At 47.9% G+C, this 57671-nt stretch carries 42 protein-coding genes (1 of these 42 running past the window's edge); 27 read left to right on the top strand and 15 right to left on the bottom strand.

What is annotated here, in order from left to right; translation table 11 throughout:
• Positions 1 to 92, top strand: the 3' end of a protein-coding gene (locus tag H6F68_RS05455; protein ID WP_199299922.1) for a chemotaxis protein CheB. Its footprint begins 964 nt before the window's first position; 92 of the gene's 1056 nt are visible here — the last part of the coding sequence; its start codon lies beyond the left edge, outside the window; the stop codon is at positions 90 to 92.
• Between the two features lie 34 nt (positions 93 to 126).
• Here the strand turns inward: H6F68_RS05455 and H6F68_RS05450 are convergent, their stop codons facing one another.
• Entirely contained in the window at positions 127 to 708 is a 582-nt protein-coding gene (locus H6F68_RS05450; RefSeq protein ID WP_190557111.1) for a hypothetical protein, read from the bottom strand.
• A 175-nt stretch (positions 709 to 883) separates the two neighbouring features.
• Here H6F68_RS05450 and H6F68_RS05445 point away from each other — a divergent pair, with 175 nt between their 5' ends.
• Positions 884 to 2743: a CheR family methyltransferase gene (locus H6F68_RS05445; RefSeq protein ID WP_190557109.1), complete on the top strand. Its 1860-nt coding sequence runs from the start codon at positions 884 to 886 to the stop codon at positions 2741 to 2743.
• On the opposite strand, the gene H6F68_RS05440 is transcribed toward H6F68_RS05445, so the two are convergent.
• The gene (locus H6F68_RS05440; RefSeq protein WP_190557107.1) at positions 2695 to 5337 is read right to left on the bottom strand and encodes an MASE1 domain-containing protein; all 2643 of its coding nucleotides are present in this window, start codon (positions 5335 to 5337) and stop codon (positions 2695 to 2697) included. The genes H6F68_RS05445 and H6F68_RS05440 overlap by 49 nt on opposite strands.
• Before the next feature lie 196 nt (positions 5338 to 5533).
• Between H6F68_RS05440 and H6F68_RS05435 the strand changes: the two genes are divergently transcribed.
• The 4 genes from H6F68_RS05435 (at position 5534) to H6F68_RS05420 (ending at position 11560) form a co-directional block, all read left to right on the top strand.
• The gene (locus H6F68_RS05435) at positions 5534 to 5734 is read left to right on the top strand and encodes a hypothetical protein (RefSeq protein ID WP_190557105.1); all 201 of its coding nucleotides are present in this window, start codon (positions 5534 to 5536) and stop codon (positions 5732 to 5734) included.
• Complete coding sequence (locus tag H6F68_RS05430; protein WP_190553947.1) at positions 5731 to 6384, top strand: response regulator transcription factor; 654 nt, start codon at positions 5731 to 5733, stop codon at positions 6382 to 6384. Before H6F68_RS05435 ends, H6F68_RS05430 begins: the two co-directional genes overlap by 4 nt.
• Positions 6385 to 6539: 155 nt before the next feature.
• Complete coding sequence (locus H6F68_RS05425; RefSeq protein WP_190557103.1) at positions 6540 to 9245, top strand: response regulator; 2706 nt, start codon at positions 6540 to 6542, stop codon at positions 9243 to 9245.
• 437 nt (positions 9246 to 9682) lie between these two features.
• Positions 9683 to 11560 carry a GGDEF domain-containing response regulator gene (locus H6F68_RS05420; RefSeq protein ID WP_190557101.1) on the top strand — a complete coding sequence of 626 codons (1878 nt, stop codon included), beginning with the start codon at positions 9683 to 9685 and terminating at the stop codon, positions 11558 to 11560.
• 73 nt (positions 11561 to 11633) lie between these two features.
• On the opposite strand, the gene H6F68_RS05415 is transcribed toward H6F68_RS05420, so the two are convergent.
• The gene (locus H6F68_RS05415; RefSeq protein ID WP_190557099.1) at positions 11634 to 14120 is read right to left on the bottom strand and encodes an ATP-dependent Clp protease ATP-binding subunit; all 2487 of its coding nucleotides are present in this window, start codon (positions 14118 to 14120) and stop codon (positions 11634 to 11636) included.
• A 270-nt stretch (positions 14121 to 14390) separates the two neighbouring features.
• Here H6F68_RS05415 and H6F68_RS05410 point away from each other — a divergent pair, with 270 nt between their 5' ends.
• Positions 14391 to 15344, top strand: a complete 954-nt coding sequence (locus H6F68_RS05410; protein WP_277876020.1) for a PHP domain-containing protein — start codon at positions 14391 to 14393, stop codon at positions 15342 to 15344.
• 34 nt (positions 15345 to 15378) lie between these two features.
• Here H6F68_RS05410 and H6F68_RS05405 read toward each other — a convergent pair whose 3' ends face one another.
• Positions 15379 to 16179 (bottom strand): SDR family oxidoreductase, encoded by an 801-nt coding sequence (locus H6F68_RS05405; RefSeq protein WP_190557097.1) that lies wholly within the window; start codon positions 16177 to 16179, stop codon positions 15379 to 15381.
• A gap of 662 nt (positions 16180 to 16841) precedes the next feature.
• Here H6F68_RS05405 and H6F68_RS05400 point away from each other — a divergent pair.
• From H6F68_RS05400 to H6F68_RS05380, 5 genes are all read left to right on the top strand, one after another.
• Positions 16842 to 18536, top strand: a complete 1695-nt coding sequence (locus H6F68_RS05400; RefSeq protein WP_190557095.1) for a hypothetical protein — start codon at positions 16842 to 16844, stop codon at positions 18534 to 18536.
• A gap of 102 nt (positions 18537 to 18638) precedes the next feature.
• Entirely contained in the window at positions 18639 to 19211 is a 573-nt protein-coding gene (locus tag H6F68_RS05395; protein ID WP_190553941.1) for a DUF11 domain-containing protein, read from the top strand.
• Between the two features lie 190 nt (positions 19212 to 19401).
• Positions 19402 to 20922 carry a hypothetical protein gene (locus H6F68_RS29580; RefSeq protein WP_313930026.1) on the top strand — a complete coding sequence of 507 codons (1521 nt, stop codon included), beginning with the start codon at positions 19402 to 19404 and terminating at the stop codon, positions 20920 to 20922.
• 211 nt (positions 20923 to 21133) lie between these two features.
• Positions 21134 to 25009: a TonB-dependent receptor gene (locus tag H6F68_RS05385; protein ID WP_199299920.1), complete on the top strand. Its 3876-nt coding sequence runs from the start codon at positions 21134 to 21136 to the stop codon at positions 25007 to 25009.
• A 7-nt stretch (positions 25010 to 25016) separates the two neighbouring features.
• Positions 25017 to 27773 (top strand): DUF11 domain-containing protein, encoded by a 2757-nt coding sequence (locus H6F68_RS05380; RefSeq protein ID WP_190557093.1) that lies wholly within the window; start codon positions 25017 to 25019, stop codon positions 27771 to 27773.
• Positions 27774 to 27829: 56 nt separating this feature from the next.
• On the opposite strand, the gene H6F68_RS05375 is transcribed toward H6F68_RS05380, so the two are convergent.
• A complete protein-coding gene (locus tag H6F68_RS05375; protein WP_199299919.1) occupies positions 27830 to 29503 on the bottom strand; it encodes an adenylate/guanylate cyclase domain-containing protein in 1674 nt (557 codons plus the stop codon).
• A gap of 263 nt (positions 29504 to 29766) precedes the next feature.
• On the opposite strand from H6F68_RS05375, the gene H6F68_RS05370 reads away from it, so the two are divergent.
• A complete protein-coding gene (locus tag H6F68_RS05370; RefSeq protein ID WP_190557091.1) occupies positions 29767 to 30585 on the top strand; it encodes an SDR family oxidoreductase in 819 nt (272 codons plus the stop codon).
• A 168-nt stretch (positions 30586 to 30753) separates the two neighbouring features.
• Here H6F68_RS05370 and H6F68_RS05365 read toward each other — a convergent pair whose 3' ends face one another.
• Positions 30754 to 30984, bottom strand: coding sequence for a Nif11-like leader peptide family natural product precursor (locus H6F68_RS05365; protein ID WP_190441838.1), 231 nt, complete (start codon positions 30982 to 30984; stop codon positions 30754 to 30756).
• Positions 30985 to 31456: 472 nt separating this feature from the next.
• Between H6F68_RS05365 and H6F68_RS05360 the strand changes: the two genes are divergently transcribed.
• Complete coding sequence (locus tag H6F68_RS05360) at positions 31457 to 32407, top strand: LysR substrate-binding domain-containing protein (protein WP_190441840.1); 951 nt, start codon at positions 31457 to 31459, stop codon at positions 32405 to 32407.
• Between the two features lie 60 nt (positions 32408 to 32467).
• Here H6F68_RS05360 and H6F68_RS05355 read toward each other — a convergent pair whose 3' ends face one another.
• Positions 32468 to 33103, bottom strand: coding sequence for a TraX family protein (locus H6F68_RS05355; RefSeq protein WP_199296043.1), 636 nt, complete (start codon positions 33101 to 33103; stop codon positions 32468 to 32470).
• 43 nt (positions 33104 to 33146) lie between these two features.
• Positions 33147 to 34532, bottom strand: coding sequence for a hypothetical protein (locus H6F68_RS05350; protein ID WP_190557089.1), 1386 nt, complete (start codon positions 34530 to 34532; stop codon positions 33147 to 33149).
• A 176-nt stretch (positions 34533 to 34708) separates the two neighbouring features.
• Here H6F68_RS05350 and H6F68_RS05345 point away from each other — a divergent pair, with 176 nt between their 5' ends.
• The 7 genes from H6F68_RS05345 to H6F68_RS05320 all read left to right on the top strand — a co-directional run bounded on the left by H6F68_RS05345 (position 34709) and on the right by H6F68_RS05320 (position 41538).
• Complete coding sequence (locus H6F68_RS05345) at positions 34709 to 35860, top strand: alanine--glyoxylate aminotransferase family protein (protein WP_190557087.1); 1152 nt, start codon at positions 34709 to 34711, stop codon at positions 35858 to 35860.
• A gap of 242 nt (positions 35861 to 36102) precedes the next feature.
• Positions 36103 to 36816, top strand: a complete 714-nt coding sequence (locus tag H6F68_RS05340; protein WP_190557085.1) for a hypothetical protein — start codon at positions 36103 to 36105, stop codon at positions 36814 to 36816.
• A 55-nt stretch (positions 36817 to 36871) separates the two neighbouring features.
• Complete coding sequence (locus H6F68_RS05335; protein ID WP_242065364.1) at positions 36872 to 37456, top strand: uroporphyrinogen-III synthase; 585 nt, start codon at positions 36872 to 36874, stop codon at positions 37454 to 37456.
• A complete protein-coding gene (locus H6F68_RS28900) occupies positions 37383 to 37694 on the top strand; it encodes a uroporphyrinogen-III synthase (protein WP_242065363.1) in 312 nt (103 codons plus the stop codon). Before H6F68_RS05335 ends, H6F68_RS28900 begins: the two co-directional genes overlap by 74 nt.
• Before the next feature lie 61 nt (positions 37695 to 37755).
• A complete protein-coding gene (locus tag H6F68_RS05330) occupies positions 37756 to 39684 on the top strand; it encodes an amino acid transporter (protein ID WP_190557083.1) in 1929 nt (642 codons plus the stop codon).
• A 19-nt stretch (positions 39685 to 39703) separates the two neighbouring features.
• Positions 39704 to 40462, top strand: a complete 759-nt coding sequence (ubiG, locus tag H6F68_RS05325) for a bifunctional 2-polyprenyl-6-hydroxyphenol methylase/3-demethylubiquinol 3-O-methyltransferase UbiG (RefSeq protein WP_190557081.1) — start codon at positions 39704 to 39706, stop codon at positions 40460 to 40462.
• 95 nt (positions 40463 to 40557) lie between these two features.
• Positions 40558 to 41538, top strand: a complete 981-nt coding sequence (locus H6F68_RS05320) for a D-glycerate dehydrogenase (RefSeq protein WP_199299918.1) — start codon at positions 40558 to 40560, stop codon at positions 41536 to 41538.
• A gap of 7 nt (positions 41539 to 41545) precedes the next feature.
• Here the strand turns inward: H6F68_RS05320 and H6F68_RS05315 are convergent, their stop codons facing one another.
• The gene (locus H6F68_RS05315; RefSeq protein WP_190557079.1) at positions 41546 to 42043 is read right to left on the bottom strand and encodes a pentapeptide repeat-containing protein; all 498 of its coding nucleotides are present in this window, start codon (positions 42041 to 42043) and stop codon (positions 41546 to 41548) included.
• Between the two features lie 105 nt (positions 42044 to 42148).
• Between H6F68_RS05315 and H6F68_RS05310 the strand changes: the two genes are divergently transcribed.
• Entirely contained in the window at positions 42149 to 42502 is a 354-nt protein-coding gene (locus H6F68_RS05310; protein WP_190557077.1) for a Spx/MgsR family RNA polymerase-binding regulatory protein, read from the top strand.
• 130 nt (positions 42503 to 42632) lie between these two features.
• Here H6F68_RS05310 and H6F68_RS05305 read toward each other — a convergent pair whose 3' ends face one another.
• Both H6F68_RS05305 and H6F68_RS05300 read right to left on the bottom strand, forming a co-directional pair.
• On the bottom strand, positions 42633 to 43199 hold the full coding sequence (locus tag H6F68_RS05305) for an HdeD family acid-resistance protein (RefSeq protein WP_190441856.1): 567 nt from the start codon (positions 43197 to 43199) through the stop codon (positions 42633 to 42635).
• A gap of 131 nt (positions 43200 to 43330) precedes the next feature.
• Entirely contained in the window at positions 43331 to 44854 is a 1524-nt protein-coding gene (locus H6F68_RS05300; RefSeq protein ID WP_190441857.1) for an ATP-binding protein, read from the bottom strand.
• Between the two features lie 230 nt (positions 44855 to 45084).
• Here H6F68_RS05300 and H6F68_RS05295 point away from each other — a divergent pair, with 230 nt between their 5' ends.
• Together H6F68_RS05295 and H6F68_RS05290 are read left to right on the top strand one after the other, a co-directional pair.
• On the top strand, positions 45085 to 51378 hold the full coding sequence (locus tag H6F68_RS05295; RefSeq protein WP_206755502.1) for a hybrid sensor histidine kinase/response regulator: 6294 nt from the start codon (positions 45085 to 45087) through the stop codon (positions 51376 to 51378).
• Positions 51379 to 51445: 67 nt separating this feature from the next.
• Positions 51446 to 51814, top strand: a complete 369-nt coding sequence (locus H6F68_RS05290; protein ID WP_190557073.1) for a DUF2237 family protein — start codon at positions 51446 to 51448, stop codon at positions 51812 to 51814.
• Between the two features lie 32 nt (positions 51815 to 51846).
• Here the strand turns inward: H6F68_RS05290 and H6F68_RS05285 are convergent, their stop codons facing one another.
• Positions 51847 to 53055 carry a hypothetical protein gene (locus H6F68_RS05285; RefSeq protein WP_190557071.1) on the bottom strand — a complete coding sequence of 403 codons (1209 nt, stop codon included), beginning with the start codon at positions 53053 to 53055 and terminating at the stop codon, positions 51847 to 51849.
• Positions 53056 to 53259: 204 nt separating this feature from the next.
• Between H6F68_RS05285 and H6F68_RS05280 the strand changes: the two genes are divergently transcribed.
• Positions 53260 to 54768, top strand: coding sequence for a glycosyl hydrolase family 57 (locus H6F68_RS05280; protein ID WP_190557069.1), 1509 nt, complete (start codon positions 53260 to 53262; stop codon positions 54766 to 54768).
• A 26-nt stretch (positions 54769 to 54794) separates the two neighbouring features.
• Here H6F68_RS05280 and H6F68_RS05275 read toward each other — a convergent pair whose 3' ends face one another.
• Positions 54795 to 55061 (bottom strand): hypothetical protein, encoded by a 267-nt coding sequence (locus H6F68_RS05275; protein WP_190557067.1) that lies wholly within the window; start codon positions 55059 to 55061, stop codon positions 54795 to 54797.
• A 468-nt stretch (positions 55062 to 55529) separates the two neighbouring features.
• Here H6F68_RS05275 and H6F68_RS05270 point away from each other — a divergent pair, with 468 nt between their 5' ends.
• Positions 55530 to 55694 carry a hypothetical protein gene (locus H6F68_RS05270; RefSeq protein ID WP_190557194.1) on the top strand — a complete coding sequence of 55 codons (165 nt, stop codon included), beginning with the start codon at positions 55530 to 55532 and terminating at the stop codon, positions 55692 to 55694.
• Positions 55695 to 55726: 32 nt separating this feature from the next.
• Here the strand turns inward: H6F68_RS05270 and H6F68_RS05265 are convergent, their stop codons facing one another.
• Positions 55727 to 56329: a cysteine hydrolase family protein gene (locus tag H6F68_RS05265; protein WP_190557065.1), complete on the bottom strand. Its 603-nt coding sequence runs from the start codon at positions 56327 to 56329 to the stop codon at positions 55727 to 55729.
• Between the two features lie 331 nt (positions 56330 to 56660).
• Here H6F68_RS05265 and H6F68_RS05260 point away from each other — a divergent pair, with 331 nt between their 5' ends.
• The gene (locus H6F68_RS05260) at positions 56661 to 56852 is read left to right on the top strand and encodes a hypothetical protein (protein ID WP_190441867.1); all 192 of its coding nucleotides are present in this window, start codon (positions 56661 to 56663) and stop codon (positions 56850 to 56852) included.
• Between the two features lie 47 nt (positions 56853 to 56899).
• Here the strand turns inward: H6F68_RS05260 and H6F68_RS05255 are convergent, their stop codons facing one another.
• Positions 56900 to 57238: a hypothetical protein gene (locus tag H6F68_RS05255; RefSeq protein ID WP_242065362.1), complete on the bottom strand. Its 339-nt coding sequence runs from the start codon at positions 57236 to 57238 to the stop codon at positions 56900 to 56902.
• Positions 57239 to 57671: the final 433 nt, after the last annotated feature.

The raw sequence follows: 57671 nt of genomic DNA, 5'->3' as shown, positions 1-57671 counted from the left end.
AGCGGGCCCATGAGGCTGAGAAAAGCGCTAATTTATTGCGTCAAATTTTATTTCAAAGCTCCAGAAATTCAGAAGCCAACCAAGCCAGCTAAACGATAACCCGCTAGCTCGGCCCTCTTTCCTGCTTCATCCCTCCTGCTTTATCCTGCCTCTTTCCCTGACTCTCCCTCCTGCTTCCTCGCCATACAAACTCAGCGTCTGCTGCATCTCTCCCCAGATCTGTTCCTGCTCTTGCATGGCTTGTCGCACCTTTTCTTCTGCTTGGTAGGCTGTTTCCGCAGCTTGTCTTGCTGCTTCTGCTGCTTCGCGTGCAACTTCGGCAGCTTGCCTCGCCTGTTCAGATGTTTTTCGTAAAGCTTCGGTCATTTGCCTTAGCTCTTCAGCCGTCTGCCGCAGTTCTTCATTAGTTTTCCGAGCCAGTTCCGCTTCTTGGCGTAAGGCTTCTCGGGCTTGCCTAACTACTTCTGCTTGATTGCGCCACTCTTCTACAGTTAATCGGTTGGTCTCATTCGCTTCGCGCTGTTGTTCTTGAGACTGCCGCAGTTCTTCATTAATCTGTCGCTGGTCTTCGGCAGTGTCTTGCGGGCCAGTTTGGGCTCGCCATCCCTGCTCTGTGCCAGCGGGCCATCCTGCTGCCAAGGAGTCTGCGCTGGTTGGCTCTTGTTGCATTGCGATCGCTGCTCCTCGCTGGGTGAGATCTCGCTCCACTGCCTGAGTTGCTTAGCAGGACTTCGGCACTATCTGTCAAAATTAGAAGCAGTAGGCTAAGCAGTAACGGTTAACTTGCAGACTTCGGTCTTACTTCCTCTATGATGCTGTGAGCCATGCCAACTCAAAAAATTTGCCCTCAACAGCATCTTTCTTCGTGCTTCCATCTTAAGCCATGAACTATTCCAGCGAAAATTCGGGGTTTGAAGCGTTACTACAATACATAAAGCAGAGCCGAGCCTTCGACTTTACAGGTTATAAACGCTCCAGCTTAATGCGCCGAGTGAATAAGCGGATGCAAACGGTGGGCATTAAGAAGTACGACGATTATCTGGATTATTTAGAAGTCCATCCAGATGAGTTTAATTCGCTTTTTAATACGCTGTTGATCAACGTCACCTCATTCTTTCGCGATCGCCCGACTTGGGACTATATCGGCAGCACCATTATCCCTCGCATCCTGGCTGACAAAAAATCTGGCGACCCGATTCGGATTTGGAGCGCTGCTTGTGCTTCAGGTGAGGAAGCTTATACGATCGCGATCGTCATGGCCCAACTGATTGGGATGGAGCAATTTCGGGAGCGGGTAAAGATTTACGCCACCGATGTCGATGAGGAAGCGCTGAGCCAAGCTCGCCAAGCAATTTATCCAAAACGAGATTTAGAGGGCTTATCTCCAGAAGAGATCGAGCTGTTTTTTGAGCCTGTGGGCAACTTTTACAGTTTTCGGAAAGAATTACGGCGATCGGTGATTTTTGGCCGCCACGATTTAACCCAGGACGCTCCCATTTCTCGAGTTGATTTACTCATCTGCCGCAACGCCTTGATGTATTTCAATGCCGACACGCAGGCTAAAATTATTACTCGCTTTCACTTCGCCCTCCGAGATCACGCATTTTTGTGTTTGGGCAAAGCAGAAATGCTCCTTACCTATGCCAATACCTTCGCCCCAGTCGAACTGAAACGCCGGATCTTTACAAAAGTACCCAGATTAAATTCACGCGATCAGCTCCTGCCCATGAAAACAGGAAATAGTAGTACGAGTAGTGAGCCTGACAATAGCTATCACATTCAAAACGTCGCTTTCGATCGTGGTCCCCTAGCTTCTTTAGTCGTGAATGCTGAAGGTTTATTAACCTTGGTGAATGAACAAGCGCGGGTGCTATTTAACCTCACAACTCGTGATATTGGTCGGCCTTTACAAGACCTAGAAGTCTCTTACCGTCCCCTTGAGTTACGCTCTTGTATCAACCAAGTTTATAGTGAGCGCCGCCCCTTCAGCTTCAGAGACGTAGAATGGTTGGCTGCTCAAGGAGAAAAGGTATTTCTAGATGTCCGAATAGAACCCCTGCTAGATCAAGAAACCTACATCTTGGGCGTTAGCATTACCTTCACAGATGTCTCCCGCTACAAACGACTGCAAGGGGAGCTAGAGCATTCCAACCAAGAGTTAGAGACGGCCTATGAAGAGCTGCAATGTGCTAATGAAGAGCTAGAAACGACCAACGAGGAATTGCAATCCAGCAACGAAGAATTGGAAACAACCAACGAGGAATTGCAGGCCACCAACGAAGAGTTGGAGACCATGAATGAAGAGTTGCAAGCCACCAACGAAGAACTCTATACCGTCAATGACGAACTGCACCGCCGCGGCGATGAGCTGAATCAGGCAAATGCTTTTTTAGAATCTATTTTGAGCAGCTTGAAGGGCGGTGTGGTGGTGGTAGACCGAGACTTACATATTCAAATTTGGAACTATAGATCTGAGGACTTGTGGGGGTTACGCACTGGGGAAGCCTTGGGCCAAAACTTTTTGAATCTAGATATTGGTCTGCCTGTGGAGCAATTGAGACAATCAATGCGGGCTTGTCTCACAGCTGACACGACTAGCGCTACTGAAATCACGCTGGATGCCATCAATCGTCGTGGCAGACAGATTAAATGTCATGTGAGTTGCGCCCCTTTATTGGGTATCACGAGCCAAGTTCAAGGCGTGATTTTGCTAATGGAAGACCGCAGCGAAGGAGAGTTGTAAACGGTTTCAGCCGTCAAACCTGCTAAGGCTGGCTTCGTCAGCGGTAAGACAAACCAGAACTTAGCACCTGTGCCAGGCACACTCTCCACCCCAACTCGGCCTCCATGAGCCGTAATAATTTGCCGACAAAGATAAAGTCCCAAACCGATTCCGGTTAAATGAGGATTGTCTAGCCCCCGGACATAGAGCTTAAAGAGGCGATCGCAAACCTCCGGTCCCATGCCCACGCCGTTGTCCTCAACACTACAACGAATTTGTTGGTCTTCTACCGTCGCCTTCAAGGTCAACTGCAAGCCAGGAGCATTGTGCTTTAGCGCATTAGTGATCAGGTTTTTGAAGACTTGCTCCAATTGTTGCGGGTCGGCAATCAGTGGCGGCAAATTGGCTGGCAAGAGATTGCAAACGGTTGCTTGGTTTCGCACCAACAACGGCTCCAATTCTTCTAAAAGGTCTTGCACCAAACCATCTAAGCGCACCGCCTCATAAGATAAAGCCATTGGTTGACTTTCACTCGTTTGGTCTTCCAGTAAGGAGTTGATTAAGTTCAATTGGCGTTCGTTGCTTTGCACCATGCGATCCACCATCGATCGCATCACTGGCACTGAGTCGCCTGGCTTGTTCTGCAAATTCTTCAAAATCAACGACATGCCCATAATCGAAGTGCGGACATCGTGAGAGAAGGCATGCAAGAAAATATCCTTGAAGTGGTTTAAGTCTTGTAGCTCCTGCATTTTTTGTTGCAGTTGGGCGGTGCGCTCTTCGACTTGAGACTCTAGATTGGTGTTGAGCGCTTGTACTTGCTGATAAAGCTGACCTTGCTGGATGGCGATCGCGACCTGAATTGCTAATTGCTCTAGCAAATTCACTTCAAAGGGTTGCCACTGGCGAGGATGCTCGCACTGATTCGCCACCAACACCCACACTTCATCCCCCAAAATAATCGGCACACCCAAGCTCGCTTTCACCTGATATTGCTGGTAAAAAGCAGCAATTTTCGGCGTTGACTGGCTCAGAGCGACATCGTTGACCACACGGCTACAGCCTGAGGCAAACAAAGCTCGGAATTCTTGCACGCCTTCCTCGTCGTATTCCAAACACATCACCGAAGGCCAAGCCTCAGACACCGATTCTGCCAAAACATAGCCCTGCGCCTGATTGTCGAGATGACCAATATAAACGCGGTCTGCCTGAAGAAACTGCCGTACCTCAGTAACGGTGGTGTTGAGCACCTGATCTAGCTCAAGCGATCGCCTAATTTTGAGGGCAATTTCCGTCAGTAATTGAGTACTGCGCAGGGCTTCATGGACTTGCTCCGAAGCCGCTTGCAGTTGAATTTCTGTTTGTTTGCGCTCGGTAATGTCTTGGACCGTTCCCGTGACACTGTGGTCCGAAAAGGCGAGTTTCTCACACACCAGGCGCTCTGTGCCATCGGGGTACAAAATTCGATAATCAATGCGGCAGGGTTGGCGCTCCACCATTGCTTGTGCCAACGCTTGCTCAACGCGATCGCGATCGTCAGGATGGATGGCTTGTAGCGCCTGCTCCGGATCAGGAGGAAAGGTTTTGGGCACAAACCCCAGAATGCGATATAGCTCGTCGGACCACCGTAATTGCTGCTGGCCCCAATCTAAGTCCCAGTTACCGAGTTGAGCAATCCGTTGGGCATTGGCTAAGCTGGCTTCACTTTTCTGCAACAGCTCAGCGGTGGTTTGGCGCTCGCCCACAGCCCCAGCCAAAACCAAAGCGGTAGTCGTCACCACTCCCATAAAAGCTTGCAAAAACAGCACGGCTTGATTCAGGTGCTCGGCCTTAGCGAAGAAAGGCCCATGCCCGTGAAACGCCTCAAAAATTGCAATGCCAGAGACCACCAAGCTAGCTAATACTGCCCCCGACGGCCCAAAGCGCAGCGCCCCCCATACCACTAGAGGAAACGGTAAATATTCCAGTGGATAATGAGCGATCGCTGCTTGGGGCTCGGAGCCAAAAACAACCCAACTCACGACACACAAGAGACTTAACCAGACTGCTCCCTCAACCCGCTGCCCAGGCTTCTGAAACAAAGCTGGCCACTGGCGACAAATCAGCAATGCGGGTGTAGCAACCAAAATGCCCATGCAGTCGCCTAACCAGAGCGTCCACCCGTTTTCCCAGGCTTGACTCCACTGCATCCAGCCCAGTGAACCCTCAATCAGGGTACTCCAAGTCGCATTAATCAGTGGGGCACACAGCGCAGCAACAATTAAGCCCCAGACATCTTGCAAACGGTCTAAGCTAGGCCGAAATCCTAAACGCCGCAGTGCGATCGCCGCTACCACTGCTTCTGCCACACTGCCCCAAGACGAAACAAAAGAATGACCCGCAGAGCCGCCCAAGGACTGCACCAGCAAGAAATCCCCTAGAATCACGCCTGGCCATAGCCATGATCCCCGTAATAAAAACGCAGCTAAGGCAATGCCTGCCGGAGGCCAGAGCGGTGTTGCATTGGCATTCAGCCCGATCATAGAAATCGAGATTTTAGCCGTGGCAAAGTATGCGATCGCCAATAGAGCGACCGAACACAAATATTGCAGAACTTGAGGACGCTTTAAGCGCATAGGTGCCAGCCGAAAAGCAAAGATAACGGGCAGGAGGTTTGTATCGTCTAACTACGCTCTAAGCCAGGAACTCAGCGCCACACCAAGTGAAAGGCGGATAGAAGCAAATACAGTGCTATCCCACCTCTGGCCGAGTAGCCAGTCACTTCCTCTCTAGATTGACCCACTTACGAGCAATTTCACTTCCTCCAGTAGGATGAGCCAACCCGAATCACCAAAACGGGTGTTGTACGTCCGGCGATCGCCCTCCATTGTTTGTAAAGATTATGCTATGGGTCGCATCCTTTTATGGATGAGTCAGCTTGAAGCTGATTTAATCGATTTATTCAACCACATCACCCTGTCAGCCACACTATCCGACATTGTGATTTTTTTGTTTGTCCTTAAACCTTTATGAATGTGTCCTCCAATTCTGCTCCCTTACGAATCCTGCTTGTCGAAGACGATCCCATGATGCAGTTGGGGTTGGAGCAAGCCTTGGCTGACTACCCCGAATTTGCAGTCGTGGGTCAAGCGGATGATGGTTACCTGGGCGTGGAAGCAGCAATCCGACTCAAGCCAGACTTAGTGGTTATGGATATTGGATTGCCTCGATTAGATGGCATTGCCGCAACTCAACAAATTAAAGCAGCCTTACCAGAAGTCCGGGTGGTGGTGCTGACCTCCCACACCACTGAAACTGAAATTGTGGCAGCCCTCTCTAGTGGAGCCGATGCCTATTGTATTAAAGGCTCTAGCGTCGATCGCCTGCTGACCGCGATTAAAGCCGCCCAAGAAGGAGCTACTTACCTCGACCCGCAAATTGCCCGTCGAGTCATTGAGCATCTCAAGCCTCCTGTCTCATCAAGCCACTTGGGGCAATTGTCGCAACGAGAACTAGACGTACTGCGGCTGATGGTAGACGGGAAAACGAATCCCGAAATTGCTGAAGCTCTATACCTCAGTCCTAACACGATCAAGACTCATATTCGCGGCATCATGAATAAGCTGGCAGTAGACGATCGCGTGCAAGCTGCGGTAGTTGCCCTACGCTCTGGCTTGGTCTAGCCCCTTTATCATCTTTTTAAGCTTCAAATGCCTGCTACAAGCAAACAACATGTTCCGGAATGGGAACTTTGAGAAAAAGCGCACAGAATAGTTATAGATGGCTGTTCTCACACAATTAATGCGCGGCTCAGTGGCAGGAGATTAGAAGCAATCGCATGGCTGGCACTCATAACTTTGGCTTAGTGGCACTTTCAGTCGCGATCGCTGCCGTGTCAGCCACCCTATGGCTGACAGTACAGGCAAAAAAGCCATTCTCATCTCTAAGACAAAAGCTAACTATAGCTTTACGCAACTGGCTTGCCGACTCGTCTTCTAGCCATCTAGGGATACAGCAGCAAGCCCTACCAGCAATTGAACTACAGCCAGCGGCAACAGCCCTCAAGATCAACCAAGGCTTTCTAGACCAAATCTTTCACCGAGCTGCTGATCCGATTTTTGTCAAAGATCAACAGCATCGTTGGATCCTCGTCAACGACGCCTTTTGCCAAATCATGGGCTATCCCCGTGAGGGCTTGCTTGGCAAATCCGACTATGACTTCTTGGCTCAAGCAGAAGCAGGGCGGATTTGGGATGATGACAACTTAGTGTTGACCACAGGCCTAGAACACGAAACCGAAGAAACCTTAACCGACCGCGCTGGAATCGTCCGAACTCTGTTAACGAAAAAAATTTCCTTTACCGATGCTGCGGGCAATCCAGCCTTGCTCGGCATCATGCGAGATATCACTGAGCGCAAACAGATGGAGTTAGCACTGCAACAAACCGTCGAGCGGGAGCAGGCTGGTGCTAGAGTGATTCAGCGCATGCGCCAAACGTTGGATTTGGCTAACATCTTTAATGCCACGACCCAAGAGCTACGACAGGTAGTCAACTGCGATCGCACCCTTGTCTACCGCTTTAAACCGGACTGGAGCGGGGAACTAGTTTCTGAATCGGTTGCTGAGGGATGGCGCACTCTGTTACTGGCTCAAACCTTCGAGCCCGAACTCACGAAGGCCGCAGTGATTAACCCTAACTGCCATGCCAGAGACCTCGGCAACGACACTAACCTCATTCAAGACAGCTACTTACAGTCCAGTCAAGGCGGCGTTTATCGCCGGGGTACTAGTCATCTTGCGGTTTCAGATGTTTACACAGCTGGGTTTGACACCTGCTATCTCGACCTACTGGAGAGCTTTCAAGCTCGCGCCTACGTGATTGTGCCAATTTTTTGCCATAGCCAACTCTGGGGTTTACTCGCAGCCTATCAAAACTCAGGCCCAAGGCATTGGGAAACCGCTGAAATTCAAATGGTAGTTCAGATTGGGATTCAACTAGGAGTGGCAATTCAGCAAGCCGAACTCCTAGCCCAAACTCAGCAACAGTCAAAAGAATTGCAGGCGGCGAAAGAAGCAGCAGATAAAGCGAACCAGGCTAAAAGTGACTTTCTCGCCAACATGAGCCATGAGCTACGCACTCCTCTCAATGCCATTCTCGGTTTCGCGCAATTGATGCATCATGCCAAGGGGATCACTTCCGAGTATCAACAATACTTAGACATCATTAGTCGGAGTGGCGAACATCTCCTGGAATTGATCAATGACATCTTAGAGATGGCAAAAATTGAAGCAGGTCGGAGTACGCTTCACGAAACTAGCTTCGATCTACACCGCTTGCTTGACAACTTGACGGAAATGCTCCAGTTGAAGGCGCGATCCAAAGGATTGCAGCTTACTTGCATCCGTACCACGGATGTCCCCCAACTGGTTAAGACTGATGCCAGCAAGTTACGTCAAGTCCTGATCAACTTGCTGGGGAATGCGATCAAGTTTACCGATCGCGGCCAAGTCACCCTCCGAGTCAGTCTGGATCAGAGCCACCTCACCACAGATTTCACTTCTCAATCGACCGACTCTAAATCGTCCAGTAAGACTCGCCTCATTTTTGAGGTAGAGGATACGGGGCCTGGGATCGCCCCCGATGAGCTTAATCAACTGTTTGAAGCATTTTGCCAAACAGCAGCAGGCTTAAAAATTGCTGGTGGTACTGGTTTGGGTTTGCCGATCAGTCAAAAGTTTGTGCAGCTCATGGGAGGTGAGATCACGGTCGAAAGTCAGCTAAGCCGTGGCAGTCTCTTCCACTTTGATATTCAAGTAGAAGCAGAGAATAGCCCGCCGATGGAAACAGAATCCTCGGCTAGGCAGCAAATCAGTGGCTTAGCTTTGGGGCAACCCCTCTATCGGATTTTGGTTGTGGAAGATAGCTCCACCAATCGATTTTTGCTTGTGCGGCTCCTCAGCCAAGTGGGGTTTGCGGTTGAAGCGGTAGAAAATGGTCAAGAGGCGCTAGCAGTCTGGCAACATTGGCAGCCCCATCTCATTTTTATGGATATGCAAATGCCAGTGATGGATGGTTATGAGGCGACCAAACGAATTAAACAGTCGCTGTCGGGACCCAAAACCGTTGTGGTGGCTCTGACTGCCAGTGCTTTTGAGGAGCAACGCCAAGATGTTTTCTTGGCAGGCTGTGATGATTTCGTTCGCAAACCTTTCCGCAAAGAGGCCCTCCTCGCAACCATTAGCCAGCATTTGGGCGTGCAGTATCTCTACGAAGAACTACCAGCGCTAGTAAACAATAGTGCTGTCAAAGCGGCGCAAATTGCTACACAGAAGGTTGATGTTAGCCAACAACTTGCCGCCATGCCGACAAATTGGGTGGCTCAATTGCATTACGCTGCTTCTCAATGCAGCGATCGCTTGATTACCGAACTCTTACAAGAAATTCCGACTGAATTTACCGCCCTAGCGCTGACCCTGACTGAATTATCTGAAAATTTTCGATTTGACCAAATTACCACCCTGACTCAGTCACAGGAGCAGTAGTACTTCATCAAATCAGGTTTGTGGGATTGGGTTGCACAATTCGCCCAACCCACACAAATTTCACGTTGGAATACTACTATAGGAGGAATGGAATATCCGCAACAAGACTGTCTAGAAAAAGGCTGCGAGTCAATCTGAGCCTAGCGATCGCCCAATTTCTACCCTTGGCTCAGTTCGGAATTAGATTAGCTTTGGGCATACTAAAAAATAATTCAATTTTTTTTGAACTTAATTGTATTAATCGAAAAATCAAAAAGTAATCGCAAGTTAATGAACTTAGTATGATCACAACCTTTAAATTTGCTTGAATCTAGATTAAACGTTTCTAGAATTTATGAATGAAATTACGAAGAAGCACTGTGATGATTGCTAATCACGGCACCGCTTATAGCAGCTAATCAAGCTAATCAAAGGGAAGTGAGAAGGCAAAAATCGTAATGAATGCTACCCAGACTGAGCCTATTCCAGCAGACATTCTTGTTGTAGATGACACCCCAGAGAATCTACGCCTTCTTGCCACTATTTTAGCTAAGGAAGGATATAACGTTCGCAAGGCCCTTAACGGTTCAATGGCGCTCACGGCTGTACAAACTGTGCAGCCAGACTTAATTTTGCTGGACATCATGATGCCCGGCATAGATGGGTATGAAGTCTGTTATCGCTTGAAAAGCAATCCACAGACAGCCAGGATTCCCATTATTTTCTTAAGTGCCTTGAGTGACGGTCTTGACAAGGCTAAAGCGTTTGATGGTGGCGGTGCAGACTACATTACTAAACCCTTTCAAGTTCAAGAAGTTTTGGCAAGGGTGCAGAATCAACTGACCTTAAAAGCTGTTGAACGCAAGAATGAGGAACTACAGGCTCAATTGGAAGCTAGGGTCAAAGAGCGCACTCACCAACTAGAAACGGCGAATCAAGAACTACAGCGAGAGGTCCAAGAGCGACAACAGCTCCAAGCAGAACTGCTAAAAATGGCCCTCAATGATGTGCTGACAGGTTTACCTAATCGGGCTTTATTTATGAAGCGGCTGGAGAAAGCCCTGCATCAAGCCCAGACAGATGTAGCGTATCAATTTGCGGTTTTGTTTCTTGACTGCGATCGCTTCAAAGTAGTCAATGATTCTCTTGGGCATTTCGTGGGGGATGAGTTGCTAGTGGCGATCGCCCGTCGTTTAGAGCAATCCCTGAGTTCCCAGCACACGCTGGCTCGCCTAGGGGGAGACGAGTTTGCGGTGCTGCTGACAGAGGTAGACGACCTCAATAGTGCAACTCAAGTGGCCGATCAGATCTTGGCTGCTTTAGCTCAGCCGTTTCAACTGGCTCGGCATGAGGTGTTTATCAATGCCAGTATTGGCATTACCCTCCACCAACCCGGATATGAAAAACCTGAGCACTTACTGCGAGATGCAGACACGGCTATGTATCGGGCGAAAGCGCTAGGCAGAGGGCAACATCAAGTTTTTGATCCGGTCATGCATACGAGGGCGCTCCAGCTTTTGCAGCTAGAAACAGACTTGCGCCGCGCCATCCAGCAGCAAGAGTTTGTGGTCCACTACCAGCCCATTGTCGAACTGAACCATAACCAACTGGTAGGGTTTGAGGCGTTAGTTCGTTGGCATCATCCTCAGCATGGTTTACTGTCCCCTGCAATCTTTATTCCAGTCGCAGAAGAAACAGGCTTGATTACTCAGATTGGTCATTGGGTCTTGGGAGAAGCTTGCCAACAACTCTGCAAGTGGCAACAAGGTAATCTAGATGGTCCTAATCTCTCGATCAGCGTTAATTTATCCGCACGGCAAGTCGCTCAACTCGACTTAGTTAAGCAAATAGATCAAGTCTTGGCCGACACTCAAGTCAATCCTCAGGCGTTGAAACTGGAGATTACTGAAAGTGTGATTATGGAGAATCCTCAATCTGCCAGCGTCATGTTTCAAGAACTGCGGGAACGACAGATTCAGCTCAGCATTGATGACTTTGGCACTGGTTATTCTTCTCTGAGTTACCTACACTCCTTTCCTCTGAATATTCTTAAGGTCGATCGCTCGTTTGTGCAGCGGATGACAGATAGCTCTGAAGGCTCGGGGTTAGTGCCTCTGATCATCAACATTGCCCATTCCCTAGGACTCACTGTAGTCGCTGAAGGCATTGAGACAACTCAACAACTGGCTCAGCTTAAAGCGCTCAATTGTGATTGCGGTCAGGGTTATCTGTTCTCTAAGCCTTTGACAGTGGAACAAGCAACTGAGCTAATTGTTAAAACGCCTCCCTGGTTAGACTCGAACCTCAATTCAGTGCCTTTAGCTGAAATTATTTAGTCAGTTGAGCAGCATAAAAAAGTCCCTGATTCTAGAACCAGGGACTGAGTGTAAAACTGAGCCTAAAGAGGTTTTATGCGATCGCTTCAGCTAGAGCGGGGGCTTCTGTTTGACTGACTTGGACTTGGCCGTCTTCGTCAACATCGACTAAGGCGATCGCGCCACTATGGATACGGCCTGAGAGAATCGCTTCGGCCAAGGCATCTTCTAGTAGACGAGTGATGGTTCGACGTAGCGATCGCGCGCCATAGGCAGGGTTGTAGCCTTCTGCCACTAAGCGATCTTTCATCCGCTCCGTGATTTGTAGGGTAATGCCCTGCTCCTCAGTGAGGCGAGTAGAGAGTTCGCGCACCATCAGATCCGAAATTTGCTTCACTTCCTCACGAATGAGTTGACGGAAGACAATGATCTCATCTAGACGGTTGAGCAGTTCTGGACGGAAGTACTGCTTCAGTTCCTCGTTGAGGAGGGATTTCACGCGGTTGTACTGCGCTTCGGCTTGAGTCTCGGTAGCGAGGTCGAAGCCAAGACCACCGCCACCTTTCTCGATCACACGAGAACCAATGTTCGAGGTCAAGATCAGCAGGGTGTTCTTGAAGTCTACGGTGCGGCCTTGGGAATCAGTCAGGCGGCCATCTTCGAGGATCTGCAACAGTAGGTTGAAGACATCGGGATGGGCTTTCTCGATCTCGTCAAACAGCACAACGGTGTAAGGCCGACGACGCACTGCTTCGGTGAGCTGACCACCTTCGTCATAACCGACGTAGCCCGGAGGCGAACCAACCAGCTTGGAGACGGTATGGCGCTCCATGTACTCAGACATGTCGAGGCGAATCATCGCGTCTTCGGAGCCGAAGAAGTAGGCAGCTAGAGCCTTGGTCAATTCTGTCTTACCAACTCCGGTAGGGCCAGAGAAGATAAAGCTCGCGATCGGACGATTGGGATCTTTCAAACCTACCCGTGCTCGACGGATGGCGCGAGAAACCGCAGTCACCGCTTCTTCTTGACCAATCAGGCGTTGATGCAGCGTATCTTCTAAGTGCAGCAACAACTCGGATTCTGACTCAGTCAGCTTGTTGACAGGCACCCCGGTCCAAGAAGCCACAATCTGGGCGATGTCTTCCTCATCGACGACCGGACGGCTAGAGAGCGCATTATTGACTTGCTTCTCAGCTTCCGTGACCGATTGAATCTCAGCTTCCAAAGCGAGTTCGTGATCGCGCAGTTGACCCGCTTGGTCAAAGTCCTGAGCCGCCACCGCTGTATTCTTGTCTTGCGTGACTTGCCGCAACTCTTGCTTCAGCGCTTTGGTGGCTGAAGTCTTGGAGTGGCTCAAGCGCACTCGTGAACCTGCCTCGTCGATCAGGTCAATGGCTTTGTCGGGCAAGAAGCGATCGGAGATGTAGCGATCGGCAAGCTTAGCGGCTGCTTCTAGCGCCAAATCGGCAATGGCGACTTTGTGGTGTTGCTCATAGCGATCGCGCAGTCCGTGCAGAATCTCAATCGTTTCGTCAACAGACGGCTCACCGACCATAATCGGCTGGAAACGACGCTCCAACGCGGCATCTTTCTCAATGTGCTTGCGATACTCATCTAGGGTGGTGGCACCAATGCACTGAAACTCACCCCGAGCTAGGGCAGGCTTAAGCAAGTTAGCAGCATCCATGCCGCCTTCCACACTACCCGCGCCCACCAAGGTATGAATTTCGTCAATCACGAGAATGACGTTTCCTGCTTGCCGCACTTCCTCGACGATGTTCTTGAGGCGTTCTTCAAAGTCTCCGCGATAACGAGTTCCAGAGACTAAAGAACCCATACTCAAGCTGATCACCTGCTTACCAAACAGAGTATCAGGCACAGCATGATCAGAAATCCGTTGAGCTAGACCTTCGGCGATCGCGGTTTTACCGACACCGGGTTCCCCGATTAGAACGGGGTTGTTCTTGGTGCGACGACCCAAAATTTGCACTGCCCGCTCAAGTTCTTTCTGGCGGCCAACCATCGGGTCAAGCTTGCCATCAATCGCCATTTGAGTCAGGTTAGTACCAAACTCTTCCAAAGTGCGGAGCTTGCTAGGGCGCTTGTCAAAACCGTTTTCTTGAGGACGAGCTGTCGCTACCGCAGGAGCGTTACCAATTGCTTCTAGAACCCGCGATCGCACTTCATCTTTGTCAATGCTCAACCGCTCCAGAACCTTAACCGCAACTCCTTCGCCATCACGGATTAAGCCCAGTAATAAGTGTTCCGGGCCGATGTAGTTGTGCCCTAACTGGCGAGCTTCTGCCAGAGCTGCTTCAAAAACTCGCTTGACTTTGGGGGTAAAGGGCAGTTCAGCAGGTACAAAGCCAGACCCCCGACCAATAATCTTTTCAACTTCAGCCCGAGCGTCTTTGAGGCTAACACCCAGGTGTAGTAGGACTTTAGCGGCAATTCCCGTTTTTTCGCCAATCAGTCCTAGGAGAATTTGCTCGGTTCCCACGAGGTTGTGTCCCAGACGACGTGCTTCTTCCTGGGATAGCATGACTGCCTTAATGGCCTTTTCTGTAAAAAGTTCGAACATGGTGAGTTTCCCTTACCGAGCGATTTCGGCTGCAAATAAAACGGCTGCACCGAGCAGTCCAGTAGATGGTTTAGCAGGGCTAGAAATGGTCAACATCAAAATCCGCATCTACTAACGCTCCAGTTACTCAGCCAGTAATCCAACAGGCAATCACCTCCAAGGAAAAGTAGCCTGTATGAAGTTTTGTTGATTTCCTTAGACTTACTGTAACGCTCCCTTACCCCTTTCGTGGTGAGGAGAACCGAAGTGGTAACCGGGTAGTTGCCGCCTATGGTCCCTGCTCCAACCCGACCCAGAGAACGTTATACTCAGCGATCGCGCCTCATCATCTCTAAAGAACCTTGGAAGCAGTCGATCGCTGTTGATTTAGCCGACAATAGAAAGATGCTCGAATTACATTGTCATACCACTTTCTCCGACGGTACGCTTACCCCCACAGAGCTAGTGGAGCTAGCCGCCAAAACGGGAGTCCAAGCGTTAGCCATCACTGACCACGATACTTTAGGCGGTTGGGACGAAGCCTTGGCTGCTGCCCCCATCCATGACTTAGAAATTGTGCCTGGGCTAGAACTCAGTACTGTGCATTGCGATCGCTCTCTACACATCTTAGGCTTCTATCCCGATCGCGACAAATTAGCAGCACCTTTAGCAGAGCGCTTAGCAGGTCGCAAGCGGCGGGCCGAGAAAATGGTAGCTAAGCTCGCCGAACTGGGCTACCCGATTCAGCTACCCCACCTCGGAGAAGGCATGGCTCCGGGCCGACCACATATTGCTGCGGCCTTAGTACAAGCTGGGCATGCTCCCTCTGTGCGGGAAGCGTTCGATCGATGGTTGGGAGATGACAAGCCCGCCTATGAACATTACGAGAAATTCTCCGCGATCGATGGCATTCGGTTATTACGCATGTGTGATGCCGTTCCGGTGTGGGCACATCCTTATCTATTCCGAGGCGGAGAGGTAGAAGAAACACTTCCAGGATTAGTTGCAGCGGGTCTAATGGGCATAGAAGTCTACCATCCGAACCACAGCCTGAAGCAGTCGCGGAAGCTAGAGAAGCTATGTATTCAGTATGGGTTACTCATGAGCGGTGGCAGTGACTTTCATGGCCCCCACCCCGACAGCAAGAATTCAAACAATACATCCTTGAATAGTTTGCGGATCTCCCTCTCTCTACTTCAACCCATCAAGCAAGCTGCATCAAACCTCCGTCAGCAAAAGAGCTGAAACGGGGTGGAGCGATCGCCCTCATCCAATCTCTTTATTGGGTTCGAGCTGCATTAGCGGCTAGGCGATCGACTAAGTTGGGTGCGACTAACTTCAACCATTGTCCCACTTTGCCTTTCAGCGTCATCACCTCTTCTCGCTGTCGTCGCTCCATCGCGCGGATAATCTGTTGTACACATTCCTCCACAGGCATCGTGTCTTTTCCTTCATCCCTAGGGCTATGTCCTAATGGTTTGCCATCTATCCCTAAAGCTCGCTCGCGGATATCTGTGGCCACAAATCCTGGAGACACGACCAAGACATCTACGCCCGTTCCTTGCAGTTCAATGCGGAGCGTGTCAAAGAATCCTTGCATGGCATGTTTACTCGCCACATATCCCGATCGCGTGGGTACTCCCTGCTTGCCACAGAGAGAAGAGATCGCCACTAATAATCCTTTGCTGGTCTTTAGGTAAGGAAGCGCGTGGTAAGTACAGTAGACTGCACCTAAATAATTAACTCGCATTACTTGCTCAAAAATAGAGAGGTCTGTAACCTCCTCGAACCGAGCGATCGCGCCGATACCAGCATTATTCACAAGGATGTCAATTCCGCCAAACTGCTGAACGGATTCATCAATTAAACGTTTGCAAGCATCCGGGTCAGTTACGTCTGTTGGAACTGCGATCGCGCGTCCTCCTTGTTGTTTGCAGGCTTCTACAGTTTCTGTCAGAGCTACCTCACTCCGAGCAGCTAAGACTAAGTTGGCTTGCTGTTGGGCCAGCGTAATTGCGAGTGCTCGGCCAATTCCATCTGAAGCACCTGTAAGGATAACTGTTTTATGATTAAAGCGCATAAGAAGGGTGCATTTCAAAAAGATCTAAAGGCATCCTACCGCGCAAAATCTAGCTCGGTTAAGTTTTGTATCCAGAGACAATGGCCCGAAAGGATTTTATTGAAATCAAAACAGTAGAATTACTGGCTTCGGATTTTGAAGATAGGGTCAGCAGCCTTCAAAGAGATGAAAACACTTAAAGCCGATTGTTTGTATAGCCTGCAAGTCAATAACAAATTAACAGTCATAGTAGCTTTGCTATTTATTTCTTAAGCTGTTGTATCTCGATTAAAAAATCCTTATTTACACTGATTTTGATTCATAAAACCTATGCAGTGAAGGAGCTTTAGCTACTTTAAGAGCTTTGCATATTGTGCTGAGAAGATATGCGCTATTCTGCTGAATCGTTTTTTTGATTTACAGCGAATACTAGTTTTTAAGGTTCCTAGAGCAGAAAATTTTAAGTTAATGATTCCACTTAATAGTTCAGGTTATCTCTTTGAAGTTGGTGCGAATTACTGATACTTAAATTCTAGTATTCTGGCTAATTGTTAATAACATCTCTGCTCAAGCTTGTAGTTAAGAGAATAAGAATTCTAGCTTTCAAAGGTTCCCGCAGTCTTCCACATCCTGGTCAAAAGGATTAGTCAAAGTAATACAAGAGGCATTATCCAGTGAAAAGAGTGAAGTCGAACAATAGAACTAGCGTCAAGCCTAAATTTAATTACCGCTCCCTAGTTGCAGGATTGTTCATTGCAGGTGGTGTGTTTCAACTGGTTACTCCGGTTCTAGCAGCTCCCGCAGCAAACACAACAATCAGCAACACAGCAACTGCGAGCTATACAGATCCAAGCACTGGCACAACTCTCAGCGCTACCTCCAACACTGTTACCGTGACAGTAGCCGAGGTTGCAGGTATTGACGTCAGCGCTTTAAATACTCCTGGTTCTGCTCAACCTGGTGGCACGCTTAACTACGACTTCAAAATCACCAACACTGGTAATGACCCCACTCGGCTCGTATTACCTAGTACTGCAAGCATCACTGGTACAGGTGCAGCAGGCGCATCTATCAGCCAGATCATCACCGCTGGCGCTGACGGTGTATTGGGCAACGCAGATGACCAAACTATCGCAGTTGGTGGTGCTCCATTACTGACTGGCTCAATCGCGGCTAACGGGATTATTAATGTCCGAGTTGTCCTTGCGATCGCCGCTAACGCTGCTCCTGGAACGGTTACGGTGGAATACGGTAAATCTGTCGATCCTACCAGCACCAACCAAGTGTATGCAGCTAATGGAGCTTTAGACATCTACACCAATGACAACACTGATCCGAGCACTGTGCCTGGTGAAGTAGCAGGTGCTCCGGTCAATGGCACTCGCGAAGATAGCGCCACTCTAGATGGTGTGATCGGTAACGTCGCTGGTGTCCTGAATGGAACTAATGGCAATGCGGCTGCTACAGGTGATGGCACCAATAACAACACTGACTTCACAAACAAAGCTGTGGCACCGACCGATAGCAAACCCGGTAGCACTGCTAACGATCCAGGTGTAGTCACCTTCACCAATACGCTCAGCAACACTGGTAATGCTCCTGCTACCTTCCTGTTACGCCCTAACGCACCAGGTAGCACTGTACCTGCCGGAACCACGGCAACTATTACTGCGGGAGGTACAACTGGAACCTTCACTTGGAATGGTACTGCTTGGACTGGTACACCAGTTACTGTAAGCGTCGCTCCTGGAACCCCTGTTAACTACACAGTTACTGTAGATTTACCTGCTGGCACGAAGCTCTCAACTGATCTCACAACTCCAGGTGATCTCACAAGCCCGACTGCTGCTGTGGTTGGTGGCTATGCAATGCCTATCCTCGCCTTTGTAGATAGCAACAATGATGGAATTGCTCAGGTAACAGAGCCTCAAAACCTCACGATTGAGCGCACTTATCTAGGTTATGTAGCAATGTACAAAGAAGCTCAAATCCTAGAGGCTGATGGCACCACCGTTGTTCAGGCTTTCACCACAGATGCTACTGCTTTAACAGGCAAACTCACGCCAGGACGTATTGTCGAGTATCGGATTTCCTACAAGAACATTTCCGAGACTGCTGCGGCCACCACGGGTAGTTCCATTCTCAATGCCACCAATCTCCAAATTGTAGAGGATGGCACCACAGGTAGTAACAACTGGGCGCTCGACCAAGATGGAAATACCATCATGGATACAGTTCACGTTTCTGGTATTGATGCTGGTGGAACAATTGTTACGACTGGTACTGATCCCAACATCACCAAGTATGTAGACACTATTTCTTCCCTAGCACCTGGTGCATCTGGCAAACTCGACATTCGTCGCAAGATGAGCAACTAAGCTCCGTTAGTCAAGATTGGGGCACTTTAAGTGGAGTGTCCCAATCACCTCTCCCTTCCCCCATCTCCCAACAAGTCCCTCACACTACTGCGAGAATTAATTATGAAACGCTCCTCTCTCATCGGTTTAAGTGCGATCGCCCTCGTTGCTTCCATTCCCTTCGTTAACGAACTACCTGTATCCGCTAGTTGGCTAAATCCTGGTACTAAGATTGCTCAAAACAATCAACGTCAAGCTCAGATGCAATTAGTTCTGAGCGCTGACAAAAAAATTGTGCAAAAAGATCAGCAAGGCAAAGAGAAAGTTACCTGGGAAGCGCTGAAAGGCAATGTAACCGTGCAGCCGGGAGACGTGCTTCGTTACACCTTGACTGGCGAAAACAAGAGCGATCGCCCCATCAAGGACCTCAAGCTAAATCAGCCTGTACCTCAAGGCATGGCTTATGTCATGAGTTCAGCAGCAATCAGCCCTAACGCTGGAACTCAAATCACCTATAGCATCGACCAAGGCAAGAGCTTTGTAGCTCAACCCCAAGTGTCAGTCAAGCAAGCTGATGGCAAAGTCGTCATGAAGCCCGCTCCCGCTGAAGCTTACACCAATATCCGTTGGACGATTGGCTCAGCCGTGGGTGCCAAGAGCACTCTGAAGGCAACTTACCAAGTCAAAGTTCGCTAAGCAAGCTTGAGGGCGATCGCTCTACACTTTCAGATTCGCCCTCAAATTCTCTTTTTATCTCTTTTATTTAAAGCTTTCAAGTTATTTTATATGTCCAATAAGCAGTCAGAGAAGTTTAGAACTGACTGCATAGGGATACTTGTGCCTTTGCGATCGCTACCCCTTCTGGGCTGACAAGGAGATCCGTTCCGTGATTCCACTTCCCACAAAACTTATATTTTCACTTAAAAATTGGAGCCAGTGGGCAGTTGCGATCGCGGTAGCAAGCAGCTTACAACATCCACTTCCAGGTTTAGCTAAAGGCATTACAACGACCCAACTCTCCAACCAAGCCACCTACACCTATAGCGATTCTGTTACTCAACAAATCTTTCAAGGAAGTTCTGCCTCAATTAGTAGCAGCGTTGAACGGTTAGTTGACCCGTTTGGACATATTCGTGGTTGTGCTGGAGAAGTTCTAAGTAGCTACGAGGGGTTTAGTATCGGAGTTTATGAAACCAATCCTAACGACCTGACGGGTGCCAGCTTGAGTGGTTTAGTATCGCTCACCAAAACTGAGCTACCTGATGTTGCCAATAACAGTATCCCTGCTGGGATTGCGCCTAATAGTGAAAATAGTAATCCCTTCTTTTTTACTAACAGTGATGAAGGCACCTACAACTTTCTCCTTGACCCGAAGCGCGGTCAGCTAGATGTAGGCAAAGCTTACATTCTCGTGATTAATCCACCCGAGAATGGCGGTTATAACCAACGCCGGATTCGCCTCACCATTACTGCTCGCACCAACGATACTGTTTCTTACACTGCTACATCACTAGATGGTAAACCCATCAGTAGCACTGATAATCGCTCCTCTGTGAGTGAGACTATTAATATTCAAAATGCGGAAGGTGCAGGTTTAGTCTTAGCGTTGCTCGATGTTGATGTTGACATATGTCAGTCTCAAGGCGTTCAAATTATTAAAACAGGCGATCGCGCGGCAGCAGAGCCAGGAGACACCGTTATCTATCGGCTCTCGATCAAGAATTTGGCGACTGCGGCAATTGACAATGTCGTGATTACAGATACTCTCCCAGTTGGGTTCAACTTCCGACCTGACTCAGTTCGCGCTGAAATTGCCAATCAACCAGTTGCAGTCACAACGAACCAGAATGGCTCGACTGTTACCTTTCAGCCCAATGTTTCCTTACTGCCTCAAGGTGACAATCAAAGTGCGGTTCTCAACATTGCCTACGCCGCTGTTCTCACGCCTGATGCGGTACGTGGCACAGGTCTCAACTCTGCGGTTGTCAGTGGCGATCGCGTTGATAACCGCCAAGGTGTGAAAGATGGACCTGCCACTCATCGCCTCCGGATTCGTTCTGGTATTTTGTCCGATTGTGGCACCATCATTGGTCGCGTCTTCGTAGACAAAAACTTTGATGGCGAACAACAACGAGGTGAACCAGGTGTTCCCAATGCTGTAGTGTTCATGGATGACGGCAATCGCATCACCACTGACCCCAACGGCTTGTTCTCCGTTTCTAATGTGATCTCTGGTTATCGTACTGGGGTACTAGACCTCACGAGCGTCTCCGGTTACACCTTTGCCCCCAATCTCTATGTCAAAGAACGCAATAGCCAATCTCGCCTAGTGCATCTACAACCAGGTGGCTTGGTCCGAATGAACTTCGCAGTGACCCCAGCTTCTAGCGAAACCAAAAACCAGTGAATATACTACTGCTCTCACAGGGATAAGTTAAAAGGCTGACAACAGTCCAGTAAAACAGCGCAAGTGTTTAGAAGGCTTAAATCTTATCTTAGGGATATCCAGTTTTTCCTACCGCACATAGCCGAGTTTCCTAGCCTGAAACACTCCTAGTTATCTGCCAGCTCTGTAGGAAATCTTTATTTCACAAACCTCTATCCGCTGTGAGCAAGAGATGACTACGAAGCCTACAGGTTCTAAAATTAACGCCCTAAAGCTTGGTTTGCTCGGAGCTATCACCGGAACTGTAGGTCTAATTGGGTCTCCCTTGGCTGCCCAGGCAAGCACAGAATTTGAGGTCTCCCTTCCAGAGACATCTATACAGCCAGTTACTATTTCTTCAGGCAATGAAGCATTTCACCCTCTAATCTTCTCACCTCAATTATCAAATAACTTAATTACGGCTCAAGCGATCGCTCCTGTTGCAACGACTCCTGATGCCAAGCCAGAGGCTACGGCTACTGAGACTGCTCCACCTTTGCCAGCGACCACGACTCCCAGCACTGAAGCATCACCAGTTCCAGAAAATACTACCGCTTCTACAGAGAGCAACAACCAAACTCAGCCAGCTATTGAGACTACTCCTGGAAGTGCTCCGGTTGATGCCGCTCCTGCGGTTACACCTACCCCTGCTGCAACGCCTGAGAATACCAGCCCTGTTGCTCCTACAGAAGTCAAGATTCTCACGCCTACTACCAACACAGTTCTAGATATCCCTGCGACGACAGTAATTCTACAATTTGTGGAAGGTACACAGGTACAACTACAAACAAATGGAGCTGCTGTTAGTACCACTTCAGTTGGTCGTACAGAAACAGATACCAAAACTCGGATCATTACTCAAACTTGGTATGGCGTGCCCTTGAAAGAGGGAGACAATATCATCACTGCTCAGCCTACCACCAATGGAGTTGCTGGCACTCCCGTAGCGATTCAGGTACAAGTTCGGGGTAGCGCCACCCAACTAAGTATACAAACGGTTGAAACTCGTATTCCTGCGGATAGCCGTTCTACCGCTACAGTACAAGGACAATTACTAGATGGCAAAGGCAACCGTTCCAATCGAGATGCGATCGTTACCTTAAGTACAAGCGCCGGAGAATTCGTTGGTGCCGATGCTAAAACCGATGAACCTGGGTTTCAGGTACAAGCTCGTCAAGGCCAATTCACAGCCAACTTGCGCTCCAGTTTGCAAGCTCAAACAGTGACAGTTCGCGCCAATATTGGTGAGTTAGAAGCTTTCACTCAACTTCAGTTTGAAACTAACCTCCGCCCCTCGATCGCAACTGGCGTAATTGATGTGCGGTTGGGCAGACGAGGCAGCGACTACTACGGCAGCTTCCGCGATTATCTCCCTCCCGATGGCGACAACTCTACAGAGCTAGATGTGCGTGGGTCTGTCTTCGCCACTGGCAAAGTAGGCGATTGGCTCTTTACGGGAGCCTACAACAGCGATCGCAACCTCAACCAAACCTGCGATGCCAACAGTCGCCTATACCGAGATACACAGTTTTGTGAGCAAAACTATCCTGTATATGGTGATAGTTCTCGTGTTGATAACCTCACACCTTCCAAAGATAGCCTGTACTTGCGGGTTGAGCGCTCCGCTAAAATTGCGGGTGCCGCTCCTGACTATGCCATGTGGGGCGACTACAACACCAATGAGTTTGCCACCAAATCTCAACAATTTACCGCGTTCACTCGCCAGTTGCATGGTTTCAAAGCCAACTACAACATCGGCGATTTGCAAGTAACTGGCTTCTACGGCAACAACGTTGAAGGTTTCCAAAGAGATACGATTGCACCCGATGGCACCAGTGGCTACTACTTCCTCTCTCGTCGCTTGTTGGTCCCAGGTAGTGAAAATGTCTTTATTGAGCTAGAAGAACTGAATCGTCCTGGCACAGTGCTCGATCGCCAGTCTCTCAACCGAGGCCCTGACTACGACATCGACTACGATCGCGGTTCTGTGATTTTCCGCAAACCCATCCTCCGGACTGATATTAGTGACGAAGGTGAGGTATTGGTTCGTCGGATTGTTGTCACTTATCAGTATGAAGGCCAAGGTACCAGTAACATCTATGGTGGCCGAGTTCAATATCATCTAGACCGTACCCTCAATCATGAAAGCTGGCTCGGTGCAACTTATCTCAAAGAGAACCAAGGAATCAGGGATTTTGAACTCTACGGAGCAGATGCCCTCATCAATCTAGGTTCTAAGGGACAACTGATTGCAGAATACGCTCATTCTAAAAACGACTCTGAAGTGATGGGCAAGGTGAGCGGTTCAGCTTACCGTTTAGAAGCTCAGGGAGAAATCGCTAAAGGCATTCAAGGCCGAGCTTATTACCGAGCAGCTGACCCAGGATTCGCCAATGATGTCACGATTAGCTTTGTCCCTGGTCAAACTCGCTACGGCGCTCAGGTTACAGGCAAGCTCTCCGATACCACCAACCTCCGGGCACAGTACGACCATGAAGATAACTATGGTGTTGCGCCCCGTCCCCTCGATACCTTAGAAGATTTGTTTGCGCCTCGCTCTACCGCAATTCCTGGTAGCCAGGTGGATAACTCTCTGACCACGATCTCGGCTGGTATTCAACAGAAAATTGGCAAATCTGATCTCACAGTAGATTGGATTCACCGCGATCGCAAAGATCGTCTCTATCCTGATCTCAGCGGCACTTCTGATCAGTTGCGTTCTCGCGTGACAGTTCCTATCGCCAGTAACCTCACCTTCCTAGCCCAAAACGAGATGACTCTTTCAGGCAAGGTAGATAGCGTCTACAACGATCGCACCCTTGTCGGTCTGGATTGGAAGCCGATGCCTGGAGTCGATGTGCGTCTGGCTCAGCAATTCTTTACTCGGGGTCAATATGCTGGAAATTCTATTACCAGCTTGGATGTCAACGGTTCCTATAAGCTCGGTTCTGACACCACCTTGACCGGACGTTATTCTTTGCTAGGTGGCGCTGACGGCATGAAGATGCAGGGCGCAGTGGGCCTCAACCAGCGCTGGAACATTGCTCCAGGTCTCCGCATGGATCTAGCTTATGAGCATGTGTTTGGTAACTACTCGCGTCGCACGGCTGCGGGTTCTCAGTTCCTTCAGCCCTTTGCATCAGGCCAGAGTGCTTCTTCTCTAGCATTGGCTTCTGGAGATAGCTACAGTGTTGGTTTAGAATACACTGACAATCCTAAGTTCCAAGCGAGTGCTCGTTACGAACACCGCTCCTCCTCTGAAGGCAGCAATACTGTAATCTCTGCGGCTGCCACAGGCAAGATCACTCCTTCTCTCACCGCTTTAGTTCGCTACCACCAAGCGAGTGCGGCCAACCAAAAGTTATCTGATTTGGGAGATACCAAAGATCTAAAAGTAGGATTGGCTTACCGTGATATTCATAGCGATAAATTCAATGCGCTGTTGCGCTATGAGTATCGCCAGAATCCTTCCATAATTCCAGATTCTCTCTTGCTAGGCAATGGCACTGGTTCTGAGGAGCATCTCTTCGCGGCAGAAGCGATCTACGCACCCAATTGGCGCTGGGAGTTCTATGGCAAATACGCGTTTCGTCATAGCTCCACCTATTTAGCTAAAGATTTAGTGGGTACTAGCAGTGTCTCCCTCGCCCAGCTCCGAGCCACCTACCGTTTAGGCTACAGCTGGGATGTGGTTGGAGAAGCTCGCTGGATCAATCAACCCAACACAGGTTATAGCGAAACTGGGTTCAACATTGAGGCAGGCTACTATATGACTCCCAACTTGCGCCTAGCAGCAGGATATGGATTTGGCCGTGCTAGCGATCGCGATTTTAGTGGTTCTCGCTCAGTGGATGGTCCTTACCTCGGCCTCACAGTGAAACTGAATGAATTGTTTGATGGTTTTGGTTTACAGAAAGCACCTCAGCCTCAGCAACAGCCCCAAACTAAGCCAGTTGCCTCACATTCTTCCAGTCATTTAGCGCATACAACTGCAACCCCGGAAACAACATCTACAACATCCGAATTAGTTCCGACTGCATCTGCAACTGTTAGTGGTAGTGGGGAATGATAACGCTATGAAACTTCAACGCTTTCCTAATCTCAAGCTCTTGGCTCCTGCTGCGCTGGCCCTAGCGGGTGCCACTTTAGGGATTGCTAATCCAGCGATCGCCGCTCCTCAACTCACTATCACTCCAATTACCTGGAACGTAATTGGTTTAGATAGCGTCGCCTCTCAAATGCTCGGTGGAGCAGGCCCTGATCAGTTTCTAGAAGGAGCGCGCGTTTGTAATGTCGGTGATGCTACTGCAACCAATGTCACAGCTTCCTTTGTAAAAACTGGGGGCAGTAGCCATATCAGCTTAGTAGGAGCTAGTACACTCTCTATCCCTTCGCTACCCGCAGGCCCTACGTCCCATCCTCCAGGGAATACAGGCCCCACCCCCAGTAATTGCTCTGACTTCTATTTCAATGTAAAAATTGCCCGCGATAGAGCATCCTACTCTACCCTTGCTAACGCTAGTACCAGGCAACAGTTTTATATCTCGGCTACTGCCACAGGGTTAGGGACTATCACGACACCCCAAAACCGAGAATTATATGTGGAAAAACTCGTTTCTCAATCACGAAACGCAGTTGATAGCATTTCTGGTCCTAGCACCGTTTTTGTAGGAGACATTGTTCAATATACAGTTAAGGGACACACAGCTCCTGGTGGTTACGAACAGCTGTCATTCCTACCTGTTTTACCTGGCTTTTTTCAGCTACTTTCCGTTTCTACAACCTACTCATCTCCGTCTGGCTCAACCAATAACGTTGTCTATGCCGATGCTTGCGGTTGGGAAAACAATCCCAGTAGTACTTACTATCACAACAACCTAACCTGTAATAACCCAGCCATTCCCAGTGGATATGTGGGTGAGAAAGTAGGTGATAACGTCACAACCGTTTATACAATTAAAATTTTATCAGCGGGTAGCGGCGCATTAACTAACATTATTTATGACTTCTCTGGAAGTAGTTACCACTACAATGCTGACGTTGGTACAGGCGCAAACTTATTTGCTGTGACTGCCTTTGCACCTTCGACTGGCATTGACTTGATGGTTCAGAAGACCCGTGTTGGCACTTTTGCCAATGGTATTAACGGGCAATACACACTGAACGTCTCAAACGCAGGGACACTCTCTACTACTGGAACCATCACCGTTATAGATGTACTGCCTGCATCTCTAGACTATGTCTCTGCGACTGGCAGTGGTTGGGCTTGTAACTATGTCTTAGCCAACCGAACATTAACTTGTACCAGCTCTGGTCCTTTAGCTCCTAAAACAAATAGCAACATCACGTTAACCGTTAAACCAAATACAACAGGCACAATTTCTAACACTGCTACAGTAGCCACAGCCAATGATACGGTTGCTAGTAACAACACATCTAATGACACAACAACCGTTAATGCGCCTGTTAACTTGGCTGTTACTAAAACGGTTGGGCTAGCGAGTAGCCCTGGCACCCCGATTACCAGTACTAGCCCTAATAGCAATATCACCTATACAGTTAAAGTTACCAATAATAGTAGTTTTGATGTTATAGGAGCAAAACTCAGCGACATTGTTGACCCAGCCATTACCGTTTCGACTACTTCGGCACCTGTTTGTAACCCCAGTGGAGGTAGTACTTGTACCTTAACTACAACAGGTAATGACGTTAGCGCGCTTCTCAACTTAAAGAGCGGTGGTACTGCCACTATTACTATTACTGGAACTGTGGCATCCTCAGCAACTGGCACTATTCCTAATACAACTCAGGTTGCTCCACCTGCTGGATACGTGGATCAAAATCTTACAGATAACGCAGCATCGGCAGATGTGAACGTCAACGCTTCGGATTTAACGATCACCAAAACTCACACTGACAAATTTCTGTTGAACCAAAACAGCAGCTTTCTAGTCACTGTTAAAAACATTGGCTTTGCAGCTACATCAGGCACCATCACGGTCACCGATCAGTTACCTACAGGTTTAACTTATCAATCAGCGGCAGGGGCAGGTTGGACTTGTTCTTTTAATGCCACGAACACTACAGTGACTTGTACCACTAGCAACGTTATTACTGCTAGCAGTTCTGCTAACCCCATTACCATTACAGTTCGGCGAGATTCATCCGCAGCTACTATCAACACAGCTACTGTTTCTGGAGGTGGAGATAAAAATAACACCAATGATTTTGGTAGTGATGCGATCGCTGGTGTTTCTCAACTACGCTTAGTCAAGCGAATTACCGCAATCAATACTACGAATAGAACAGGTTTCGTAGACGGCACGGGTACAACCGATGACAACGCTACGAACTGGCCTTCCCCAACCAGTACCTCTTTGGCTGGGGTGATTAATGGAGGTGCTGTACGGTCTGGAGATGTAGTAGAGTACACCATTTACTTCCTCTCTGATGGTGGAGCGGATGCCCAAAACGTAGTGTTATGTGATCTCGTGCCTCTGAATCAAACCTTGGTGGCAAATGCCTATAGCACTGTAGCGGCAGCCCCAGGCGGAACAGCGGGCGCAACTCGTAGTATTGCGACTTCTGTTAATGGTGCTCAAGTTTCTTACACCGATTTGGTTGATGGAGATGCAGGTGGTTTCTATGTAGTTGGTGCATCAGTCCCCGTTCCAGTAGGTGGGACCAGCCCTCAACCCTGTCCTGCTGCAAATACTAGTGCTAATGGTAACGGGGCAGTTGTGGTTAACCTTGGCACCCTCTTAAGAGCAAACGCTTCAGGCACACCTGCAAGCTCTTATGGCTTTGTGCGCTTTAAAGCGAAGGTGAACTAATCTTAGTTTGAGCGGCTTGAACAGTCACTGGCGGAAGAAAGTGACTAAATCTAGGTTTAAGTTTTCTTACCAGTTATTAGATAAGTCTGCATGGACCCTTTGCCTTTAACCTCAATGATGTCCCGCTTCTCAAAAGTATAGTGAGTTTTTAAGTGATGGTATGCGGCTTCAGTCACTTGCACTCTACCAGGTAGGCCGTGAGACTCCATGCGGCTCGCTATGTTGACGGTATCTCCCCACAGATCATAGGAGAACTTTTTGGTGCCGATCACACCTGCTATCACAGGACCAGTATTGATGCCAACACATAAGTTGAGCTTCGTTCCATGTTTAGTGTTGAATTGAGCGATCGCGCTCAACATATCCAGTCCCATCTCTGCGATCGCCTCTACATGATGATCAGAAGGGATAGGTAATCCTCCAGCCACCATGTAGGCATCCCCAATCGTTTTAATTTTTTCTAACCCATGTTTTTCAGTGAGTTGATCAAAAGCAGAAAAAATTTCATTTAAGTAACTAACCAATGCTGTTGGGGTGATTTCGCTAGCCCATTGGGTAAAGTTGACCAGATCGGCAAAGAGGATCGTAACTTCCTCGAAACTATCGGCGATTGTATCTTCTTGGAGTTTGAGGCGTTTGGCAATCGGGCCAGGTAGCGTGTTAGAGAGGAGACGGTCTGCTTGCTCTTGCTGATAGCGCAAAGCTTCTTCCATCACCCGCCGTATTGTGATGTCATGGATAAAAGCAGATAAACCTTCGTAGGATGGAAACGCCCGAACTTCAATCCAACGGCCTAGGGGGGCATAAAACTCTTCAAAATTAACGCTAACCTGCTGAGTTACCGCGTTGTGAAACTCCTCATCGAACTTCGAACCTGCTAAGTCACTTAAAACGTCCCAAATGACTTTTCCTAGCAACTCTTCGGGTGATTTCTGGAGAATTTGACCCGCTTTTTGGTTGACAAAGGTGAAACGCCACTGACGGTCTAAGGCCCAAAAACCATCCGTCATGCCTTCTAGGAGGTCTACAACTTGCTGATCTGAGGCTCTCAGTTGGGCTTCAGCCTGCTGATACCGATTAATTTGGCGCTCTAGCTTTTCAATCTGCAATCGCAGTTCCATTTGGGCAATCACCTGCCGACCTAGCACCTGCAACGCCTTTCGTTGCTCTGGGGTGAGATTGCGGGGAATGCGATCGAGCACACAAAGAGTCCCTAATGGAAAACCATCTGGCGTAACGAGAGGCGTTCCTGCGTAAAAGCGAATACTGGGGTCGTTGGTGACGAGTGGGTTCTCGGCAAAGCGCTCGTCTTCCAGCATGTTGGGGATCACGAACAAGTCATCGGGTTTAGCGATCGCATGAGCGCAGAAGGCTTGCTCTCTCGGAACTTCTACGGCATCTATGCCTACTTTGGACTTAAACCACTGCCGATGCGAGTCTGTTAAGCTAACCAACGAAATTGGGCTACCACAGATTTGGGCCGCCAACTCTGTTAGCTCATCGAATGCCTCCTCTGGCATGCTATCCAAGATGTTGTATTGCTTTAGAGCTTCTAGACGCTCGGCTTCATTGCTAGGGATGGGAGGAGCAGCCACAGCAGGCTTTGGGGAGATAGGTTGAGGCGATCGCTGTGGTTTTTTGTGTTTGCTCACTCTGAAGCGATGGATTATGCGTACCACCCATTTCACTAGCGCAGTGCCCCATTGATTCATGCGACTTAATCGAGCCATCTCAACTGAGGTTATCTCCTAGCCTAGTTTAAAGGTGAAATGAGAGCTGACTCTGACTGTAACGTGAAAGCCGTAATCCTACCATGACTCATTAATTCCCAAAATCTGCCATCTCAGAGTCACATCAAGGTTAAATTGTTAGATTAAGCTTAAGTAATTTGCGTTTACACCGAGTCCAAGCAAAATCCGGCGAAAGTGAGAGGGTTTTTAACGTACTGTTACACAAGCTAGTAAGAGTAAAACGATGTTCATGTGCAAACGTTATGGCTCCTACAGCATTAGTTACAGGTAGCTCTGAAGGAATTGGTAAAGCGACAGCTCTGCTTTTAGCCCGCCAAGGTTATGACTTAGTCCTAGCAGCACGTCATAGCGACCGACTCGAAGCGGCGGCCAGTGAGGTGCGATCGCTGGGGCGAGATGTATTACCTGTAGTAACGGATATGAGAGACCCAGCTCAGGTAACCACACTAGTTGAAAAGACTCTGGAGCACTATGGGCATCTCGATGTCCTCGTTAATAATGCTGGAATATATCTCTCTGGCCCGATCGAAGCCTTCTCTTTAGAAGACTGGCACCAAGCGATCGACCTCAACTTGTGGGGCTATATCTATACCATTCAGGCTCTACTCCCACACTTCCTTCAGCGCGGCACTGGCACCATCGTCAATGTTAGTTCCATTGGTGGTAAAGTATCAGTTCCTTATTTAACTCCTTACTGCACGACCAAATTTGCTGTAACTGGTTTGACGGAGTCTTTGCATTCGGAGCTATCTCCTAAAGGCATCCATGTTGCGGGTATTTATCCCAACGTGATCAACAGTGACTTTATGCAGCGGGCTATCTTCCGGGGGAAAGATGAGCCAGATCGGCAGGCTCGTCAAGAACAGCTCGAACAAGTCCTTAAGGTGCCTGTTGTCGAGAAGCCAGAAGATGTAGCTCAGGCAATTTGGGACGCGATCGCCCATAAAAAAGCTGAGGTAATTGTCGGTTCTGCAAATATGTCAATTGCAGCGAGCCGCCTCTTCCCCAGCTTAATGCAGTGGATTTTTAGAAAAACATTTCAGTTAAAAGACCAAACCTAAGCCATCGCTAGGGAGACCAAAAGTGAGATCCAAACTATAGGACAATCGTTTGGCCTGCTTGCCTGCATATTACTCAGGCTAGTTTCTGAGACTAGCTCTGTGTAGCTAATGCGAACGATTAAACATCTCACTTCTCTACGGTGGGATGTTTAATCAAACCCAAGTAATTTACCTAGGTAATATATGTTGGCGTGGACCGATCCCAGGGTTAATCATAGCTGCGAGTTCTGCTTCTGAAAGTTGCTCAATTGCCGTATTGAGATCCTCTAGAGTAAATTGATAACCACTTTGGGCCGCAATCTCAATAAAGGTTTGCGGATTAGAAGTTGCTTTCAGCTTGTTCTGTAGGGCTTGGTCTTGTGTAGCCGCTTTAAAGAATTGGGCAGCACCTTGTGTCATGATGTCAGATCCTCTTATAACAGAGTCGAGCGCTGTAGCTAAATGAACTAGCGCTGAGAAACAGCATCACGGTCAGCAGTTAGAAGATAATCTGGCAGTACTCTGCAAAAACAGTCTAAAGCAGTAGGAGCCTATATTTGGGGCTGGTAGAGCGCAGAGTATGGGGGCGTGAATAACAGAATAGAAACTGCTCACTCTGACACTGTCTGAGAAACTTCGACGTGGGAGTTTCTTATCTCTCAGCTTAGAAGAAGAAACAAAAACCGGATCAATTCGACAGCAAAGTTTACTTCATTGCAAACTGAAAACCACAACTTGCTCTTTTTCAGGGGGTTGCAGTGTTTTAGCAGGAATTTAGCTTCACTTGACTAAGATGATATGCTGATAATGTATAAACAATATTCGAGCTTGTAAATGCTTTTCATAGATTTTTCTCTATAAGAGCAACACCACCCGTCTAGGAGTAGTACCTGTGAGACAAATTACGCTGCACCAACTCCAAGTTTTTGAAGCGGCGGCTCGCCATTGTAGTTTCACTCGTGCTGCTGAGGAACTTTTTCTGACTCAGCCTACGATCTCCATGCAGGTCAAGCAGCTTTCTCAAGCGATCGGATTACCGTTATTTGAGCAGGTTGGCAAGCGGCTTTTCTTGACGGATGCTGGGCAAACCCTCCTCGTCACCTGCCGAGAAATTTTTGAACGTCTGTCTATGTTAGAAATGACTGTAGCAGACATGAAAGGGCTAAAGCAGGGCCAACTGCGGCTCGCAGTTATTACAACTGCTAAGTACGTTGTACCGCGATTGTTAGGCCCGTTTTGCCAACGATATCCCGGCATTGATGTTTCATTGAAGGTGACCAATCACGAACGGGTAATGGAGCGGATGGCAGCCAACTTGGATGATCTCTATATTGTGAGTCAGCCGCCAGAGCATCTTGACATTCAATCTCATGCCTTTGTAGAAAATCCTTTAGTGGTTTTGGCTCCTCCCAATCATCCCTTAGCTGACGCTAAACATATCTCCCTAGAACAGCTAGCCGGAGAACCGTTTATTATGCGGGAGCCGGGTTCTGGAACTAGAAAAGTGGTGCAGGAACTATTCGATCGCTATGAAATTCCGATTAAAGTTAAGCTCGAAATTGGTAGTAATGAAGCCATTAAGCAGGCGATCGCAGGAGGTTTAGGCATCTCTGTGCTTTCACTCCATAGCTTAAATTTAGAAGGAAATAACGGTCAATTCAGTATTTTAAACGTTGAGCATTTCCCGATCTTGCGACACTGGTATGTGGTTCATCCCAGCGGCAAGCAACTCTCTGTGGTAGCTCGAACTTTCTTTGACTATTTACAAGCGGAAGGTAGGCAAATTGCTGACCTCAAGAATGCTTTAGAATGGTCGGCTGAGCTGGCTCATTTCGCTCAGTAGATTACGGCAGTAGGCTATCTACTGTCCCACTATTGCTGACTGAAATATGCGATCGCTTTATTACTGGCTACGAGCTATAGCCCAGATCAGCAGTAAGTGAGCTGGGTAGAAAGTATAAAACCAACGCACCGTCGGTCCTTTTTGTTGGTTTGTGACCAGCAGCAACAACGGAGTCACAACAGCAGGCAGTTGAAACAAGCCAAAATTGCTCGATGCGATCGCCAAAAAGAGATGTAATCCCAGCCAAATCCCCCACCAGTAATAACTAGAGCGAAACTGGGATAACAGCCCAATGATCGCAAGCCCGTAAGCACCATATTCAAACTTCAGCAATTCTGCCGCCACCATGCTCGCCGCCCAAATCCAATAACGTTGCTCTGGATAGCGACGACCCAACCGCAACATAGCTACCCCCAACATCAACGTAAATAGAATATTGAGGAATTCACCCTGCAAAGCCACCACATACAATGGCTGACTAACAATGCCTAACAAAAGCAGCCTGATAAGGTAGCGCTCAATGTTGCGGGTATGCTGTTCTCCCTGGGTCAACAGCCACGCAAATAAAGGAAAACTGAGACGACCCACCACCCGGAATGCTAGGACATTGGGAAAGAAAACTACTCCTACATGATCGATCACCATGAAGATTGCAGCCAAAAGCTTGATATGGAAGTTATTGAGCTGCAACTGCATAGGTAGAGTTTTTTGCGAACACTATTTGCAGTCTAGCTGTTAGTTACCTGAGAGAGCGAGGTTGCCAACCGTACCAGTGGCGGAGGGTGAGCCAAACGACCGACAGTAGTCCTGCCAAACTTAGCGTCAGACCTGTAAAAGGAACCAGTAAGCCAAACACAGGGAGAATGGCTCCGCTAATGGTGGCGATCGCGGCAGCAATAGAGGCACGTTGGTTTCTGCCCAAGCCCCAAGCCAAAATCAGCATCACGGGAGCCAGAATCGCCCAAGCAAAAGGAGCAGGGATAATGCGGCTGAGGTAGGTTAAGGTCAAGAGACTGGCAAAGAAAATTCCAGAGGCGATCGCCACATCTCGCAATCTCAATGGCACCGAGAGATAGAGCACTAAGAGCCACCAGAGGAGTAAAGCAGGAGCCAGGAGCAGCAGGCGAGGCAACACACCTGTATTGCGGACTGGAGCGGTGGCGGTAAAGACACCAAAGGGATTCAACACCGAAACATTATCGGCAAACTCCCAGGTGAAGCGAGTCCCACGCCCTTCCGGTTGCATTTTGGTAGGCACAATACCGCTGGCAAATTGTGCGCCAGGGAAATTGGCTAACGCCGTTAACCGGAAATTGGAGAGCAACTGTGAGCCTGCGTTGTAAACCCAGCGTGGACCACCTGATGCTTGGTAAGTAATACGAAACTGAGCCGTCTCACCCGCACCCAAGCGTAAGGGGAAGCTATAGTTACTTTGCTGAGAAGGCTGTAGACGCTGACCATTTCGCTCTACCCGGTAGTCTTGCAGGAGGGTATAACCCGCAGGTGGCGAAGTTTCAAAGAAAAACTCATCAGCAGTCTCTAAAGTATTGACCACTTCATAGTTGCCATCAAAGCCAACCTGATAAAGGAGACGGTTGTTGGCAGGGTCAGTAGTTTGCTTTAGCGTGACATCTACCTGAGTGCGCTTGGGCGTGAGAAAGCGGCTGACTTCTTGGGTGCGTTTCTCCTCCACCACTTGCCCGTTGATCACCGTGGTGGTTGTATAAGGTTCCGCCACGGTATATCGCAATTGCGGAGCCGTATGCTCCAGGCGTTCTCCTGCGACATTGCTGGCGATCGCGGCGATTCGTGCTTGCTCCCAGTGGTGATAACGGTTAGCCAGGGTTGAACAGAGAAAAAAGCCACTCACCGTGATTAACAAGATTAAGGTGGCATGTTGTACGGTTCGCAGTAGGAGGCCGTACTGAGTCACCCAAGTTTCTGTCCAGAGAATTTTGGTGCGGCGACCCAAGGAGAAATTGAGCAGCGCGATCGCCACTCCCAAAAGACCTGTGAGGACAACAAATAGCAGAAACAACTTCATTCCCTGCTCCCCGAATTGGATCAACTCCTGGGGATGGGTGAGGTCAGGGAGAGAGGGGATTCCCTGAGAGGTTGGATTCATAGTGGTTAAAACTGAAGAGAGAGATGGCTCCCTAGACTACAAATTTCTGCATTTAGATTCCGCGATCAGCAAACTCTTCAAATAATGAAACCTAACGCGGTTTGGTTCGAGCCCAACCAGACCTTAGACTTGAGAGTATGCCTTGCTTGATGCGCTGAATAACTTTAGAACCGACAATGACATTAACACTTTCCATCAACGACGCTCAGCGATTGCCACTCGCTCCTCTGGCCGCTCCTACCCGCTTGCTGTTGGGTCCTGGTCCCTCCAATGCTCACCCGGATGTGCTGGCCGCGATGAGCCAAACGCCAGTGGGCCACCTCGATCCAGCTTTTCTGCAATTGATGGACGAGATTCAAGCGCAGTTGCGCTACGTCTGGCAAACGGAAAACCAACTAACGATCGCGGTTAGTGGCACAGGAACAGCGGCAATGGAAGCCACCCTCGCCAATACGGTCGAGCCAGGGGATGTGGTGCTGGTGGGTGTTGCAGGTTACTTTGGCAACCGCTTGGTCGATATGGCTGGACGCTACGGTGCTGATGTTCGCAGCATCACCAAGCCTTGGGGCCAAGTTTTTTCCTTAGAAGAACTCCGCACCGCTCTAGAAACTCACCGCCCTGCAATTCTGGCATTGGTGCATGCTGAAACTTCCACCGGAGCACGGCAACCGTTAGAAGGTGTGGGTGATCTGTGCCGTGAGTTTGACTGCCTGTTGCTGCTTGACACCGTCACCAGTTTGGGTGGTGTGCCCATCTTCTTAGATGAGTGGAAAGTGGACTTGGCGTATAGTTGCAGCCAGAAAGGTCTGGGTTGTTCTCCGGGGGCTTCTCCTTTCACAATGGGACCACGGGCGATCGCGAAGATGCAGCAGCGTAAGACCAAGGTAGCGAACTGGTATCTGGATATGAACCTGCTGGGCAAATATTGGGGTAGCGATCGCGTGTATCACCACACCGCACCGATCAACCTCTACTATGGTCTGCGGGAAGCGCTGCGCTTGATTGGTGAGGAGGGGTTGGTGAACTGCTGGCAGCGCCACCAAAAGAACGTGGAATACCTCTGGCAAAGCTTAGAAGAAATCGGCCTGACTCCCCACGTCGAGCGCGAGTTCCGTCTTCCTACTCTAACTACGGTACGGATTCCAGAAGGCGTAGACGGCAAAGCGATCGCCCGTCAACTCCTCAACGAGCACAATATTGAAGTCGGCGGTGGCTTGGGTGAACTGGCAGGCAAGGTTTGGCGGGTGGGTCTGATGGGCTACAATAGCCGTCCTGAAAGCGTCGATCGCCTCGTCGCAGCGCTGAAACAGGTGCTACCTAAACAGTAAACTCCTGTTGGCTATAACTTCTCAATAAGTAGCTGTAGGGCATCTCTTGTGGGTGCCCTAATTCTTAGGGAGCGTATATCCGTCATTTCCAGGAAATAAGTTGGATCTGGTAGACCTCCCTAAATCTCATTTCTATCTCAGACAAGAATCTGTAATGGATGCAACTTCAGTAGGAATCAGGTTTAGTCATCACTGCCACCTGCCCTAAGCTAGGACAAACTCTACGAGCAGGAGTTACAGCCATGACTGAACCAATTGTCCCCTCCAGAATCAGCAAAAAATCTTTAAGCTTTGCAGACTATTGTTCCTTAACTTTTTCAGGAATCATCTGTTTAATCAACATATTTTTTGTATATAAGGTTTTTCCTTTTTGGGGAATCTATGAACCCGTTGTTGGTGTCAGTTTTGCATTTACGCTTCTTTTTCTACTGGCACCCCTAATCCTGATCGATATTCTGACAATAGCAAGACTACGTTGGAGAGTTAAAACCAGAAAAAACCAAGAGACCAAGAAGCCTTATAAAATAATGGTTTTTGTACTGTCAGCTTGCACAGCATTTGTGTTCATAGGAAATTTCCATAATATGAGCATGTCTTATCCCAAAAACAACTTCAACCAGTTTTTTAGGCAAAGGGAATATATTGTTAAATTAGTAAAATCTGGAAAACTAAAAGGCAATGGAAACTGTTTTCAGCTTGAATCTCAATCTCCTACAGAACCGATTAGATGTATGGAGATAATAGAGCTACCCAATGCTTATTCAGGATTGTCGAGAAGTGGCAAGATTGAGCTTTTGAAGGAAGCAAACTCAATAAAGATTATTTTTACCCATAGTACATACGGTTTTGGAGACGGAAGAGCAACTTTTGTTTATTTTGAATCTGAAAAGGGTCAATCAAGTTTTCCTAATTCACGGGCTACACAACTGCGATCCAACTGGTTTTTGGCATCTTGAAACTTCAGTTAATAGGGCTGCTCAAGCAAGTGATAAACGAGAGCTACAATCGCTGATGTTACATCCCTCGGTTCAACTTCCTCTTCAAGGCAAACGCATTTTGCTCACGGCTCCGCGTGGTTATGCGGCTCGGTTATCGCAAGCTTTAATTGCTGAAGGGACATTGCCGATTTTGATGCCTGCGATCGAGACTTGCCATCTAGAGAACTTCACAGAGCTATATGTAGCCTTTGAGTACATAGAACAGTATGACTGGATTGCCTTCACTAGTAGGAACGGCATCGAAGCATTTTTTGAGCAGATGCGATCGCTAGAGCTATCCTTTTCGCTGATTGAACATTGCAAAATTTGTGCGATCGGTAAGGATGCCGAAAAACTAACTGAATTTGGCCTCAAAGCTGATTTAATCCCTGACGAACCCAGCCCGCAAGGCGTTATTGCAGCGCTAGCCAAAATATCTGATATTGCAGGCCAAGCTATTCTAGTGCCAGTGCCAGAAGTTGTGGGTGTGCCAGAGCCTGATGTAGTCCCCAACTTCGTTGCCAACTTGCAACAGTTAGGGATGATTGTGCATCGTATCCCCACCTACCAAAGCCCTGTATACAGTCGAGTTAGCGCTACTCAAGCAGGGCCAAATTGACGCGATCGCCTTTAGCAGCACCGCTGAAGTTAGCAGTTTTTTACAAATGGTGGAGTCCGAGGCAGATTGCCAAAATTGTGCGATCGCTTGCTTTGGACCTTACACCGCCGCTAATGCCGAGAAGCTGGGACTGTCGGTGCAGATTGTGGCAGCAGATTTTAGTTCCTTTGCTGGGTTTGCCGAAGCGATCGCTAGATTTTTTGTTGATCAAGCCCCAGAGAAGTTCAGTAAGAGCTAGGTTAAGCCAGCACTACTGCTTGCCATAAGCTAATAAAAGCTATGTAGCAGGAGTCGCGTTGATGGCTGGACCCATTATTCCACCCAGGCAGTACCACAAAAACCTCGGTCGCTGGTTACTGAACGACAATCGATCGGGGAAGGAAGGCCGACATTCTAGACACCCTTGGTGGCAAGTCATGTGCCTGACTGGGGTTGATTACTTCTCCACCTTGGGATATCAACCCGGTATTGCTGCTCTAGCAGCAGGGGCGCTTTCTCCGTTAGCCACCTTAATTTTGGTGTTGCTGACTCTATTTGGCGCACTGCCCATTTATCGTCGGGTCGCAGCCACTAGTCCTCACGGAGAGGGGTCGATTGCCATGCTAGAGCATTTGCTTTCTTGGTGGCAGGGGAAGCTGTTTGTGCTATGCCTTCTGGGGTTTGTGGCCACTGATTTCATTATTACGATGACGCTTTCGGCAGCGGATGCCACGGCTCATATTGTCGAAAATCCTCTGGTCCCACACTTTTTGCATGGGCAAGTAGTTGGGATTACTCTAGTCTTGATCGCTTTGTTAGGCGCTGTATTCCTCAAAGGATTTCAAGAAGCGATCGGACTGGCTGTTTTCTTGGTCGCTACCTATCTACTGCTGAATTTAGTCACCATTGGCGTTGGGGCATACCAAATTCTGCAAAACCCAGTGGTCATTACCAACTGGCAAACAGGTTTACTCGCCAACCACGGCAACCCTCTCGCCATGCTGGCAATCTCTGCACTACTGTTTCCCAAGTTAGCCCTAGGATTATCAGGGTTTGAGACGGGTGTAGCCGTTATGCCCCTAGTAAAAGGTAGCGGCAGTGACGCTGAGAATCATCCTAGAGGGCGGATTCGTAACACCCATAAACTGCTGACGACTGCTGCGGTGATTATGAGCTTCTTTTTGATTACGAGTAGCTTAGTGACCACGCTCTTAATCCCTGCGGCAGAATTTCAAGCGGGGGGCAAAGCGAATGGCCGAGCCCTAGCTTATCTCGCCCACTTCTACCTCGGCGACATCTTTGGTACTGTTTACGACCTCAGCACGATCGCAATTCTCTGGTTTGCTGGGTCATCGGCAATGGCAGGACTACTCAATATTGTGCCGCGCTACTTGCCGCGCTATGGCATGGCTCCCGACTGGGCTAGGGCATCTCGACCCTTGGTACTGGTTTACACAGCGATCGCCTTTGTCGTCACCATTTTGTTTAAGGCAAATGTGGAGGCTCAGGGAGGCGCTTATGCGACGGGTGTATTGGTGTTGATGAGTTCGGCGGCTTTTGCCGTGACTTTAGCGGCTCATCGGCGGCGATCGCAACGAGGCAGAATCATCTTTGGCACTATCACATTTGTCTTTCTCTATACGACAATCGTTAACATCATTGAGCGACCTGAAGGGATTCGGATTGCTGGCTTCTTTATTGGCACCATCATTGCCACTTCTTTGATCTCACGAGTTTGGCGCTCTACCGAGTTACGGGTCGAGAAGATTGTCATGGATGACGTCGCTCAGAGCTTTATTGCTCAGGAGAGCCAAGGAACGGTGAGGTTAATTGCCAATCGCCCGAATGAGAGCGATGTGCGTGAGTACTGCTTAAAAGAGCAGGAAGTGAGAGATGACAACCATATTCCGCCCACTGACTCAATTCTGTTTCTCGAAATTCAAGTCTCAGATGCCTCGGAATTTACAGAAACTATTTGGGTACGAGGTGTGCAAGTAGGCGATTATCGCATTCTGCAAGCGAAGGGAGCAGCAGTACCAAATACTATTGCCGCTATCCTTTTATATATCCGTGACCAAACTGGCAAGCTACCTCATGCCTACTTTGGCTGGGCGGAGGGCAATCCGATTCAATACTTGCTACGCTTCATTTTGTTTGGCGAAGGAGATATTGCCGTCGTGACTCGTGAAGTGCTGCGTAAGGCCGAAAAAGATCCAGAGCAGCGTCCTGGAATTCATGTGGGTGGTTAAGGATTAGTTGGGAGGTTCTATGAGACAACCCAATGACTTGGCATTTTATGACCTGAGCGCAGACCAGTGGTGGAGCGAAACAGCTAAGATTTATGCGCTCCACCATCTGAACGCTCCTCGCTTTGCATATTTCGATCGCCATATTTCCCATTGGCAAGGCTTAAGCGTCTTAGATGTCGGATGTGGCGGTGGGTTTTCTTGCGAATTTCTGGCTCATTGGGGCGCGATCGTGTCAGGCATTGACCAATCTCGTAACTGTATTGCCAAAGCTCAGGAACATGCTCTCAGCAACCAATTAGCGATCGCCTACCAACACGGCTATGCCGAAGCGCTCCCCTATGCTGATCATGCTTTTGATGTGGTCATCTGTGTGGATGTGTTGGAACATGTTGATAATCTCAACCAGACGATCGCAGAAATTCATCGCGTGCTGAAACCCGGAGGTACCTTCTGTTTCGACACCATCAATCGCACCCTGAAGTCAAAGCTGATCATGATTTGGCTGCTAGAAAACATCTTGCGAGAGATTCCAGCAGGCATTCATGATTGGCAAAAATTTATCCCACCTCAAGAGCTAACTGCTTTGCTGCGATCGCACCATTTTGAGGAGATCGAGATCAAAGGTTTCAATATCTTCGGAGAGACGGTGCTGGATAATCTGACTGCCTATTGGCAATATCGCAAAACCCAGGGTTTCCAGATCAGCATCAATGAAGATACGTCGGTTATGTATATTGGCAAAGCGAAAAAGGCGATCGCTACTTCATTCAACTCCTGAGTTGCGATCGCCTTTTAGCGCAAATATCTATATTTATTTGTCAATTCCAGACGAGCTTGAGTTAAGGCGCGAAGATGGACTGTATGTGGAGTTAAATGATGTCCCAGTTTAAAGTCCTGATTACGCGCCGTTTACCTACCACTTTAGAGAAGCTGGAAGCGATCGCTGAAATTGAAGTTTGGCCAGAGCGACAACCACCCGCTTATGACGTGTTGCGAGAGAAGGTACAGGCGATTGATGGGTTGCTTTGTCTCCTGACCGATCAAATTGATCAAGCTTTGATCGCAGCCAATCCCGCTTTAAAAGTAATTAGCCAAATGGCGGTAGGTTTCGACAACATTGATATTGCTGCCGCCACCGTCCACAAAATTCCGGTAGGCCATACCCCAGGAGTACTAACTGATGCTACGGCAGATCTCACTTGGGCCTTGTTGATGGCAGCGGCGCGACGAGTGGTAGAGGGCGATCGCTTTACCCGCCAAGGAAAGTGGCAAACTTGGGAACCTGATTTGCTATTAGGGCCAAATGTTTCTGGCGCGACTTTGGGGATTGTGGGGTTTGGGCGGATTGGTCAAGCCATGGCCCGCCGAGCCAAAGGTTTCGAGATGCGGATTCTTTACACAGATCCTCATCGAGCTGCACCTGAGCTAGAGCAAGATTTAGGAGCAGAATTCGTCTCCTTTGATCAACTTCTACAAGAAGCAGACTTTGTCACGATTCATACGGTGCTCTCGGCAGAGACGCATCATTTATTTAGCGATCGCCAATTTGAGCAAATGCAGCGATCGGCAATTCTAATTAATACTGCCCGTGGGCCGATTGTCGATCCAGCAGCATTGTACCGAGCGCTGAGTGCAGAGCAGATTGCTGGGGCGGCTCTAGATGTCACCGACCCAGAACCAATTCCCACCGATAGTCCTTTGTTGACGCTGGAGAACCTGATTATCACGCCGCATATTGGCAGTGCTAGTCGGCAAACTCGCAAACAAATGGCAGATATTGCGATCGCCAACTTAATAGCAGGACTCAAGGGCGATCGCTTACTTCATTGCGTTAATCCTGAAGTGTATGGATAGCAGTTACTTAGGAGCACTCCAAGGAATCGCGGGTATCTATTCCAGTGACAGGGTTGGTGCCACTAGCAGATTTGCACATTTCTAGCAGTTGATTGCGATCGAGCACCGCGAAGCTAAAATCAGCGCCTGTGATTTTGGCCCCCCGGAAATTGGTCTTCAGCAGCATGGCAGAGGTGAGCACTGCATCACTCAGGTCAACGCCCGAAAAGTCGCTGAGATAAGCAATCCCATTGCTAAAATCCGCCCCGTGAAAGTTAGCTTTCTTAGCGATAGAACCGTTAAAAACGGCTCCTTGCAAGTTAGCGTTGCTAAAATTGGCTTCTATCAGCTTGGCATTACTAAATTCTGCCTTTGCTAAATCTTGGCCAGAAAAGTCTTTAACGACAGATTTCACATCATCGTAAGCTCGAATGGCTGCTGAGCTAGCGGCTTGAGTCGGTAGCGGCACCGTTACCAGAGCCAGCAGACATATCAAAATTCCTAGAAGAGGCCGAATTACACGCATGAGGAATCAAAGAATTTAGTTGCTTACCGTCACTAAACTTAACATTTGATATACTACGCGCGATCGCTTTGATCAGTTTTTCGGGCAGAAACAGAGCTAACTGGCATGATTAAGGTTTACGGAATTCCCAACTGCACCACTTGCAAAAAAGCTTTCAAGTGGCTGGATGAGCACAGCATCGACTACGAGTTCATCAATACAAAAGAGCATCCGCCAGATCAGGCCAGCATTCAGGCGTGGGTGAACCAACTAGGCGCGAAGCCAATGCGTAACACCTCCGGTCAGTCCTACCGAGCCTTGGGTGAGGAGAAAAGCACTTGGACCGAGGAGCAATGGATTGAGGCTTTTAGCCAAGATGCCATGCTGCTAAAGCGACCTTTGTTTGTCAAAGATGAGGCAGCCGTATTAATCGGTTTCAAAGATAAGGAGGAGGTGATTCGAGAAAAATTAGGGGTATAAAGCGATCGCTGGTTCTCTCTGATCGCTACTGAAAACGACAGGGGCAAGCATTTAAGCCATAGTCTAGGGTCTTGTTTTAGACCCAACGGCTGAATGCTCCGCCCCTACCTAGCTGGCGTTGATTGACGGTTTACGCAGAAGCGGTTTGGTCAGAATGCCCAGCAGCACCAGAATTTATGGAGAGCATGATGCGGGAAATACCAGTGAAGAGCACGCTAACTCCCACTAAGGTACCGATCAGCCAAGGTGCATTGAAGGGCCACTGGAACCAAATCATGACGCCGAGTAGTAGAGTCACGATACCGTTGGTCAATACCCAAGTCCAGTTTTCTTGGGGGCGGAGGCGGAACGCCAAAATCAGCTCAAATGTACCTTCAGTCAACAAGAAGCCACCTAACAACAGGGTCAGAGTCAAAACACCTGTCAGAGGGTTAGAGAACAGCATGACACCTGTAGCAACATAGAGCGCACTCAACAGCAGTTTCCAAATAAAACCACCTTGGTTGCGGGTTTGAAAGGCGTAAGCCAATTTAGTTGCGCCAGCAGAAACCAGGATCAGCGAAACCCAACTCTCAGTCACAATGGTAGAGATTTGAGGCAAGGCGATCGCGGCAATGCCTAAAACAACAAGCAGGATACCAATCCAGAGCGATCGATTCGTTTCTTTTTTAATTTCAGGAGAAACATTGGTGGTCATATAGGTTTTTTCCTTAAGCTTCAGCAGGATCTATGCTTAGGCTAGGGAATTTATGCAGAACTTTACACAGCCCTAGGATAGACCCTGCTGTATAAAAGATCAGGCAAGCGGAGAGCTACCAGCTAAACAAGTTAAGCAATTGAAGCACTCCTTAGGCTCACTTCCTCTCTAGCTAATACTTTAGGCTGTAGCGAATCTACGCTCAGAGCCTGAGGAATTTCAATCCAGAATTCTGTCCCTTTTCCAGGCTCTGAAAGACACTTCAGCTGACCACCATGCTTGTCCACCACAACGTGGTAACTAATAGACAAACCCAAACCAACTCCTTGACCTGTGGGTTTAGTCGTGAAAAACGGATCAAAGATTTGGTGAATTACATCTTGAGGGATACCCATGCCATTATCAGCAATGCGGATCAGAAGGGTACTTTCTCCCTTTGTGGTTGCGGCTGTAAGGGCGGTGCGGATAGTAATGGTAGGAGGTTGCTTGGCTAACTCGGCGGCTGAGCGGTCCTGACTTGCCTGCTCTAAGGCATGAATGGCATTAGTTAACACATTCATAAAAACTTGGTTCAAGGGGCCGCTGTAGCATTCTGCAATCGGTAAATCGCCGTATTCTTTCACAACTCTAATCGGGGCTGCAGGAGCCTGGAGACGATGTTGCAGAATCAACAGGGTATCGTCTAGCCCGCGATGAATGTCGGTGAGTTCCTTTTGACTTCGATCCTTACCCGAAAAGTTTTGCAGCGATCGCACAATCTGATGAATCCGCCCTGTGCCCACTTCGATTGAAGCCAGGACTTTCTTCAAATCTTTCACGATAAAGTCAGCATCTAGTGCTTCGGCTCGACTTTGGGCTTCGGGGTCGAGTTGAGGGCAACGCTCTTGATAAATAGAGATTAGCTCTAGCAAATCTTCCGCGTAGCGATGGATATGCGGCAAATTGCAGTGAATGAAAGTAACCGGATTATTAATTTCGTGGGCCACTCCCGCCACAAGTTGCCCTAACCCAGACATTTTTTCTGCCTGAACGAGTTGAGTTTGGGCGTGGCGCAACTCACGTAAGGTTTGGTTCAAATGCTGATTGCTACGATGCAAAGCTTCGACTGTGTTCTCTAGCTTCGTAGAAGTCTGCTGTACTTTAGCTAAATTAATTCGTAGCTCCAGTTGAGTAATGACTTGCCGTCCTAGAGCTTGTAAGGCCTTGGCTTGCTCCTCGGTAAGTTGACGAGGTTCGCGATCGATTACACACAAAGTGCCCAGTGCATGGCCATCGGGTGTGACTAAGGGAGCTCCAGCATAAAACCGAATTTGCGGATCGGAGGTGACGAGCGGATTACTAGCAAAGCGATCGTCTTCTAGAGCGTTAGGCACTACAAACAACTCGTCCGGTTGCATAATAGTGTGACTGCAAAACGCAATTTCCCTAGGAGTCTCGGTAGCAGTTACGCCCACCTTAGACTTAAACCACTGTCGATGCGCGTCTACCAAGCTCACTAGAGCCATAGGAGTGCCACAAATATGAGCAGCCAGAGCTGTCAAATCATCAAACGCCTCTTCTGGAGCGGTATCAAGAATCTGGTAGCGGTGAAGCGCGTCCAGCCGATCATTTTCGTTAATCGGTGAGGGGAAGGACTCCGAGTTCAGCTCTGACATGCGTCATATCACGTAGTTATTCAGTAGTCAATGTATCTTAAAGAACATACAAATGTCATCTGCCTTTAGATAGGCCACTAGTACAAGTTCAAGCCCCTGAAGAGCGATCGCTGTACAAATTTAGCCTGCTGAGAGCGAATAACCCTTAAGAAGTTTTGCAAGCAGCTCATGCCTTTCCCCCTGAGCTTAGGTCATCATGGATGCTAGTACGGCTGCGGGTACGACCAACCATGACTATTGCTGGCTACAAACTCCTAGAAGTGATTTATGAGGGCACTAATACTGTCATCTATCGGGCTTCTAAGCAGCCGAAGCATCGCTCTGTCATCATCAAAACCCTGAAAGCTGAGCATCCTTCAGTCGAGGAGCTGGCGACGCTGAGACATGAGTTCAAAATTTTACAGTCCTTAGAGATCGATGGCGTTCTGAAGCCCATCGCTCTGGAGAATTACCACAACGGGCTAGCCTTGATCCTGCCGGATTTTTCTGGGCAATCCCTCAGTGAATATTTCAATGAATATTGCGATCGCCAAGCATTGGACTTGACCCAGTTTTTGCAGATTGCGGTGCAACTGGCAGAAATTTTGGCTCAACTACATCAACAACACATTCTGCACAAGGATATTAAACCCCAAAATATCCTGATTCATCCTGAGACTAAGCAAGTCAAAATCATTGACTTCAGTATTGCTTCTCGTCTATCTAGAATTGCTTCTCGTCTATCTAGAGAAAACCAAGTCGCAAACCAGCTCAATTTGCTCGAAGGCAGTCTCGCTTATATGTCTCCAGAGCAAACGGGAAGGATGAATCGCGCCATTGACTACCGAGCCGATTTTTACTCTTTAGGTGTTACCTTCTACGAACTGCTCACAGGCCAGCTACCTTACCAAGGTACAGATCCCCTAGAGCTAATTCATTGCCACATTGCTAAAGCTCCCATCTCTCCAAGGGAGATCAATCCAGCAATTCCTCCAGCGATCGCTGACATTGTGATGAAGTTGCTTGCCAAGACGGCTGAGGAGCGTTATCAAAGTGGCTTGGGGCTGAAGGCCGATCTAGAAACTTGTCTGCAACAGTTACAAACCTCTGGTGAGATTGCCCCCTTTAAAGTTGGAGAATTGGATTCATTTAGTCAATTTTCGATTCCCCAAAAGCTATATGGGCGCGATCGGGAAGTTGGTTTACTAATGAATGCTTTCGCTCGCATCGCTTGCCCGAAAGATAACCAACCTAGAGCCGAAATGATGTTGGTCAGCGGTTACTCCGGGATTGGCAAATCTTCTTTGGTAAACGAAGTCCATAAACCGATCGCGGAACAGCGGGGATACTTTATCTCCGGGAAGTTTGATCAATTCAAGCGCAATATCCCCTATGCTTCTCTAATTCGAGCTTTTCAAGAGTTGGTCCAGCAAATTCTCACGGAGAGTGATGAGAAGATCCGAGTGTGGCGGACCAAGTTATCTGAAGCTTTGGGAGGCAATGCTCAAGTCATTATTGATGTAATTCCAGAAGTAGTCCGCATTATGGGGCCACAGCCTCCGGTTCCTGAACTAGGTCCGGCGGAATTACAGAATCGCTTCCACCGAGTATTCAAACAGTTTATCCGGGTATTCAGCCAAGCCGAGCATCCTCTAGTTGTGTTTCTCGATGATCTGCAATGGGCGGATTTGCCTTCCTTAAACCTACTGGAGTCCGTTATCAGCGACCCCAGCACTCAGTATTTGTTGCTAATTGGAGCCTATCGCGACAATGAGGTTAGTGCCACTCATCCCTTGATGCATACCCTTAAGCAAATTCAACAGGCTGGAGCCAGCATTAATCAAATCATTCTCCAACCTTTGACTGTGAGCCATGTGAATCAATTAGTGGCGGATACTTTACGCACCACCCCGGATGAGATTGCAGCTTTAGCCGCATTGATTTTTGAAAAAACCCAAGGCAATCCCTTCTTTTCGACTCAGCTCTTAAAATCGCTTTATCAAGAAAACTTAGTCTGCTTTAACTTCGAGCAAAACTGCTGGAAATGGGATATTGCTGCTCTGCAAAACATTGAGATTACTGAAAATGTTGTAGAGCTGATGATTGGTCAAATTCAAAGACTGGCGGAGCCGACCCAAGATGCTTTAAAGCTAGCTGCTTGTATTGGCAATGAATTTACCCTGGATGTTTTAGCGATCGCTCATCAAAAGTCCGAGATAGAAACAGCGGCAGATTTGTGGCCAGCCCTAGAAGTAAGCTTAGTTTCTCCGCTCAACAGCTTCTACAAAATCCCTCTAGCTTATAGCTCTGACGCAATAGATGGGGTGTTCAAGGAAACTAATAGTTCCAATCCTGCAACTGCTTTAACTACTTCAGATTCAACTGTATATAAGTTTCTGCATGACCGAGTGCAGCAAGCGGCTTATTCTCTCATCCCAGAGTCTCAAAAACAAAGAACTCACTTAAAAATTGGTCAGTTACTACTACAGAATTCAACTCCTGAAGAGCAAAAAGAAAATATTTTTGCTTTAGTTAATCAGCTCAACTATGGCATCAATTTGCTTAGTGCAGAGACAGAAAAATATGAGTTGGCTGCCCTTAATTTAACTGCTGGACAGAAGGCAAAAGCATCGGCTGCCTATGAGTCTGCCATTCGTTATTTAAGCGCAGGTTTGGGATTGTTAGCAACAAATAGCTGGCAAAATCAGTACGAATTATCTTTAGCTCTTTACGAAGCAGCTACAGAGACTGCTTACCTCAACGGCAACTTTGCACAGATGCAGGAATGGGCCACTACTGTCCTGCAAAAAGCTAAAGTTCCCACTGACAAAATGAAGGTTTATGAAGTTAGAATTCAAGCTTGCATGGCCCAAGTTCAACCGCTTGAAGCCGTCAAAATAGGATTGCAAGCCTTGGAACTATTAGGGGTAAAGTTACCTGAATCACCTACCCCCTCTAACATTGAGCAGATGCTGTCTAAAACTACTACTAGTTTGACTGGTAGAAATATTGAAGATTTGATCAATCTGCCTTTAATGACAGAAGTAGATAAGCTAGCTGCTATACGCATGCTTACAAGTATGGGTTCTCCTACTTATCAAGCAGCACCCGCCCTCTTTCCATTAGTTACCTGCGAACAGGTTATTCTATCGATTCAATATGGTAATGCACCTTTTTCCAGTTATGGATATGTTTGTTATAGCGTCCTCCTCAATGGAGTATTTTCAGATATTGAATTGGCTTATAAATTCGGTAGATTAGCTTTAAGTTTGGTAGAGCGTTTCAACACTTTAGAACTAAAAACAAGCATATTTTTTATTGCGGGAGCTTGCACAATGCATGGCAAGGTTCATGTTAAAGAAACTCTACAGCTACTCCAAGATGCATACTTGCACGGGTTAGAGAACGGACAGTTTGAGTATGGTTGCTATGCTGCCATGCAGAGATGCCAACATTTATACTTCGTTGGTCAAGAATTGCCGAAGCTAGAACAGGAAATGGTAACTCTTAGTGCTGCTTTTGCCCAGCTCAACCAAGAAAATACCCTCGCCTGGAATCAAATATTTCAACAGTCAGTTTTCAACTTACTGCAACCTACAACAAATTCCTATCGTTTAGTCGGTGAAGTGTATGACGAAGATTACTCATTGTCCCTGCTTCAGAAGGCCAATTCTAGGACTACTCTCCACTACTTTTATCTCAATAAGCTGATTCTTTGTTATTTATTTGGAGAATACCAAAAAGCTCTGGAGAATGCCGATTTAGCCGAACAGTATTTAGATGGAGTACGAGCATTTCTAGTAGTACCAGTCTGTCATTTCTATGATTCTTTGGCACAACTCAGCATTTATCCATCGGCATCGCAGGCTCAACAATCTCACCTTTTGAGCAAAGTAGATAGTAATCAGGAGAAGATGCGTAACTGGGCCGCTCATGCCCCAATGAACTTTCAGCATAAATATGAGCTAGTAGAAGCAGAAAAAGCGCGAGTTTTAGGGCAAATTGCTGAGGCTAGAGAGTTATATGATCAGGCGATCGCTGGAGCTAAAGAACATGGATATCTGCAAGAAGAAGCGCTGGCAAATGAGCGAGCCGCAGAATTTTATTTCGCTCTGGGTCGGAATAAGTTTGCTCAGGAATACTTAAGCGAAGCCTACTATGGCTATGTGCGCTGGGGGGCGATCGCTAAAGTTAAACACCTAGAAGCAAAATATATAGATGTTTTTGCTCGTACCCAGCAGCGAGGTAGCTCCCAACTTACTAAACAGCAAACTCATCGCTCTACCAGTGGTGATCATACTCAAACACTGGATTTAGCCACCATCCTCAAGGCATCTCAAGTACTTTCCAGTGAGATTGTTTTGACGAGGCTGCTAGAGAAACTCATGCAGATTGTGATGGAAAATGCGGGTGCAGAACTAGGATTATTACTGCTAGAGCAAGCAGGAGAGTTAGAGGTTGCAGCCTTTGGCAGCACTAGCAGAGATGTTTTGGCATGGCAGTCTCAGATCACAACCGCCATTGAAGATCCAGTTGCCCAGTATCCCTATCCCACGTCAATCATCAACTATGTTGCTAGAACCCATGAGCCTGTTGTGCTCAATGATGCGGGCTGCGAAGGAGCTTTCACCTCAGATGCATATATTAGAAAATATCAACCTAAGTCAGTTTTATGTGCACCGATTCTGCATCAAGGCAAGCTAACTGGGACTCTTTATTTAGAAAACAATCTAACGACTGGAGCCTTTACTTCAGAACGCTTAGAAGTTTTACAGTTACTTGCTTCTCAAGCCGCCATTTCGATTGAGAATGCTCGTCTTTACGCTGACTTGGAAGAAGCGAATCGGACTTTAGAAGCCAAAGTTGAGGAACGAACTTTAGACTTGCAGCAGGAAATTCGCGATCGCCAACGGGCAGAAGAAGTAGCTGAGGCTGCTAGTCGGGCCAAAAGCGAGTTTCTCGCAAACATGAGCCATGAACTGAGAACTCCGCTCAATGGCATTTTAGGATATGCTCAGATTCTCAAGAAGAATAAAGCTTTAACAGAGTCGCAAAAGAATGGTTTGAGCGTGATTCATCAATGTGGAGAGCATCTACTGATGTTGATCAACGACGTCTTAGACCTTTCCAAAATTGAAGCTCGCAAGATGGAACTCTACTTCAGTGATGTCTTGTTCTCAGAGTTTTTGGCAGGAGTTGTAGAGATTTGCCGCATTCGAGCTGAGCAAAAGGGAATATTATTCACCTACAAACCGCTTCCCCCCCTCCCCCGCTTGGTGCGAATGGATGAGAAGCGTTTGCGCCAAGTTCTGATTAACTTATTAGGAAATGCGATTAAGTTTACGGAAAACGGTGGCGTAACTTTCAAAGTTGGCTATGTCAGCAGTTTTTCATCTTCAGCTTTAGGTAACGAATTACTCCCTCCAATCGCAAATATTTCATCCAACACTCCACTGGCTGCGGCTAAGTTGGAAAGTTCTCAGGTGCCAAATGCCACCACACTCCGCTTTCTGATCGAAGACACGGGCATTGGGATTACCCCCGCCCACCTCCAGGAGATTTTTCTGCCATTTCGCCAAGTTAGCGAACACTATCGCCAAACCGAGGGAACAGGCTTGGGCCTCTCAATTAGCCGTCAACTGGTACAGCTCATGGGGAGTGACATTCAAGTACAAAGTGCGCCTGGGCAGGGAAGCAGTTTTTGGATTGATTTGGATCTCACTGAAGCTTCTCACTTATCTGATACTACTCGCTGCGATCGCAGTATTTGTGGATATAAAGGCGATCGGCGAAAAATTATGGTGATAGATGACAAAGAGGACAATCGTTTAGTGCTAATCAACCTGCTACGGCCATTAGGATTTCAGGTATTGGAAGAGACCAATGGCCGGGAGGGGTTGCGTAAAGCGTATGAGTTTGAGCCAGATGTCATTTTGATGGATTTGGTCATGCCTGGCATGGATGGGTTTGAAGCGACTCGCCAAATTCGTCTGTCTCCAGTTCTCCAGCACATTGTGGTCATTGCCACTTCAGCCAGCATCTTTGCGATGGATCGACAGCAGAGCCAGGAAGTAGGTTGCAATGATTTTCTGCCCAAGCCGATTCGTGAAGCAGAGCTACTGGAGCGTCTAAGCCATCACCTAAAACTAGAATGGATTTACGAGGAAGCTGAGGGCGAGAGCTTAGCATCGGGTCTTGAAACTAGAGATATTCTTCAGGAAACAAAACAGAACCCATCGACAAATATTTCTGATATTGCTGATCCTAGTCGGCAGGCGATCGCAGCAGGATCTCTTTCTTACTCTTCCGTAGAAGCAAGCGACAGCCCTTCTGCATCCTTAGTGGCTCCCTCTGCTGAAGAAATTTCAGCTTTATTGCACTTAGCGATGATGGGCGACCTGAAAGCCCTAACGGAGAGAGCAGCTAGATTAGAACTGCTTGATCCGCAATTTTTACCTTTTGCAACCCATCTTCGCCAGTTGGCTAAGGGTTTCAAAATGCGACAAATCATAGAATTTATTAAGCAATTTCAACAACCTCAATAACACTCCACCTCAAATCCACCTAAACTGGTAACCTAAGCAATCAGAAATTTTAGAGAGCAGGAGTAGCATGACAGAAGCACGCAACGTACTAGGTGGAACCCTCGAAACTTGCTGCACCTCACCCATGACCGGATACTACCGAGATGGCAAGTGCAATACAGGTGGTGGTGATTTTGGAGCCCATGTAGTTTGTGCCCAAATGACTGAAGAGTTTTTAGCCTTTACCAAGGAGCAAGGTAACGATCTGAGCACGCCAGTTCCAGCTTTTGAGTTTCCAGGTTTGCAGCCTGGCGATCGCTGGTGTTTGTGTGCCTCCCGCTGGAAGGAAGCTTTAGATGCAGGCATGGCTCCTCCTGTTGTTTTAGCTGCCACCCATGCCTCAGCCTTGGAATATGCTTCTCTAAACGAACTAAAGCAACATGCCAGCGATCGCTAGCTGCACTGTTTAGCTAGCTGTACTGTTTTAGGCTACGACAAAAGCTTACCAATCGCAGAGCGCAACCAAGACTCGTAGTGAAAAAGTAAAAAGGCGAGAATAGGAGCCGTGATACAGCCTGCTACTAGGCATCCCACGATAGTTGCGAGATCCGCGTTAAAGTACTCACTGGCTAGGATTACCAAATCGTTGTCAATGATTCCGCCCTTACCTTCGTCGTACCAAGACTGAAAATCTAAATCGTAAAGCAACTGCCATGAGAACTGGAGATCGCTAAACAAGGTAAAGAAACCCATCATGGCATAGATAGTGCGATCGCCATCCATATGACGAAAGTAACCACTTATTGATAAATAAAGACAAATAAAAATAGCCAAAATCTCCATGCCATGCCCCATAAAGGTTGACAAAATGAGATTCCAATCGGTAAGTAGGCAGAAGCTATAAAGCCCTGCCAACCCAACCAGAACACCTTGTAGGCGAGGATAAACCCGACAGAGCCAAATTGAATAGGCGATCGCCAAATAAATCAGCCCTAGAATTAGCCAAGATTGCTCAAAGCTCATGGTGATTCCACCTCCGAAGGCGAAATCAATCATCGGAATGGCAGGACGACCAAATAACCAGTGAGTCAAAGCATGCCCTACCTCATGCACCATGACCAAAAATCCCCGAAATAGTAGTTTCAGCGGACTGAGGATAAACAAGATCACTGCCAATCCCAACCCTGTTAAGACTGCACCCCAACCTTCAGCTGTTACAGCTTGAGGTTGATGCTGAGTTGATGAGCGAGAAGGGCTTTGTCTACGGGTACTGTAGAAAACTAGCTTTCCTTTTTTAGTGGCAGATGGCTGCTGTAAACAGGGTGAGGTCTGGCTTTCATTTTGTTCAAAATCTCCCTGCTTAGTGAGTTCTCGGTCTTGCAGTGTTGGTTGAATCCTAGATGGCTGCTGGGGCTGCTGAAGTCGTATTTCTTTTTGCCAGCTAAACATTTTTGCCCCTGTTTCTCGACCATACACTTCAACTCTTTCTAGCGATTCTGGTTGGATATGTGACATCACCTGTTGCATTAAGGTCATGGCAGCTAGTGGTTCTGGCGGTGGAGTCGCCTCTAGTAGCACTTGTAAGCAGTTACCCCTGAGATTCACCTTGACAGCAGTTGCCTGTTTCTCAAAAGCTCGATTTAATAAAGTGGCGATCGCCCTACCATCACCTTGCTTGGCTAATTGCACGAGTTCCAAGGCTGACTCCTAGTCTGACTAGTAAAATCAATAACTGAGCGTGTCAAGCACACTACCAGTATTGGCTATGAGATGTAGAGTTCCCAATTTGCGACTACTCTTTGCCAGTCCTACTGTAGCGACAAATTCAATTGGGTTAAGACGATTTCTACTGGAATGAGTCACAATTGAAAGCGATCGCAAAATCAGCATGAAGGAAGTTCTGTGTCTACACAAATTTCGGCTTCCCCTCTTTCCACCTTGACAGAAATCAGATCAGGTCTGCCCAACCTCTGTGGTTGGGAGACAGAGATCAATACAGTGGTGAACCACAATCAACCTATTTTCTCACCTCAGACCAATCTCCAACTAACAGACATTACAGCAGGATTTGCTTGTGCGCTGCATATGCACCAACCCACAATTCCGGCAGGAGCCAATGGTACCCTGATCAGCAACCTGCAATATATGTTTGAGCATCCTGGGGAAGGAGATAACCATAATGCTGATCCTTTTACTTGGTGTTACAGCCGCATGGGAGAGTTTATCCCTCAACTCGTAGCCGAAGGATGCCATCCTCGGATGATGCTCGATTATTCGGGTAATCTATTGTGGGGGCTGCGCCAGCTGGGGCGTGAAGATGTCTTAGATAATCTGAGACGGCTTGCTTGTGACCCCCAGTATCAGCCTTATGTGGAGTGGTTAGGCACCATGTGGAGTCACGCTGTGATTCCTTCTACTCCTATCCCAGATATCAAACTGCATATCCAAGCTTGGCAACAGCACTTTGCAGCTATCTTTGGCTATGACGCTCTAAAGCGGGTAAAGGGTTTCTCACCACCAGAAATGCATCTACCCAATCATCCGGATACGCTATATGAATACATCAAAGCGCTCAAAGAATGTGGCTATCGTTGGCTGATGGTGCAAGAACATTCTGTCGAAAACATAGATGGTTCTGGGTTACAACACGATCAGAAATATATCCCTAACCGATTGGTTGCTCGGAATTGTCATGGAGAAACGATTAGCATTACTGCCCTAATTAAAACTCAAGGCTCAGATACCAAGCTAGTCGGCCAAATGCAGCCTTATTACGAAGCCAAAGGACGCAGCCACCAGCAAATTGGCGATGTTACGGTGCCCTCCCTCGTTACCCAAATTGCTGACGGGGAAAATGGTGGTGTGATGATGAATGAGTTTCCTCAAGCTTTCTTTAAAGCTTGTCATGAAGTGCGGGAGCAAGGTGGAGGGAGAGTTGGCACAGTTGCTCTAAATGGTACTGAGTACTTAGAACTAATTGAAGCAGCGGGTGCTAGTCCGGAAGACTATCCTATTTGCCAAGCTGTCAATCAACACAAAATTTGGCAACGAGTTGATCCAGACAAAGCCACACCTGAAGCAGTGGAGAAAGCGATCGCCGAGCTCAAAGCTACCGACCACCAATTCCATATGGACGGAGCTTCCTGGACCAATCATTTAAGTTGGGTCAATGGCTACGAAAATGTTTTAGACCCCATGAGAAAACTCAGCGCACTGTTTCACGAGAAATATGATCGCCTAGTAGAGCAGGATAGTTCAGTGACGCAGCGATCGGACTATCAAGAAGCGTTACTCTACAATTTGCTCTTACAAACTAGCTGTTTCCGTTACTGGGGTCAAGGCACTTGGACAGATTACGCTCGTGAGTTATATCGACGAGGTGAGGCATCGCTGCTAGCTCGTACTTCATAGCTGATACAACCCAACGTTGACACTTGTTAAACCGATACAACAAACTGGACGAGTGAATCTTCCAAGAGTGAGTATTCTTGGCAAGTAATGAAGTTGTCACTACTCCAATCGTCAATAACTTGTAGCAGCCCTCGAACTGCAAGATCCCGCTGAATTAGCTCTATAGCAGCATCCCAAGCAGCATTGGCGGTTGGAAAAGTTCCAATTTGAATCGTACAAATATGGTGATACCAAACGCTAATCCATCCGCCATCTTTTTGTATTAGCTCAATGGTTTGTCCTAAGTATTCCATAATACAAAACCAAGTTACAGCAGAGGTTAGAGGGTACTTAATACTTTCTTAAGTGTAACGATCGCTCCTATCTCTCCTCTTCTGCCAAAAGAAAAATCAAGCGCCTGCAAGCATCCCTCTTAAGGAACGACTCAAACTCCAGCAAGCAAAATTTTTTATCTCGCTCCAGTTTTTTGTACCTTCTTACTTAGTCCTGCGGCAGGATGTAGTTTTTTCAGGACACAGACACCATGACTAAATAAATTAGTTTAAGCGGTGTAAATTATGAGCGCTGGAAAAAAACCTGCTTTTCAATTCGGTCTCAGCATCATTCTGGGAGTTCTGACTATTATTGCCATTTCCTCAGCCTCCTATCTAGGACTCATGAACTTCTAAATTCTGACCACTAATAAACCTAAACGGCGATCGCAGCGATGTTTTTAGCTCTGATCGCTGTTTTTGTTTCGAAGCGCTACCGTGGAGGACTTCATGACACGGCCTCGACTCTGCCATGATCAGCAAGAAGTAGGTTCGAGTGTCCCATCCATGAATAGCGATCTAATTATTTTCCTCGCTAGTGTTGGTATTTTAGCGTTGTACTTGGTTTTTTCCGCCTTCACCGAAATGGGCACTAAGCTGCCTTGGAAAAAGTAACTTGTAAAGTACTACTTCCTAACTAACGAGCGTTAGCCCCAGAGTTGAGTGACTTCTGTAGCAGTTGAAATATAGGCAAAAACATCACTCATACAGAGTAAGGCTGCTGTGTAGTGGTCTACCGTAACCCCTGCGATCGCATCCCGTGGCACAATTACTCGATAGTCTAGGTTTCGTGCCGTGAAGACTGTGCTCATGACACAAACATGAGCCGTAACTCCACAACAAACTAAATTTTCAATCTTTTGCGATCGTAGTAATAGATCTAGCTCAGTGCCCATAAAGCAGTCGTATCGGCGCTTATTTAAGATACGGTAATCTTGCGGCTGTACATCTAAGCCATCTGTAAGCTCACAACCTGGCGTTCCTTCTAGGCAATGTACTGGGTCATATTCCAGTTCAATCCCATAGTCACTTTTGTCAGGCCGATGCATCTCATGGGTAAAAATAATGGGCACAGTATGTTGCCTAGCCCAATCGATTAAGCGATTAATCACTGGAACTAGTTCTCGCCCTCCTGGTGTTTCCTGCACAGCCCCCGCATCTACAAAATCCCGCTCCATATCAATGACGAGTAGCGCCGTATTGTTAGGCTGAATCTTCTGAGTTGGAAACGAGCGAACAAGGGGTTCCATCTACTGCAACTAAAAATCCTAAATTTCTACCTAATGCTAACTTTCCAATTTCACACTCGTCAGTTACACAGCTAAAATTGAAGTTTGAAAAAAGCTGAGCTAGTGTAATGGGAGCTAAGAGGGCGATCGCATCCTTGTCGGACCTAAGTTCACAAACCTCAACGTTAGCCAATGCCATCTTGACGGGAAAATCTAAACTTTGTAGAACATTCGGTAAAAATACGAAGATTACGTTGCCTAGATGTTCTCAACTCCGTGTCTTATCGATGGTCAGAACCAACATTTTGCGTCACGCTTACCAATATTATTGACGCAAGATGAAACTATAACTATGGCTAACGTACCTGACACTATCAGCCCCAGAACTCTGTTTTGGTTGTGGTATGACCGGGTACCTCTAGAGCAAAAAACCAAAGCTGCTAGTGACTTCAATCGTTTCGTGAAGCGCGCAGAGTTGGAGGCCAGCCTGCATTTGCCCTCCTTTCAAATGCTAAAATCTCATGCTCACGAGGAACAGCGTTAATTTAACCAGCATCCAATTTTCCCTAGTCATTTCGCGATCGGAGTGACCTAAAATCTCAGCCCGACTTGTCCGTTCACCCCTCGAACCGAGTTATAACCTACTCCAACAAACAAATTGTCAGAAGCATCAACTTGTACACCGCCGGAATAAGCAACACCTTTGTCTTCAGAGTACAGCCCCAAACCCACATAAGGCGAGACGACAGGCAAGTTTACAAACTTAAGCACATCTACTCCAGTGGCACCACCTGGTCCAGTTCCTAGTTCCACACCTAGCCCAACCGCTTTAGCACCTATGGAGAAAGTTGGGTCATCGTCTTTAACTCCCACCGAAACCCAAGGTCGAGGTACTAGTTGGCTGGCTGCTGGCTGAGGTACATATAGCATCACCAGTATCAGAGATGTTATTAAAGTTTTCTTCATCAGCCTAAATTTCACAAAAGACACTCCTAGGCAATTCCATCTCAGCTCAGCACTCGTAAAGCATGCAAGTCAGTTACCTCTATGCGTGCCACAATCCAAAACTAACAGTTAATTGACAAGGTCGCTATCACTGCAGTTCAGTACACAGAAGCCCATGAGGCAGTGGCAGAACGCTAAAAGTAAATTCTCGATTTTGCTGTTTAGTGAGTGCCGTAGGTAAAACAAGGGCTTATGTTGAAGGCATTTCCAGCCCTTCGAAAAACTTTTTCCCACCCCTTGACAATCCCGTGTGGACTTCGTTATATTGGCTAAGCGGTCGAGGGAGAAGGGGCGCGAAAGCGCACCGAATCAGTCGGCCCCCGCACCTAGAAAAGAGAATAGTTTGAAAGCCAAGATA

This window comes from Trichocoleus sp. FACHB-262 (assembly GCF_014696035.1).
Classification (GTDB): domain Bacteria; phylum Cyanobacteriota; class Cyanobacteriia; order FACHB-46; family FACHB-46; genus Trichocoleus.
Note: the sequence above shows the minus strand (reverse complement) of the source record. Positions and strands in the feature narration are given on the sequence as shown.

What these genes read in the sequence shown, in the direction of transcription:
- H6F68_RS05445 (WP_190557109.1), top strand. Translation starts at nt 884, where the DNA reads ATGAACTATTCCAGCGAAAATTCGGGGTTTGAAGCGTTACTACAATAC.
- H6F68_RS05440 (WP_190557107.1), bottom strand. Translation starts at nt 5,337, where the DNA reads ATGCGCTTAAAGCGTCCTCAAGTTCTGCAATATTTGTGTTCGGTCGCT.
- H6F68_RS05435 (WP_190557105.1), top strand. Translation starts at nt 5,534, where the DNA reads ATGAGCCAACCCGAATCACCAAAACGGGTGTTGTACGTCCGGCGATCG.
- H6F68_RS05430 (WP_190553947.1), top strand. Translation starts at nt 5,731, where the DNA reads ATGAATGTGTCCTCCAATTCTGCTCCCTTACGAATCCTGCTTGTCGAA.
- H6F68_RS05425 (WP_190557103.1), top strand. Translation starts at nt 6,540, where the DNA reads ATGGCTGGCACTCATAACTTTGGCTTAGTGGCACTTTCAGTCGCGATC.
- H6F68_RS05420 (WP_190557101.1), top strand. Translation starts at nt 9,683, where the DNA reads ATGAATGCTACCCAGACTGAGCCTATTCCAGCAGACATTCTTGTTGTA.
- H6F68_RS05415 (WP_190557099.1), bottom strand. Translation starts at nt 14,120, where the DNA reads ATGTTCGAACTTTTTACAGAAAAGGCCATTAAGGCAGTCATGCTATCC.
- H6F68_RS05410 (WP_277876020.1), top strand. Translation starts at nt 14,391, where the DNA reads ATGGTCCCTGCTCCAACCCGACCCAGAGAACGTTATACTCAGCGATCG.
- H6F68_RS05405 (WP_190557097.1), bottom strand. Translation starts at nt 16,179, where the DNA reads ATGCGCTTTAATCATAAAACAGTTATCCTTACAGGTGCTTCAGATGGA.
- H6F68_RS05395 (WP_190553941.1), top strand. Translation starts at nt 18,639, where the DNA reads ATGAAACGCTCCTCTCTCATCGGTTTAAGTGCGATCGCCCTCGTTGCT.
- H6F68_RS05385 (WP_199299920.1), top strand. Translation starts at nt 21,134, where the DNA reads ATGACTACGAAGCCTACAGGTTCTAAAATTAACGCCCTAAAGCTTGGT.
- H6F68_RS05380 (WP_190557093.1), top strand. Translation starts at nt 25,017, where the DNA reads ATGAAACTTCAACGCTTTCCTAATCTCAAGCTCTTGGCTCCTGCTGCG.
- H6F68_RS05375 (WP_199299919.1), bottom strand. Translation starts at nt 29,503, where the DNA reads ATGGCTCGATTAAGTCGCATGAATCAATGGGGCACTGCGCTAGTGAAA.
- H6F68_RS05370 (WP_190557091.1), top strand. Translation starts at nt 29,767, where the DNA reads ATGGCTCCTACAGCATTAGTTACAGGTAGCTCTGAAGGAATTGGTAAA.
- H6F68_RS05365 (WP_190441838.1), bottom strand. Translation starts at nt 30,984, where the DNA reads ATGACACAAGGTGCTGCCCAATTCTTTAAAGCGGCTACACAAGACCAA.
- H6F68_RS05355 (WP_199296043.1), bottom strand. Translation starts at nt 33,103, where the DNA reads ATGCAGTTGCAGCTCAATAACTTCCATATCAAGCTTTTGGCTGCAATC.
- H6F68_RS05350 (WP_190557089.1), bottom strand. Translation starts at nt 34,532, where the DNA reads ATGAATCCAACCTCTCAGGGAATCCCCTCTCTCCCTGACCTCACCCAT.
- H6F68_RS05345 (WP_190557087.1), top strand. Translation starts at nt 34,709, where the DNA reads ATGACATTAACACTTTCCATCAACGACGCTCAGCGATTGCCACTCGCT.
- H6F68_RS05340 (WP_190557085.1), top strand. Translation starts at nt 36,103, where the DNA reads ATGACTGAACCAATTGTCCCCTCCAGAATCAGCAAAAAATCTTTAAGC.
- H6F68_RS05335 (WP_242065364.1), top strand. Translation starts at nt 36,872, where the DNA reads ATGTTACATCCCTCGGTTCAACTTCCTCTTCAAGGCAAACGCATTTTG.
- H6F68_RS05330 (WP_190557083.1), top strand. Translation starts at nt 37,756, where the DNA reads ATGGCTGGACCCATTATTCCACCCAGGCAGTACCACAAAAACCTCGGT.
- ubiG (WP_190557081.1), top strand. Translation starts at nt 39,704, where the DNA reads ATGAGACAACCCAATGACTTGGCATTTTATGACCTGAGCGCAGACCAG.
- H6F68_RS05320 (WP_199299918.1), top strand. Translation starts at nt 40,558, where the DNA reads ATGATGTCCCAGTTTAAAGTCCTGATTACGCGCCGTTTACCTACCACT.
- H6F68_RS05315 (WP_190557079.1), bottom strand. Translation starts at nt 42,043, where the DNA reads ATGCGTGTAATTCGGCCTCTTCTAGGAATTTTGATATGTCTGCTGGCT.
- H6F68_RS05310 (WP_190557077.1), top strand. Translation starts at nt 42,149, where the DNA reads ATGATTAAGGTTTACGGAATTCCCAACTGCACCACTTGCAAAAAAGCT.
- H6F68_RS05305 (WP_190441856.1), bottom strand. Translation starts at nt 43,199, where the DNA reads ATGACCACCAATGTTTCTCCTGAAATTAAAAAAGAAACGAATCGATCG.
- H6F68_RS05300 (WP_190441857.1), bottom strand. Translation starts at nt 44,854, where the DNA reads ATGTCAGAGCTGAACTCGGAGTCCTTCCCCTCACCGATTAACGAAAAT.
- H6F68_RS05295 (WP_206755502.1), top strand. Translation starts at nt 45,085, where the DNA reads ATGACTATTGCTGGCTACAAACTCCTAGAAGTGATTTATGAGGGCACT.
- H6F68_RS05290 (WP_190557073.1), top strand. Translation starts at nt 51,446, where the DNA reads ATGACAGAAGCACGCAACGTACTAGGTGGAACCCTCGAAACTTGCTGC.
- H6F68_RS05275 (WP_190557067.1), bottom strand. Translation starts at nt 55,061, where the DNA reads ATGGAATACTTAGGACAAACCATTGAGCTAATACAAAAAGATGGCGGA.
- H6F68_RS05270 (WP_190557194.1), top strand. Translation starts at nt 55,530, where the DNA reads ATGACACGGCCTCGACTCTGCCATGATCAGCAAGAAGTAGGTTCGAGT.
- H6F68_RS05265 (WP_190557065.1), bottom strand. Translation starts at nt 56,329, where the DNA reads ATGGAACCCCTTGTTCGCTCGTTTCCAACTCAGAAGATTCAGCCTAAC.
- H6F68_RS05260 (WP_190441867.1), top strand. Translation starts at nt 56,661, where the DNA reads ATGGCTAACGTACCTGACACTATCAGCCCCAGAACTCTGTTTTGGTTG.
- H6F68_RS05255 (WP_242065362.1), bottom strand. Translation starts at nt 57,238, where the DNA reads ATGCTATATGTACCTCAGCCAGCAGCCAGCCAACTAGTACCTCGACCT.